This window comes from Enterococcus sp. AZ103, from assembly GCF_051714685.1.
Classification (GTDB): Bacteria; Bacillota; Bacilli; order Lactobacillales; family Enterococcaceae; genus Enterococcus_A; species Enterococcus_A alishanensis.
Window position 1 is genome coordinate 1,726,579 of record NZ_JBIOSI010000001.1, and the last position, 57,671, is coordinate 1,784,249.

Annotated in this window: 57 protein-coding genes, 1 tRNA gene, 1 pseudogene and 1 other annotated feature (2 of these 60 only partly in view); of the genes and pseudogenes, 50 read left to right on the forward strand and 9 right to left on the reverse strand. The window is 36.3% G+C overall.

All coding sequences use genetic code 11. The features are described from left to right. Positions 1–326, forward strand: partial view of a carbamate kinase gene (gene arcC, locus ID741_RS08670; RefSeq protein ID WP_438719739.1) — the 3' end only. Its footprint begins 640 nt before the window's first position; 326 of the gene's 966 nt are visible here — the last part of the coding sequence; its start codon lies off the left edge, out of view; its stop codon occupies positions 324–326. A 34-nt stretch (positions 327–360) separates the two neighbouring features. Here the strand turns inward: arcC and ID741_RS08675 are convergent, their stop codons facing one another. Continuing rightward, complete coding sequence (locus ID741_RS08675; protein WP_218324858.1) at positions 361–1,986, reverse strand: PucR family transcriptional regulator; 1,626 nt, start codon at positions 1,984–1,986, stop codon at positions 361–363. A 170-nt stretch (positions 1,987–2,156) separates the two neighbouring features. Between ID741_RS08675 and ID741_RS08680 the strand changes: the two genes are divergently transcribed. The 19 genes from ID741_RS08680 to recN all read left to right on the forward strand — a co-directional run bounded on the left by ID741_RS08680 (position 2,157) and on the right by recN (position 19,111). Then, entirely contained in the window at positions 2,157–3,365 is a 1,209-nt protein-coding gene (locus ID741_RS08680; RefSeq protein WP_438719740.1) for a pyridoxal-phosphate-dependent aminotransferase family protein, read from the forward strand. A gap of 131 nt (positions 3,366–3,496) precedes the next feature. Then, positions 3,497–4,768: an MFS transporter gene (locus ID741_RS08685; RefSeq protein WP_218324860.1), complete on the forward strand. Its 1,272-nt coding sequence runs from the start codon at positions 3,497–3,499 to the stop codon at positions 4,766–4,768. A 198-nt stretch (positions 4,769–4,966) separates the two neighbouring features. After that, positions 4,967–5,335 (forward strand): cupin domain-containing protein, encoded by a 369-nt coding sequence (locus tag ID741_RS08690; protein ID WP_218324861.1) that lies wholly within the window; start codon positions 4,967–4,969, stop codon positions 5,333–5,335. Positions 5,336–5,357: 22 nt separating this feature from the next. Beyond that, the gene (locus ID741_RS08695; protein ID WP_438719741.1) at positions 5,358–6,518 is read left to right on the forward strand and encodes a pyridoxal-phosphate-dependent aminotransferase family protein; all 1,161 of its coding nucleotides are present in this window, start codon (positions 5,358–5,360) and stop codon (positions 6,516–6,518) included. Positions 6,519–6,624: 106 nt separating this feature from the next. Further along, positions 6,625–7,821, forward strand: coding sequence for an amidohydrolase (locus ID741_RS08700; protein WP_438719742.1), 1,197 nt, complete (start codon positions 6,625–6,627; stop codon positions 7,819–7,821). Positions 7,822–7,844: 23 nt separating this feature from the next. Beyond that, positions 7,845–9,335 carry a glycerol kinase GlpK gene (gene glpK, locus ID741_RS08705; RefSeq protein ID WP_438719743.1) on the forward strand — a complete coding sequence of 497 codons (1,491 nt, stop codon included), beginning with the start codon at positions 7,845–7,847 and terminating at the stop codon, positions 9,333–9,335. Positions 9,336–9,412: 77 nt separating this feature from the next. Then, positions 9,413–9,841 carry a phosphate-starvation-inducible PsiE family protein gene (locus ID741_RS08710; protein ID WP_218324864.1) on the forward strand — a complete coding sequence of 143 codons (429 nt, stop codon included), beginning with the start codon at positions 9,413–9,415 and terminating at the stop codon, positions 9,839–9,841. 17 nt (positions 9,842–9,858) lie between these two features. Then, complete coding sequence (locus ID741_RS08715) at positions 9,859–10,095, forward strand: GlsB/YeaQ/YmgE family stress response membrane protein (RefSeq protein ID WP_218324865.1); 237 nt, start codon at positions 9,859–9,861, stop codon at positions 10,093–10,095. Between the two features lie 82 nt (positions 10,096–10,177). Then, on the forward strand, positions 10,178–11,242 hold the full coding sequence (locus ID741_RS08720) for a M24 family metallopeptidase (protein ID WP_218324866.1): 1,065 nt from the start codon (positions 10,178–10,180) through the stop codon (positions 11,240–11,242). A gap of 66 nt (positions 11,243–11,308) precedes the next feature. Continuing rightward, entirely contained in the window at positions 11,309–11,866 is a 558-nt protein-coding gene (gene efp, locus ID741_RS08725; RefSeq protein WP_438719744.1) for an elongation factor P, read from the forward strand. 30 nt (positions 11,867–11,896) lie between these two features. Then, positions 11,897–12,322, forward strand: a complete 426-nt coding sequence (locus tag ID741_RS08730) for an Asp23/Gls24 family envelope stress response protein (RefSeq protein WP_218324868.1) — start codon at positions 11,897–11,899, stop codon at positions 12,320–12,322. Beyond that, positions 12,315–12,758 (forward strand): transcription antitermination factor NusB, encoded by a 444-nt coding sequence (gene nusB, locus ID741_RS08735; RefSeq protein ID WP_218324869.1) that lies wholly within the window; start codon positions 12,315–12,317, stop codon positions 12,756–12,758. The genes ID741_RS08730 and nusB overlap by 8 nt, the downstream gene beginning before the upstream one ends. A gap of 78 nt (positions 12,759–12,836) precedes the next feature. After that, entirely contained in the window at positions 12,837–13,691 is an 855-nt protein-coding gene (folD, locus tag ID741_RS08740; protein ID WP_438719745.1) for a bifunctional methylenetetrahydrofolate dehydrogenase/methenyltetrahydrofolate cyclohydrolase FolD, read from the forward strand. Next, positions 13,692–15,026 (forward strand): exodeoxyribonuclease VII large subunit, encoded by a 1,335-nt coding sequence (gene xseA / locus ID741_RS08745; RefSeq protein ID WP_438719746.1) that lies wholly within the window; start codon positions 13,692–13,694, stop codon positions 15,024–15,026. Next, positions 15,026–15,262 (forward strand): exodeoxyribonuclease VII small subunit, encoded by a 237-nt coding sequence (locus ID741_RS08750; RefSeq protein WP_438719747.1) that lies wholly within the window; start codon positions 15,026–15,028, stop codon positions 15,260–15,262. The genes xseA and ID741_RS08750 overlap by 1 nt, the downstream gene beginning before the upstream one ends. Further along, entirely contained in the window at positions 15,263–16,150 is an 888-nt protein-coding gene (locus ID741_RS08755; protein WP_438719748.1) for a polyprenyl synthetase family protein, read from the forward strand. Continuing rightward, a complete protein-coding gene (locus tag ID741_RS08760; RefSeq protein WP_438719749.1) occupies positions 16,151–16,963 on the forward strand; it encodes a TlyA family RNA methyltransferase in 813 nt (270 codons plus the stop codon). It begins immediately after the preceding gene. A gap of 10 nt (positions 16,964–16,973) precedes the next feature. Next, on the forward strand, positions 16,974–17,432 hold the full coding sequence (locus tag ID741_RS08765) for an arginine repressor (RefSeq protein ID WP_218324875.1): 459 nt from the start codon (positions 16,974–16,976) through the stop codon (positions 17,430–17,432). A gap of 8 nt (positions 17,433–17,440) precedes the next feature. Next, the gene (recN, locus tag ID741_RS08770) at positions 17,441–19,111 is read left to right on the forward strand and encodes a DNA repair protein RecN (RefSeq protein ID WP_438719750.1); all 1,671 of its coding nucleotides are present in this window, start codon (positions 17,441–17,443) and stop codon (positions 19,109–19,111) included. A 42-nt stretch (positions 19,112–19,153) separates the two neighbouring features. Here recN and ID741_RS08775 read toward each other — a convergent pair whose 3' ends face one another. Then, positions 19,154–19,273: a DUF4044 domain-containing protein gene (locus ID741_RS08775; protein ID WP_218324877.1), complete on the reverse strand. Its 120-nt coding sequence runs from the start codon at positions 19,271–19,273 to the stop codon at positions 19,154–19,156. Between the two features lie 224 nt (positions 19,274–19,497). Between ID741_RS08775 and ID741_RS08780 the strand changes: the two genes are divergently transcribed. The 19 genes from ID741_RS08780 to ID741_RS08870 all read left to right on the forward strand — a co-directional run bounded on the left by ID741_RS08780 (position 19,498) and on the right by ID741_RS08870 (position 39,233). Beyond that, complete coding sequence (locus tag ID741_RS08780) at positions 19,498–19,878, forward strand: DUF3397 domain-containing protein (RefSeq protein ID WP_425514594.1); 381 nt, start codon at positions 19,498–19,500, stop codon at positions 19,876–19,878. 162 nt (positions 19,879–20,040) lie between these two features. Continuing rightward, positions 20,041–20,472, forward strand: a complete 432-nt coding sequence (gene mraZ, locus ID741_RS08785; protein ID WP_218324879.1) for a division/cell wall cluster transcriptional repressor MraZ — start codon at positions 20,041–20,043, stop codon at positions 20,470–20,472. A gap of 15 nt (positions 20,473–20,487) precedes the next feature. Then, positions 20,488–21,441: a 16S rRNA (cytosine(1402)-N(4))-methyltransferase RsmH gene (gene rsmH / locus ID741_RS08790; protein ID WP_438719751.1), complete on the forward strand. Its 954-nt coding sequence runs from the start codon at positions 20,488–20,490 to the stop codon at positions 21,439–21,441. Positions 21,442–21,447: 6 nt separating this feature from the next. Then, positions 21,448–21,822, forward strand: a complete 375-nt coding sequence (gene ftsL, locus ID741_RS08795) for a cell division protein FtsL (protein ID WP_218324881.1) — start codon at positions 21,448–21,450, stop codon at positions 21,820–21,822. Beyond that, positions 21,823–24,021: a penicillin-binding protein gene (locus ID741_RS08800; RefSeq protein WP_218324882.1), complete on the forward strand. Its 2,199-nt coding sequence runs from the start codon at positions 21,823–21,825 to the stop codon at positions 24,019–24,021. A gap of 16 nt (positions 24,022–24,037) precedes the next feature. After that, positions 24,038–25,003 (forward strand): phospho-N-acetylmuramoyl-pentapeptide-transferase, encoded by a 966-nt coding sequence (mraY, locus tag ID741_RS08805; protein ID WP_218324883.1) that lies wholly within the window; start codon positions 24,038–24,040, stop codon positions 25,001–25,003. A gap of 12 nt (positions 25,004–25,015) precedes the next feature. Further along, positions 25,016–26,380, forward strand: coding sequence for a UDP-N-acetylmuramoyl-L-alanine--D-glutamate ligase (murD, locus tag ID741_RS08810; RefSeq protein WP_438719752.1), 1,365 nt, complete (start codon positions 25,016–25,018; stop codon positions 26,378–26,380). Between the two features lie 8 nt (positions 26,381–26,388). Further along, positions 26,389–27,480, forward strand: coding sequence for an undecaprenyldiphospho-muramoylpentapeptide beta-N-acetylglucosaminyltransferase (murG, locus tag ID741_RS08815; protein ID WP_218324885.1), 1,092 nt, complete (start codon positions 26,389–26,391; stop codon positions 27,478–27,480). 3 nt (positions 27,481–27,483) lie between these two features. Beyond that, positions 27,484–28,683: a cell division protein FtsQ/DivIB gene (locus ID741_RS08820; protein WP_438719753.1), complete on the forward strand. Its 1,200-nt coding sequence runs from the start codon at positions 27,484–27,486 to the stop codon at positions 28,681–28,683. Positions 28,684–28,837: 154 nt separating this feature from the next. Next, on the forward strand, positions 28,838–30,172 hold the full coding sequence (gene ftsA / locus ID741_RS08825) for a cell division protein FtsA (protein ID WP_218324886.1): 1,335 nt from the start codon (positions 28,838–28,840) through the stop codon (positions 30,170–30,172). 20 nt (positions 30,173–30,192) lie between these two features. Then, the gene (gene ftsZ / locus ID741_RS08830) at positions 30,193–31,425 is read left to right on the forward strand and encodes a cell division protein FtsZ (protein WP_218324887.1); all 1,233 of its coding nucleotides are present in this window, start codon (positions 30,193–30,195) and stop codon (positions 31,423–31,425) included. Between the two features lie 11 nt (positions 31,426–31,436). Then, complete coding sequence (locus ID741_RS08835; RefSeq protein ID WP_438719754.1) at positions 31,437–32,114, forward strand: YggS family pyridoxal phosphate-dependent enzyme; 678 nt, start codon at positions 31,437–31,439, stop codon at positions 32,112–32,114. Between the two features lie 3 nt (positions 32,115–32,117). Further along, positions 32,118–32,741 (forward strand): cell division protein SepF, encoded by a 624-nt coding sequence (locus ID741_RS08840; RefSeq protein WP_218324889.1) that lies wholly within the window; start codon positions 32,118–32,120, stop codon positions 32,739–32,741. A 20-nt stretch (positions 32,742–32,761) separates the two neighbouring features. Next, positions 32,762–33,031, forward strand: coding sequence for a YggT family protein (locus ID741_RS08845; RefSeq protein ID WP_343214708.1), 270 nt, complete (start codon positions 32,762–32,764; stop codon positions 33,029–33,031). Positions 33,032–33,045: 14 nt separating this feature from the next. Beyond that, a complete protein-coding gene (locus tag ID741_RS08850; protein ID WP_218324891.1) occupies positions 33,046–33,828 on the forward strand; it encodes an RNA-binding protein in 783 nt (260 codons plus the stop codon). Positions 33,829–33,846: 18 nt separating this feature from the next. Continuing rightward, entirely contained in the window at positions 33,847–34,572 is a 726-nt protein-coding gene (locus ID741_RS08855) for a DivIVA domain-containing protein (protein ID WP_218324892.1), read from the forward strand. Further along, positions 34,560–34,766: a binding site (T-box leader), on the forward strand. (Overlaps the previous gene by 13 nt.) A 45-nt stretch (positions 34,767–34,811) precedes the next feature. Continuing rightward, the gene (ileS, locus tag ID741_RS08860; RefSeq protein WP_438719755.1) at positions 34,812–37,601 is read left to right on the forward strand and encodes an isoleucine--tRNA ligase; all 2,790 of its coding nucleotides are present in this window, start codon (positions 34,812–34,814) and stop codon (positions 37,599–37,601) included. 97 nt (positions 37,602–37,698) lie between these two features. Continuing rightward, on the forward strand, positions 37,699–38,235 hold the full coding sequence (locus tag ID741_RS08865; protein ID WP_438719756.1) for a 5-bromo-4-chloroindolyl phosphate hydrolysis family protein: 537 nt from the start codon (positions 37,699–37,701) through the stop codon (positions 38,233–38,235). A gap of 89 nt (positions 38,236–38,324) precedes the next feature. Beyond that, positions 38,325–39,233 carry a hypothetical protein gene (locus ID741_RS08870; protein WP_438719757.1) on the forward strand — a complete coding sequence of 303 codons (909 nt, stop codon included), beginning with the start codon at positions 38,325–38,327 and terminating at the stop codon, positions 39,231–39,233. 76 nt (positions 39,234–39,309) lie between these two features. Here the strand turns inward: ID741_RS08870 and zwf are convergent, their stop codons facing one another. Together zwf and ID741_RS08880 are read right to left on the reverse strand one after the other, a co-directional pair. After that, positions 39,310–40,830, reverse strand: a complete 1,521-nt coding sequence (gene zwf / locus ID741_RS08875; protein WP_438719758.1) for a glucose-6-phosphate dehydrogenase — start codon at positions 40,828–40,830, stop codon at positions 39,310–39,312. A gap of 13 nt (positions 40,831–40,843) precedes the next feature. Continuing rightward, complete coding sequence (locus tag ID741_RS08880; RefSeq protein ID WP_218324897.1) at positions 40,844–41,491, reverse strand: metal-dependent transcriptional regulator; 648 nt, start codon at positions 41,489–41,491, stop codon at positions 40,844–40,846. 206 nt (positions 41,492–41,697) lie between these two features. Between ID741_RS08880 and gltB the strand changes: the two genes are divergently transcribed. Both gltB and ID741_RS08890 read left to right on the forward strand, forming a co-directional pair. Then, positions 41,698–46,182 (forward strand): glutamate synthase large subunit, encoded by a 4,485-nt coding sequence (gltB, locus tag ID741_RS08885; protein WP_438719759.1) that lies wholly within the window; start codon positions 41,698–41,700, stop codon positions 46,180–46,182. Between the two features lie 2 nt (positions 46,183–46,184). Further along, positions 46,185–47,624 (forward strand): glutamate synthase subunit beta, encoded by a 1,440-nt coding sequence (locus tag ID741_RS08890; protein ID WP_218324899.1) that lies wholly within the window; start codon positions 46,185–46,187, stop codon positions 47,622–47,624. A gap of 47 nt (positions 47,625–47,671) precedes the next feature. On the opposite strand, the gene ID741_RS08895 is transcribed toward ID741_RS08890, so the two are convergent. Further along, positions 47,672–48,043, reverse strand: coding sequence for a DUF4828 domain-containing protein (locus tag ID741_RS08895; RefSeq protein ID WP_438719760.1), 372 nt, complete (start codon positions 48,041–48,043; stop codon positions 47,672–47,674). Between the two features lie 103 nt (positions 48,044–48,146). Here ID741_RS08895 and sfsA point away from each other — a divergent pair, with 103 nt between their 5' ends. The 4 genes from sfsA to ID741_RS08915 all read left to right on the forward strand — a co-directional run bounded on the left by sfsA (position 48,147) and on the right by ID741_RS08915 (position 51,176). Next, entirely contained in the window at positions 48,147–48,875 is a 729-nt protein-coding gene (gene sfsA, locus ID741_RS08900) for a DNA/RNA nuclease SfsA (protein ID WP_438719761.1), read from the forward strand. 16 nt (positions 48,876–48,891) lie between these two features. Beyond that, complete coding sequence (locus ID741_RS08905) at positions 48,892–49,890, forward strand: Gfo/Idh/MocA family protein (protein WP_218324902.1); 999 nt, start codon at positions 48,892–48,894, stop codon at positions 49,888–49,890. An 8-nt stretch (positions 49,891–49,898) separates the two neighbouring features. Continuing rightward, the gene (locus ID741_RS08910) at positions 49,899–51,050 is read left to right on the forward strand and encodes a DEAD/DEAH box helicase (protein WP_218324903.1); all 1,152 of its coding nucleotides are present in this window, start codon (positions 49,899–49,901) and stop codon (positions 51,048–51,050) included. A 52-nt stretch (positions 51,051–51,102) separates the two neighbouring features. Continuing rightward, positions 51,103–51,176, forward strand: a tRNA-Arg gene (locus ID741_RS08915). 45 nt (positions 51,177–51,221) lie between these two features. Here the strand turns inward: ID741_RS08915 and ID741_RS08920 are convergent. Further along, positions 51,222–51,602: pseudogene (locus ID741_RS08920) on the reverse strand (DUF3267 domain-containing protein). A 16-nt stretch (positions 51,603–51,618) separates the two neighbouring features. Next, on the reverse strand, positions 51,619–51,765 hold the full coding sequence (locus ID741_RS08925) for a hypothetical protein (protein WP_438720477.1): 147 nt from the start codon (positions 51,763–51,765) through the stop codon (positions 51,619–51,621). 139 nt (positions 51,766–51,904) lie between these two features. Here ID741_RS08925 and ID741_RS08930 point away from each other — a divergent pair, with 139 nt between their 5' ends. After that, positions 51,905–52,276 carry a YxeA family protein gene (locus tag ID741_RS08930; RefSeq protein ID WP_218324905.1) on the forward strand — a complete coding sequence of 124 codons (372 nt, stop codon included), beginning with the start codon at positions 51,905–51,907 and terminating at the stop codon, positions 52,274–52,276. A 104-nt stretch (positions 52,277–52,380) separates the two neighbouring features. Here the strand turns inward: ID741_RS08930 and ID741_RS08935 are convergent, their stop codons facing one another. Beyond that, complete coding sequence (locus ID741_RS08935; RefSeq protein ID WP_438719762.1) at positions 52,381–53,616, reverse strand: aminopeptidase; 1,236 nt, start codon at positions 53,614–53,616, stop codon at positions 52,381–52,383. A gap of 24 nt (positions 53,617–53,640) precedes the next feature. Further along, entirely contained in the window at positions 53,641–54,084 is a 444-nt protein-coding gene (locus ID741_RS08940) for a flavodoxin (protein ID WP_438719763.1), read from the reverse strand. A gap of 158 nt (positions 54,085–54,242) precedes the next feature. On the opposite strand from ID741_RS08940, the gene map reads away from it, so the two are divergent. From map to ID741_RS08960, 4 genes are all read left to right on the forward strand, one after another. After that, positions 54,243–55,007 carry a type I methionyl aminopeptidase gene (gene map, locus ID741_RS08945; protein WP_218324908.1) on the forward strand — a complete coding sequence of 255 codons (765 nt, stop codon included), beginning with the start codon at positions 54,243–54,245 and terminating at the stop codon, positions 55,005–55,007. Positions 55,008–55,025: 18 nt separating this feature from the next. After that, the gene (locus ID741_RS08950) at positions 55,026–55,934 is read left to right on the forward strand and encodes a YihY/virulence factor BrkB family protein (RefSeq protein ID WP_218324909.1); all 909 of its coding nucleotides are present in this window, start codon (positions 55,026–55,028) and stop codon (positions 55,932–55,934) included. A 68-nt stretch (positions 55,935–56,002) separates the two neighbouring features. Beyond that, complete coding sequence (locus ID741_RS08955; protein WP_438719764.1) at positions 56,003–57,121, forward strand: glycosyltransferase family 4 protein; 1,119 nt, start codon at positions 56,003–56,005, stop codon at positions 57,119–57,121. 14 nt (positions 57,122–57,135) lie between these two features. Further along, a protein-coding gene (locus ID741_RS08960; RefSeq protein WP_218324911.1) for a glycosyltransferase family 2 protein crosses the window boundary here: on the forward strand, positions 57,136–57,671 show its 5' portion. Its footprint extends 259 nt past the window's final position; 536 of the gene's 795 nt are visible here — the first part of the coding sequence; the start codon lies at positions 57,136–57,138; the stop codon falls past the right edge of the window.

Here is a 57,671-nt window from a genome sequence, read left to right on the forward strand (position 1 = left end):
AAGATCGTACTGGTAAAAAATTAGCGGAGCAGTTAGATGCGGATATCTTTATGATGTTAACTGACGTAAGCAACGTGTATATCAATTATGGTAAAGAAAATCAGCAAAAATTAACGGATATCAGTGTTTCAGAGGTTGAAAAACACATCGCTGATGGACAATTCGCCGCTGGTAGTATGGGGCCGAAAATTGAAGCTGCTGTAGATTTTGCTAAATCTGGACGAACAGCGATTATTTGTGCTTTAGATGAAGCTGATTTAGCTTTGCAAGGGAAAGCTGGAACAAGAATTTCTCTAGCAGCTGTTCCACAAGGCGCAGTTAGTTAATAAAAAGGAGTGCTGAAATTCAGCACTCCTTTTTTTAGTTCTCAGATAACTCTAAAGCAACTCGTAAAATAAGATTGCTTTCAGGATCGGTAATTGATAAATCTAATAATTCTTCACATTGATTGATGCGATATTTAATCGTATTACGGTGTAGAAACAAGACTTTGGCGGTTTTAGTGATTTCGCAGTTGAAATCCAAAAAGGTTTTTAAGGTTTTACGCAATTCTTGGAAAGTTGGTTCGACTGGATAAGCCAATTCTTTCAGATTTTTTTCACAGAAGTAATGAACATCCTTATCACCAATTTTTTTCAATAATCCTGCTAAGCCTTTTGGTTGAAAGTGCTGAACCAAAGGTGCATCGACTAACTGGTCACAGTTTTCCAAAGTTTGGGATGCTTCGATATAGGAATTGGTCAGCTCATCTAAAGTCTGGTAAGCATTTCCTAAAGCAAATTTAATTTGAATAGGTAAAAGTGTGTGTAATTCTTGTGAGAGATCCTCTAAGACTTGCGTGATGCCTTCATGTTCATTTTGAAAAATCAAGACACTTTCGTTACGGTTTTTTAATTTGAAAAGTGCGACATCCCGCATTTTTAGGGGAAGATTTTCTTTTAACCAATTTAAAATGATTTGAGCTTCTTCTTGTTGATAACGTTCACGAGTTTGAGTTGTTTGGTCAGTTGTAAAATAAACGATGGCAATCTGATAGTAATTATTGCCCACTAATCCATAGTTCTTACCTAAATCCAACCAGTTTTGTTGTTCGGTAGAGGTTCGTTGATAAGCATCCAACATTTGATTAAGAAAGTCGGTCTTGAGATTATCATAAGACTCTTCAACTTTTTGATTTTTATAGAGAATAAAAGTTAAGACTAACAAGGCTTGTTCTATAGCAAATTCAGAGATTGGATAGGGCATTTTTTCTGGCTCAAGAATGATTAAATAATAAGGAAAATAATTGTTAACATGAATCGGCATAGCCGAGATTTGCAACGGTTTGCCGTCAATGTCCTGAATGACTAGCGCCTGTTCTTCTTGATCAATTCGCTTGAAATTTTTTTGTGATAATTGATCGACATAAAAGGATGCTGGTTTTTGTGTGCCGGAAAAATGTTTAGAATGAGCAATTACTTTGTGCCAAGGGTTCAGTAAAATAATGGGTGTATTTAAAATTTTACCGAACTCAGCGATAAAACGAGCATTATTTACATCATGGGTCAATAAGTAAGAAAATCTTTTTTGAACATCAAAGGCGAAGGCCATCTGCTGAGTTTTTGAATCCCATAAATAACTCAGCATTTGGTGAAGTAAGCCACCTAAAGGCTGTGTACTAGGAATCTTAATCAAAGGTAAATTGACTTCAGAAGCATAGGCAATAACTTCAGGATGAATTTCCTCAATAAAGCGACCGACTTTAATTCCTAAAGCAACACATTTAATTGGAATTAAAGAGTCGATTAATTTTTTTATTTTTAACTGATCATCACGATAGATCATGGCAGTTGTTAAAACAATGGCATTTTCAGGAATAAAATTGGCAACGTCTGGTGTTTCCGTAATTTCAACAGTTTCCAATGGACGATTCAAATCTTTATGGGTGGATAAAACTTCTAAATCTGAAAATCTAGGCAAAGTTAACAGATCATTAAGCGTTTTCAAAATAATAACCTCCATTCTATCTACTATTATATAGAATAATTCATCTTGACACAAAAATTATTTATACAAAACAGATAAAAAAAGCGTTTGAATAGTGCAAAGTGACTAATGAAAGTAAAACGATTTCATTGGATAATAAAGATGAAAAAAACGAAATGAGGGATATTAATATGTATCAACAACCAGTATTTACTAAAAGAACAATCATGACGCCTGGACCGGTCGAAGCGCATCCGTCAGTTTTAAGACAAATGGGACAAACAATCTTAGGTCAATTTGATCCAGAATTTTTACAAATCATGGACGAAGTCAAAGAAATGCTAAGAGTACCTTTCCAAACGAAAAATGAACAAGCTTTCGCCATCGATGGAACTTCTCGTTCTGGATTAGAAACAGGCTTGTTTGCCTTAATCGAACCAGGAGACAAAGTATTGGTTCCTTGTTATGGTCGTTTTGCTTATCTATTAGGCGAAATTTGCGAACGGGCACATGCCGATGTTGTTTACTTAGAAAAAGATTGGGAAGCACCTTTTGCTGAAGCAGATGTGATTGCTGCAATCAAAGAACATCAACCCAAAATTGTTGCCATGGTACATGGAGAAACAGCCAATGCCCAAATGCAACCATTAGCTGAAATCGGTCAATTTTGCCGTGAAAATGATATTTTCTTTGTTGTTGATATGGTGGCAACATTCGGTGGTACTGAAACAAAAGTTGATGAATGGCAAATTGATTTAGCTGTAGCAGGCACACAAAAATGTTTGAGTGTTCCTTCTGGTTTATCTTTAATTACTTACAATGATCGTGTACAAAAATATGTAGCTGGCCGTTACCAAAAAGAATTGGGTTTAGGTGCTGATGCTAGAAATGACCGCCATATCCAAAGTAATTATTTAGATCTATCACAATTGGAAAAATATTGGGGACCTGAACGTTTAAACCATCATACAGAAGCAACTACTATGATTTATGGTTTACATGAAGGTTTACGTTTATTGTTACAAGAAGGTATCGAAAATGCTTATGCTCGCCATCAAGAAAATAACCGAATCTTAACTGAAGGCATGAAAAAAATGGGCTTGAAAATGTTTGGGAACGAAGGAACAAAAACACCAACTGTTATCCCAGTATTAATTCCTGAAGGTATTGATGGCGAAAAAGTTCGTGCTTTATTGTTAGATCACTATAAGATTGAAATTGCTTCATCTTTTGGTGATTTAAAAGGAAAAATCTGGCGTGTTGGTAACATGGGTTATAGCAGCCGTAAAGAAAACGTATTGTCATTCTTAAGTGCTTTTGAAACAGTTTTAAAAAATCAAGGTTATCAATTTGAAGTTGGGGCTGGCAGTAGCTATGCCTTGTCAGAATACGCAAAATAAATTTTTAAAGGATTGTTTCGTAAAAAAAAATTATGAGACAGTCCTGATTTTTAGGAAATGGTTTATCCAAAATGAATGGTTTAAGTGTTGGATAATAATTTTCTTGTAGTGAAATTAGGAGGAAAAAGGAAATGGAAGAAAAGGCGACAACGAGTACGACTTTTGCTTATTGGAAAAAGATTGTTATTCTATTATGTTTAGGCTGGGTCACTATTTGGATTTACCGGTCAGCATTATCACCTGTTTACCCACAAATTCGTGAATCTTTAGGTGGAAATGTTTCAGATACAGCATTAGGCTCAATCTCAAGTTTTTATTTTTTAGGCTATGTCATTATGCAAATTCCCGCTGGTTTTTTAGTTGATAAAATTGGTAAGAAAAAAGTGTTACTGCCCGGCTTTATTGTTTTTGGGTTAGCGGCGTTATTAATTTCACAAGCCAGTTCAATTGCAGTTATTTATGCAGGTAGTTTGCTTGCTGGTTTAGGTTGTGGTTCATTTTACGGATCGGCCTATTCATTGACTTCTCAAAATATTCCAAAAGACAAAAAAAGTTTTTCTACGGCAATTGTTAACAGCGGATCAGCTGTAGGGTCTGGTTTAGGTTTAATTCTTTCTAGTTATTTAGTTGCGCAAAAAGGATTGCCTTGGCAAACAATGATGTATATTACAGCCTTTATGGTAGTTTGTATGCTGGTTGCTTTTACAGTTATCGTGCGGAACCATAAAGATGATATGCGGGCTCTTCAAATCGCTGAAGAAGCTGAAGCTAAAGCAGAAAAAGTTGAAAGTGAACCAGTTACTAAACAAAAAGTTTCATTTTCAAAATTATTCTCTTTAAAAATGATTAGTGTTTATATTTTATATTTTGCAACTTGTTATGGCTATTATATGACAGTTACTTGGTTACCAAATTTCTTAGGAACTGAACGTGGTTTCCAAGGTGCAGCAATTGGTTTTTCTGCTTCATTAGTAGCGTTTGCATCTATTCCAGGAGCATTATTCTTTAGCCGTTTAGCGGATAAATTTATGCACCGTAAAGTTCAGTTTATTATCGTATTAGAAGTTTTAGCTGCTTTAATGCTGTTATTTACAGTTCAAGCAACCAATGCGACTTTCCTATTGATTGCATTAATTTTATACGGATTTTTAGGGAAACTAGCTGTTGAACCAATTATCATTGCGTGGCTTGGGGAAAATGCGCCGCAAATTGGTATCGGTACAACCTTAGGCGTATTTAATTTCTTTGGCATGATGTCTTCAGTAATTGCTCCAGCATTGACTGGTGGGATTTCTGATGTCACTGGTTCAAAAGTAATGGGCTTTTACATCGCGGTCATTTTATTAGTCGTAGGGGCTGTTGCCTTCATGCTAGTGAATATTAAAAATAAAGCAAAAGCTTAAAATCTAAGAAATATGGAGTGCTTATTTGAGAGAAATTCTCGGATAAGCATTCTTTTTTTCATTTTAAAAATAATATTGTGATGTTTATCACATTTGTACAAAAAGAAAAAGAGAATTGTTTAGTAGAGCTAAAGTAATCGTTTTCTTTATTGGTTATTCTATAGTCAAGCAATCAGTAATTAAAGGAGATGGATAAAAATGTCACAAGCAAAGCTAGAGGGAAGAATTTTTAAATTAGATGAAATTGCTCAGTTTGATGAAGCGGCTGCTAAAAAGAATTTTTTCTATGAGACAGAAAGGACAGCCGGAGCCATTTGGTGTTTACATCCGGGTCAAGAATTAGTTGAACATTCCCACAAGGCAGCTGATGATTTATGGATTTGTTTAAGAGGAAAAGGCACTTTTTATCCTGGTGATGATGCTGAAGTTGAGATTTCAGCCGGAGACATGATTATTTCAAAACCAGGTGATCATCATGGGGTGAAAAATACTGGTGATGAACCTTTTATGTTTATCGGCGTTGCAGGACCAAATCCTTTAGATTTTATCCCAAATAAACCACAATAATAAAATAATTGGAGGCATAAAAATGGAAAAAGATGTATTAGTAATGATCCCAGGACCAACACCGGTGGTTCGTTCAATTCAAAATGAAATGGCTAGAGATGTCCAAGCTTTTGGTGATCCTCGCTTTGTAAAAGATTATAAAGAATTAATTGATGATTTAGGTGAATTATTTAATTGCTCTGGTCAAACATTCCCCCTAGCAGGTACAGGGACTTTAGGAATGGAAATGGCGATTGCTAATGTAACGAAACCCGGTGATAATGTTTTAGTTGTTTCCAATGGATTCTTCGGAGATCGCTTTATTGAAATTTGCCAACGTCGCCAGTTAAATGTTGATGTATTAGCAGCTGATTGGGGCACTGTGATTACACCAGAACAAATCGATACGCAATTAGCTAAAAAAGATTACACGGCTATCACTGTTAGTCATGTGGATACGTCAACTGCTGTGGTAGCACCAATTGCTGAAATCGGAGAAGTCCTAAAAAAATATCCAGAAACAATTTATATCGTTGATGGTGTGGCTGCAACAGGTGCAGAATATGCTGATGTAGATGGCATGAATATTGATATTATGTTTACTGGTTCGCAAAAAGCTTTTGGTGTTAGTCCTGGAATGTTTGTTTTATGGGCGAGTCAAAAAGCTTTAGTTAAACGCCAATCTTTAGGAACGATTCCAGATTATTATATTGATTTTGAAAAATGGTTGCCAATCATGCAAGACCCAGGAAAATACTTCGCAACTCCTGCTGTAAATTTAGTTTGGGCAATGAAAGAAGCGACGGCGATTATCAAAGAAGAAGGTGTCTTAGCACGCAGTAAACGTCACGAACAAAATGCTGCCGCTGTTCGAGCTGCGCTGACTTCGATTGGTTGTAGAATTTTAGCTACTGAAGGTCGCCAAGCTTCTAGTTTAAGTAATGTCATCTATCCTGAAGGAATGAATGATCTTGAATTTAGAAATACAATGTATGACAATGGCGTTATTGTAGCAGGTGCATTAGGTGCTTATGCTGGTAAAGCTTTTAGATTAGGTCATATGGGAAATATTACGGAGCAAGATATGGTGAAAGTTTTAGGCGTTTTAGAAAAATCTTTCAATGCTTGCGGCTTAAAGGTTCAACCAGGAGCAGCAGTTGGAAAATATATGGCAGAAATGTCTCACGCAGTTGTAGCTGTCTAAAAAAATAATTATCAAGAGAGGTAGAAAATAATTTCTATCTCTCTTTCTTTGCATTTTTCATTGAGAACGGTATCATAAATATATTAGAAAACAAAGGAGAATTGCGATGAAAAGCTTAAACAATGTGCGGGTTGAAACAAAGTATTTAGAAAATGCTGGCTTTACTTATGGGACGGCAACGGAATTAATGGATATAAAAATTGATGATGGGAAAATTATTGCGTTTGAAAAAGCAAAGAATCAATCTATCTCTGCAGAAGACATCGATGGTAACGGGCAATTATTGTTACCGAGTATACGTGAAATGCATTGTCATTTTGATAAAAGTAAATTAGGCGTCCCTTGGGAACCCATTAAGTCAGCAAATTCAATTGTTGAACGATTTACGCAAGAATTGATTGATTTAGAAAATTTGGAGTTGTCGTTTGCTGAACGAATGGATAATTTAATCAAATTAGAATTAGCGAACGGTGTGACTTTTTTCCGTTCTCACATTGATGTCCATCCTAAAATTGGTCAAAAATATTTACAGCAGACACTAGAATCATTGGAAAAATATCATGGTAAATTCGATTATGAGTTGGTAGCTTTTCCGCAACATGGACTATTATTATCTAATGCCTATGAAGAAATGAAGATAGCTTTACAAAATGGCGCTACAATCGTCGGTGGTGTCGACCCAGCTTCATTAGATGGAAATTTTGAAAAATCATTGCACCAGACTTTTGAATTGGCAACTCGTTTTGATGTGCCAATTGATATTCATATTCATGATCGTAATCAAGCAGGATATGATACCTTTAAAGAATTGTTGCGACTAACAAAACAAAGTGGTTGGCAAAATCGTGTGACAATCTCTCATGGTTTTGGTTTGCGAGATATACCAAAAGATCAAAAAACAGCATTTTTTACTGAACTTGCACAGACAGGTATTTCTGTTTTTTCTAGTGTACCTTTAGATGGTGTCATTCCACCATTAGCAGAATTACGGCAAGCAGGGGTCAATATTGCATTAGGCTGTGATAATGTTTACGACTCATGGTCTCCTTTTGGTGATGGCAATGTTTTAGAAAAATTGAATCGCTACAATGAAATCTTTAAACAAACGAGCCAACAACAATTAAGCGATAGTTTAGAATTAGTGACTGGCAAACAAACATTTGGTGAAAATAGTTGGTTAAAAGTTGGAGCCCCAGCAGATTTCGTATTAACTGATAGTAGCTGTAGTGCTGAATTTGTCGCTAGAAAAATACCGGTTAATTTGAGCTTGTATCGTGGAAATGTTACATTTAGCAAAGAATAGTTTTGTTTCGAGGGGGAAATCAAGTGGAAAAATACGTCATGGCAATCGACCAAGGAACCACCAGTTCGCGGTCAATTATTTTTAATCAACAAGGTAAGAATGTGGCTTCTTCTCAAAAAGAATTTACTCAATATTTTCCCGAAGATGGTTGGGTAGAGCACGATGCAAATGAAATTTGGAATTCAGTACAATCGGTGATTGCTGGCGCTTTTATCGAATCAGATATTAAACCTTTTCAGATTGTTAGTATTGGTATCACGAATCAGCGCGAGACGACAGTTGTATGGGAAAAAGACACTGGTCGTCCAATTTATAATGCGGTAGTTTGGCAGTCTCGACAGTCAGCAGAAATAGCCGATCAATTAAAAGTTGCAGGCTACGAAAAATATTTTCATCAAAAAACGGGGTTAGTGATTGATGCTTATTTTTCAGCGACAAAAATTCGTTGGATTTTAGATCATGTTCCTGGCGCCCAAGAAAGAGCTGAAAACGGAGATTTGTTGTTTGGTACAATCGATACTTGGTTGTTGTGGAAATTAACTGGCGGACAAGCCCATGTAACTGATTATTCAAATGCAAGCCGAACGATGTTATTTAACATTAATCAATTGGAATGGGACCAAGAAATTTTGGAATTGTTGAATATTCCCCAAATTATGCTACCTAGAGTGGCAACTAATTCAGAAGTATATGGAATGACTCAAAGTTATCATTTTTATGGTGGTGAAGTGCCAATTGCTGGCATGGCAGGTGACCAGCAAGCCGCTTTATTTGGTCAATTAGCTTTTGATGCTGGTATGGTAAAAAATACTTACGGTACAGGCTCATTTATTGTCATGAATACTGGTGAAACACCACAGCTATCTAAAAATAATTTACTGACTACTATTGGTTACGGTATTAATGGAAAAGTCTATTATGCATTAGAAGGAAGTATTTTTGTGGCGGGTTCTTCCATCCAATGGCTGCGTGATGGTCTAAAAATGTTAGAAAAGGCCAGTGATTCAGAAAAATTTGCAGAGGCTTCCACGAATGACAATGAAGTGTATGTTGTTCCGGCCTTTGTAGGATTGGGTGCGCCTTATTGGGATCAAGAAGCTAGAGGTGCGATGTTTGGCTTAACCCGCAGTACAACCCGAGAAGATATTGTGAAAGCCACTTTACAATCCATTGCCTACCAAGTTCGAGATATCATAGACACGATGGAAGAAGATACGGGAATTGAAATTCCTGTATTAAAGGTTGATGGTGGAGCGGCTGATAATAAATATTTAATGCAATTTCAATCTGATATTTTAAATCTACCTATACGGCGGGCAAATAATTTAGAGACCACTGCTTTAGGTGCTGCATTATTAGCGGGATTAGCTGTTGGTTTTTGGCGGGATTTGAATGAAATTAAAAAACTAGATCAAGGTGGTAACATGTTTGAGCCGAAAATGGCTGAGGTTACAAGAGAGAAACTTTATCTCGGCTGGAAAAAAGCCGTTTCAGCAACACAAGCCTTTGACTAATCCATTCAGCAAAAAAAGCGAATATTTTAACGATTTATGCTCCTCTTTGCTATAATTAAGTGAAAGGGGAGTTTTTAATGGGAAAAGAATTTAAGCTGTTTGAAAAAATAGTTAGCACGATTATTGATGTTGTGCTGGCAATATTAGTTCTCGTTGTCCTAGTAGTCATGGTGGAGGCAGTTTATACGATTGTGCGCCATGTTATTCCTTTAGAGTCTATTTCTGAATTATCAATCTTAATTGAAGAAGTAGCGACTTTATTTATTTTGTTAGAAATTATTTTAATGCTGATGCGTTACGTTAAAGAAGGACATCATATTCCAGTGCGCTATTTAATTTTAATTAGTATTACAGCAATTTTACGGGAATTATTATTAGCTCACGGTAGTGGTGTGGAAACTTTATTTTTATCCATGGCCATTTTAGTTTTAGTTTTAGTATTATTTGTTTTAGAAAAAGTCAAAGCTTTCCATTCTGCAGCAGACGATGGAGATACTTTTGACTAAAAATTTGGAGGTGAAAAATGTTATTACGTTTAATTGTTGGAGCAATCATCGGTGCAATTGGTGGTGCAATTGCTGGTAGAGAAAATAAAGCTGGTTGTGTTTTTAATATTATTGCTGGCTTAGCTGGCTCTTATATTGGTGAAATGATTTTTGGCCATTGGGGTCCGCATATAGCTGGGATGGCTTTAGTTCCTTCCATTTTAGGAGCAGTAATTATTGTGGCAGTTGTATCATTTATAACGAGTCGTTACTGATAACAAATAAGTTATCAGTTTTTTTGTGAACTCTTAAGATTGTTTCCAATAACTTTGGTATAATGGTGAATGGGTGATGAAGATGATTAAAAGAACAGAAAAGCTAAGAGAATTAATGAAAAAAGAAGTCGTTGATAGCTATTTAGTAACCAGTCCAGCAAATCTTAGATATTTAACTAACTTTACTGGGACAGCTGGGATGGCATTAATTACTTTGGAAGAAGCTTATTTTATTACTGATTTTCGTTACATGGAACAAGCGGCTGAGCAAGTGGCAGATTTTACTATTTTACAGCATAGTGGAAATATTGTTGAGACAATTATAGACATTATTGAAAAAAATCAATTGCAAGTCCTAGCTTTTGAAGATACCCAAATGACCTTTGCTGATTACACCGTTTTTGAAGAAAGTTTAGCGATTGAATTATCTCCAGCTAGCGGTCTGATTGAAAGTTTGAGAGAAATTAAAGATGATGACGAAGTAGCTATTATAAAAAAAGCGTGCACGATTGCTGATGCAGCGTATGAATATATTTTAAAAACAATTCGACCTGGTATGACGGAGATTGAAGTTGCTAATCAAATAGATTTTTATATGCGGTCTTTAGGTGCAACAGGTGTTTCTTTTGATACAATCGTGGCTAGTGGCATTCGTTCTGCATTACCTCATGGTGTAGCGAGTGAAAAAGTTATTACGCCGGGAGATATGATTACTTTAGATTTTGGTTGTGTTTATCAAGGCTATGTTTCTGATATTACTCGCACTTTTGCAATTGATGATCCTGGTGAAGAACTAAGGAAAATTTATCAAATTGTACTTGATGCTCAGTTGGCGGTTTTAGATGCTGCACAGGCTGGTGTAAGTGGTGCACAATTAGATGGTGTAGCACGAGATATCATTACAACTGCTGGTTATGGTGAAAATTTTGGACATTCGACCGGTCACGGTATTGGACTAGAAATTCATGAAGGACCACTCCTATCTCGCCGAAATGACCAACTAGTAAAAGTGGGAAATGTTGTAACTAATGAACCAGGAATTTATATTCCAAATCTTGGTGGCGTTCGGATTGAAGATGACTTATTAATTCTGGCAGAAGGCAACCAAATTTTAACTGAGAGTTCAAAAGAGTTAATCATTCTCTAGTAGTAGCAAGAAAATAAAAGAAATGATAAACTAGGAAGATAGCAACACAGGGAGGAAACACGAAGAATGATTTCAGTAAATGATTTTAAAACAGGCTTAACAATTGAATTTGATGGAGATATATGGCGTGTCGTTGATTTTCAACACGTGAAACCTGGTAAAGGTGCGGCTTTTGTTCGTTCAAAATTAAAGAATTTACGCACTGGTGGGGTACAAGAAAAAACCTTTCGTGCCGGGGAAAAAGTTGCGAAAGCACAAATCGATAATCGTAAGATGCAATATCTTTATGACGATGGGACCAACCATGTGTTTATGGACGTAAATAGTTACGATCAAATTGAAATTCCTCATCAACAAATTGAAGCAGAAATGCAGTATGTTTTGGAAAACACTGAAGTCAATGTGATTATGTATGGTTCAGAAATTTTAGGTGTGGATTTACCAAACACCGTGATATTAACAGTTGCAGAAACAGAACCGAACATTAAAGGGGATACCTCGTCAGGCGGTGGAAAACGAGCTGTTTTAGAAACTGGACTAACTGTAAACGTCCCATTTTTTATTAACCAAGGAGACAAATTAGTGATTAATACCACTGATGGCAGTTACGTCTCACGAGCTTAAAAATTTTGACAGATTATAGGAGCGATAAATATGGCAGAAGAAGAAAAATTAATTTTAGGTCAACCACAAGAACTTGGTGAAATTATTATTGCCCCAGAAGTGATTGAAGTAATCATAGGGATTGCTGCTGCAAAAGTTGAGGGTGTTTATGCAATGCGGGGCACTTTAGCTAGCAATGTGAATCAATTATTAGGTAAAAACACTCACGGTAAAGGCGTTTATTTAACTAATGATGAAGATGGCTTAAAAGTTGATTTATATACTTATTTAGAATATGGGACTTCTGTTCCTAAAGTTGCAATGGCTATGCAAGAACGAGTGAAACAACAAGTTTTATTCATGACTGATGTAGCTTTACAAGAAGTCAATATCCATGTTGTTGGCGTAGTTGCTGAAAAAATGGAGCAACCGACGTTACAAGAATTATTTAATGATGAAGAGGAAGAAAATGAGTAAAGAACTATCTCGCCACGAGATTCGGGAAAAAGCATTACAAGCTTTATTTCCTTTAGATTTTAATCAAGAACTAACTAAAAAAGATGCGATTAACCATGCTTTGAGTTTGGATCAAATGGATTTTGTTGCTGAGGATGAAGAAGATTTTATCCCAGTATATTTAGATGAATTAGTGGGTGGTGTTGTGGCCCATCAAACTGAAATTGATGAAATCATCAAAAAGCATTTACGTACCAACTGGTCAATCAATCGAATTGCCAAGATGGATTTAATTATTTTACGGTTGGCGATCTATGAGATGCTTTATAATGAGGCGGTTCCTAATAAAGTCGTACTAAATGAAGCGATTGAACTAGCAAAAACTTTCAGTGATGAGACTTCACGAAAATTTGTGAATGGTACATTATCAAAAATTATGAACGAGCTAGACAAATAAGCAATTACTGGAGCTGAGATGAGTCTTTTTTAAGAATTTATCTGAGCTCCATTGCTATAATTATGAGGAAGTGAAGGTATGTCAGTGTTAATTAACGGGAAAGAATTAGCAGATAACTTACAAGAACAAACAAAAAGAGAAGTACGTGAGCTGGAAAAACAAAAAATACGTCCAGGATTGGTTGTTTTAATTGTAGGGGACAATCCAGCAAGTCAAATTTACGTAAAAAATAAATCATTGGCAGCCGAACGAATTGGGATTTATTCAAAAGAGCAGCACTATTCAGCTGACATTACTGAAGATGAATTAATTAAAGAAATTCAAATTTTCAACCAAAACGATGATTTTCATGGGATTTTAGTTCAATTACCATTACCTGAGCATATTAATGCAGATCGAGTGTTATTAGAAATTAATCCGATTAAAGATGTTGATGGTTTCCACCCAATGAATTTAGGTCGATTATTGGCTGGGGTACCCCATACAATTCCTTGTACGCCTTATGGCATCATGAAGATGTTTGAAGCCTATAATATTGATTTAACGGGTAAACGTGCGGTTATTTTAGGACGTAGTAATATTGTCGGTAAACCAATGGGTATTTTGATGTTAGAAAAAGATGCCACAGTTACATATGCCCACTCTAAAACAAAAAATTTGATTGAGGTTTGCCGGGAGGCAGATATTTTAGTTGTAGCCATTGGGCAGGGACATTTTGTGACTAAGGAATTTATTAAACCGGGTGCGGTTGTAATTGATGTAGGCATGAATCGAAATGAGTCTGGAAAATTGATTGGTGATGTAAAATTTGACGAAGTGGAACCTTTGACAAGTTATATTACTCCTGTTCCACGAGGGGTTGGTCCAATGACAATAACGATGCTGATGCAGCAAACAGTTGAAGCTTGTCGTCGTCAGAAATTTGGTGAGTAAATGGCACAAGAATATCTAACAGTAACTGCTTTAACAAAATATATTAAACGTAAATTTGATGCTGATCCTTATTTAGAACGGGTTTATTTAACTGGGGAAATTTCCAATTTTAGAAATCGTCCCAACAGCCATCAATATTTCAGTTTGAAAGATGATCGGGCTAAGATCTCAGCTATGATGTTTAAAGGCGCTTTTCAAAAATTGAAATTTGCCCCTAAAGAAGGAATGAAGGTTTTAGTCGTTGGACGGATTGCTTTATATGAAGCAAGTGGGGCTTATCAAATCTATGTTGAACACATGGAACCAGATGGTGTGGGTGCACTATATCAAGCATTAGCAGAACTGCGAGAAAAATTAAGCAAGGAAGGCTTATTTAATTTGCCCAAAAAAACCTTGCCGCGTTTTCCTAAAAAAATTGCAGTTCTGACAAGTCCTAGTGGGGCAGTGATCCGGGATATTATTACGACTGTCAAACGACGTTATCCGATAGTACAGTTAATTTTGCTGCCAACTGTTGTACAAGGTGATCGAGCAGCTGCCGATATTGTTAAAAATATTCAGCGGGCTGAGCAGCTTGACGTAGATACCATGATTATTGGACGTGGCGGCGGCTCGATTGAGGATTTGTGGCCATTTAATGAAGAAATAGTTGCTCGAGCAATTGCAGCAAGCCCTATTCCGATTATTTCGTCAGTTGGTCATGAAACTGATACAACTATTGCCGACTTAGTAGCAGATGTTCGTGCGGCTACACCAACAGCAGCTGCTGAATTAGCAGTGCCTGTTTTAAATGAAGAGGTCTTAAAAATCAAAGATAAGCAAACTCGTTTGGAACAAGCTTTTTTAAATCAGTTAGCACGCAAGAAAGAACGTTATGATCGGTTGATGGATTCTTATATATTCCGGCAGCCAAATCGCTTATATGAAAATCAAAGCATTCAGTTAGATCGGTTAAATCAAAGCTTAAAACAGAATATGCGTAATCTTTTAAATACTTCAGAAAAGGCCTGGTTGGAGCTACATAATCAATTAGAGAAAAATACGCCTATTAATCGCGTCAATCAAAATCAGCAAAACTTGCGCTTTTTGCAACAACGTTTAAATCAATCATTTAGCCAACTGATGAATCAAAAAGAACAAGCGCTGAAAAATGCAATGGTTGCATTAGATTTACTCAGCCCTTTAAAAACAATGAGTCGTGGATTTACTTATACAACTAAGGAAAATCAATTCATTAAATCTGTCAGTCAATTAACACCTCAAGACCAAATAAAGATTCATTTTAGCGATGGAGAAGTGTTAGCAGAAATCAAGAAAATCAAGGAGGAAAAATAGTGGCGAAAGCATCAGATAAAGAAGTCAGCTTTGAAGCATCATTAGCAGAACTAGAAACAATTGTAACAAAATTAGAATCAGGTGACGTACCTTTAGAAGAGGCTCTAGCAGTTTTTCAAAGAGGGATGGTTTTAAGTAAGCAGTGCCAAGATACTTTAACAAAAGCGGAAGAAACACTGACTAAAATGATGACCGAAAATGATCGACTGGTACCTTTTGAAGGTGAGGAACAATAAATGCTGACTGATTTTTCAGAAAAAAATCTCCCTCAAGTGGAAAAAGAGATGCTCGAATACATCGAAAAGAATACATTAAGCAATTCACTAAAAGAAAGTATGAGCTATTCTGTGACAGCAGGAGGAAAAAGACTACGTCCACTAATTGTTTTAGCAGTAGCTGATGCTTTCCAGCAAAAATTAACCACTCCTTTTTATCAAGTTGCGGCGAGTTTGGAAATGGTTCACACATATTCATTGATTCATGATGATCTGCCGGCGATGGATAATGATGATTTGCGTCGCGGTAAGCCGACCAATCATAAAATTTATGGAGAAGCATTGGCAATTTTAGCCGGCGATGGTTTACTAACTCTAGCTTTCCAATTGTTAAGTGAAGTCAATTTAGCATCAATGGAAAAATTATTATTGCTACAATTGTTAACTAAAGCTAGCGGTACAAGCGGTATGGTATCTGGACAAGTGGGTGATACTGAAGCTGAAGGTAAAGTTGTTTCATTAGCAGAATTGCAACAAATTCATAGTGAAAAAACCGGAGCTCTTTTAACCTATGCCTTTATGGCTGGTGGCATTTTAGCACAGCAAACTCCAGAAGTGTTAGATATTTTACAAAGACTAGGAGAACATATTGGTTTAGCCTTTCAAATTCGAGATGATTTGTTAGATGTGATTGGAACGACTGAAGATTTAGGCAAGAATGTTCATCAAGATCAGAAACTGGCGAAAAGTACATATCCAAATCTTTTAGGCTTAAATGGTGCAAAAGAGGCTTTGAAAAATGAACTAAAAGCCGCTGAAAAAGTCATTCAAACATTAGCTAGTGAACCGGATTTTAATGGCTCTGTTTTAAATGAAATTGTTGCTTTGTTGAAACTGGAGGAAGTCTAAATGAAAAAAGAACGAGTCGATGTTTTGGCTTTTAATCAAGGACTTTTTGAAACCCGCGAAAAAGCGAAACGAGGAGTAATGGCCGGTTTAGTTTACAATCAAAACAATGAACGCTTGGATAAAGCTGGAGAAAAAATTCCAGTGGATACTCTGCTACAACTTAAGGGGCAAAAGCTACCTTATGTTTCACGGGGTGGTTTAAAGCTAGAAAAAGCTTTAAAAGTTTTTGATCTTTCGATTGCTGCAAAAATCGTTTTGGATATTGGCGCTTCAACTGGTGGATTTACTGATGTTGCCTTGCAAAATGGGGCAAGAATGAGTTATGCACTAGATGTAGGTTATAATCAGTTGGCTTGGAAAATTCGCCAAGATGAACGAGTTGAAGTGATGGAACGAGTCAATTTTCGTTATTCAAAACCAGCTGACTTTACCAAGGGACAACCAGATTTTGCAACGATTGATGTCTCATTTATTTCGTTAAAATTAATTTTACCGCCTCTTCATGAAATTATAAAAAAAGGCGGAGACGTCGTCGCATTAATTAAGCCACAGTTTGAAGCTGGAAGAGACGCAGTCGGTAAAAAAGGGATTATTAAAGATCCGAAAATTCATCTACAAGTCGTTGAAGAAATTACCAATTTTGCATTAAATGCAGGTTATGATTTAGCTGGCTTAACCTATTCACCGATTACTGGTGGAGAAGGCAATATCGAATTTTTAGCGCATTTAGTTGCAAGTGAGACAACTGGTGAGATTGCAGCAGGAATTGACTTAACTGCAGTAGTAAATGATGCGCACCAACAATTGGATTAGAGGTGAAAAAATGCGAAAAAAAGACCGCCATCAAATGATTACACAATTATTAAATGATCACGACATCAAAAAACAAGAAGACTTTGTTGCTTTGTTAAATCAAAAAGGTGTTGAGGTGACGCAAGCAACCATTTCACGTGATATTAAAGAAATGAAATTAGTAAAAGTTCCTGCGCAAAATGGTGGATATCGTTATAGTATGCCACGAAAAGCCGATGAAAATATTAACGAAAAATTGTCAGACTTATTAAAAGAGGCGATCATTCAGGTTGATCAAATGGAAAAATTTGTTCATTTAAAAACCTACCCGGGAAACGCTTCAGCAGTAGCTAATTTATTGGAACGTCAATTCAGCAATGAGTTATTTGCTATTTTAGATGATGATGATAGTGTTTTGATGATTATGCGTACCGAGGCGTATGCCAATAAAATTCAGCAGGATATCACTATTCGAATTCAAAGAAATTAGGTGAAAAAATGTTACAAGAATTAACAATTGAAAATTTTGCCATCATTTCTAAACTCCACTTACCATTTTCAAAAGGAATGACCGCTTTAACTGGAGAAACTGGAGCCGGGAAATCCATTATTATTGATGCGGTAAGTTTATTGGCTGGCGCACGTTCTTCGATTGAGTTTATTCGTCAAGGTGCTGAGAAATGCCTGTTGGAAGGACTATTTGATGTGCCTGAGCAACCAGAGTTTATAAGTGTGGTTGATGAGTTGGGCATTGAAGTTTCAGACAATCAGTTAATTATTCAACGTGATTTGAATATTTCTGGAAAAAGTGTCTGTCGGGTAAATGGCCGAATTGTTACTTTAGCTAATTTACGTCGGATTGGCCACTTTTTAGTGGATATCCAAGGGCAAAATGATCACCAAGAATTGATGAATCCAGAAGCCCATCTGAAATTGCTAGATGGTTTTGGTTTGGAAAAATTTCAAAGTAAAAAAAGAACCTATGAAGAAAAATATCAAGCGTATAAAACTTTGGCCAACCAAGTTAATAAATACAAAAAAAATGAGCAATCCTTTGCTCAGAGAATTGACATGTTAACCTTTCAACAAGAAGAAATTGGGCAAGCAGAATTAACGGTCGGAGAAGAAGAACGATTAGTTGAAGAGCGAGATAAATTGATGAACTACCAAAAAATTGTTGATAGTTTAAAAAATGGTTATCAAACATTATCAAATGAAGATTTTTCTGCAATTGATGCTGTTGGTGCAGCTAGTTCTGAAATTTTGAGTATTGCAAATTTGGATAGGGAATTCCAAACAATATCGGATAATATGCATTCGGCTTTATACTTATTGCAAGAAGCAGCTAGTGAAATTGGTCGGCAATTAGATAGTTTAGAATTGGATGAAGAACGTTTGGAGCTAGTCAATGAGCGTTTGGAATTAATTCATCAATTAAAACGTAAATACGGAGAATCGATTGAAGATGTTTTAACTTATTACCAAAAAATTAGTCAAGAATTATTGGATTCAGATTTTTCAGGTAATAAGTTAGAAGATTTAGAAAAAGAATTGGCTAAACAAGAACTGGCTTTATTAAAACAAGCAGAAGAGCTTAGTCAATTAAGAAAAAAAATGGCTGAACAATTGGAAACGGAGATTCAACAGGAATTACAGCAATTGTATATGGAAAATGCTCGATTTAGTGTAGTTTTCTCAACCATCGATTTTCAACAAACTGGTATTGATGCCGTTGAGTTTTACATTACAACTAATTTAGGAGAACCACTAAAGCCTTTAGTAAAAGTTGCATCTGGTGGGGAAATTTCTCGAATTATGTTAGCTTTAAAAACGATCTTCTCAAAAACGCAAGGCTTAACTAGTATTGTATTTGATGAAGTTGATACCGGCGTTTCTGGACGAGTAGGACAAGCTATCGCCGATAAAATTTATCAAATTGGAGAAAATTCGCAAGTACTCTGTATTACTCATCTACCACAAGTGGCTGCACGTGCGGATCAACAATTATTTATTGTAAAAGAAGTTTCTGATGGTCGGACCATTACAAAAGTCGGAGAATTAACAGAGTCTGAAAGAATTGATGAGATTGCTCGAATGTTAGCTGGAACGGAGATTACTGAGTTAGCTTTAGAACATGCGAGAGAATTGTTACAATTAGCAAAAAAATAAAAAAATGGACTGAAAGTCTCTGGAGATTTTCAGTCCATTTTTTTAATTCATTACACTAATTAAACTTCCTAAAACAAGTGAGCCGATCGTGAAGATCAACATCGTCCACACGACAATCTTTGTCACTTTAGAAAATGTACTGGTGGGTTTCTTTGCGTTCACCGTTGTCACCATCCTTATAGTATCTCAACAACATCATACTTGATTATTTTTCAAGATGCAATCGCTCATTTTTGAATAAAACGAATAATAAGAAAATTTTATCCTTTTCAAAGCAAAAAAGGTTTGTTAAATGTTCTTTAAACTAGTATATTTTTATAGAGATGAAACAAATTTGTAATAATTTTAAAGTATAGTGTCAAAGGATGATACTTTTTATAGAAAGGATGTCGTTTGTGAATTCATTTTCACCTATGCTACTTTTGTGGTATATTTTTCCAGTTATTGTTTTTTTTGCTTCGAATTATCTTTATACGACGTTACATTTAAGGGATCGTTTTAATATAAGAATTCCAGATATTACTGTTCCTTTTTTAATTATTGGGATGCACGAAATATCTAAACTGACTTATGGATTATCGATCTTACCATATATTTTATTAACGATTTTATGTATAGGTATTGCGGTGGTGATTTTTCAAGCAATTCGCTATCGAGAAATTTTGTATCGTCGCTTTTTTAAAATGTTTTGGCGCTTAGCATTTTTGGTTTCTTTTTTGATGTATTTTGTGGTGATTATCGCCAGTATCGTTAGTTTTTTTATCTAAAAAGTTTTTAAGAAAACTTTTTATTTTAACTGTTTTTACCTTAACACCAGTTTGGTTAGAAAAGATCAGACAAGTAGAAGTTGATATTTTAGAAAATGTGGTAGATTGTGGGGGATTGTGGTAGACTAAATTCAGATAGTGGGAGATAGAGGAGGAATCCTGATGTTTATGGGGGAATTCCAACACAATATAGATGCTAAAGGACGATTAATTGTCCCTTCAAAACTTCGTGAGCAACTGGGAGAAAAGTTTGTTGTGACTCGGGGAATGGACGGATGTTTATTTGGCTATCCTCTGGCTGAGTGGTCTCAATTAGAAGAAAAATTATCTTCTATGCCGTTATCTAAAAAAGATACACGCTCGTTTGTTCGGTTTTTTTATTCCGCTGCTACCGAGTGTGAAATCGATAAACAAGGTCGGATAAATATTCCTACCACTTTAAGAGATCATGCAGAACTTGTAAAAGCCTGTGTGGTTATTGGTGTCGCTAACCGAATAGAAATTTGGAGCGAAGAGAAATGGCGGGAATTTACCGCTGAAACTGAAGAAAATTTTGATGAAATAGCTGAAACAATGATTGATTTTGGTTTTTAGAAAAGAGGCGCGACCATGACAAAATTTCAACATACGACTGTTTTACTACATGAAACAGTGGATGGTTTGGAAATTAAACCAGATGGTATATATGTTGATTGTACTTTGGGAGGCGCTGGACATAGCGAGTACTTGCTAGGCCAACTAGGTCATCAAGGACATTTATACGCTTTTGACCAAGACCAAATTGCAATTGACCATGCAAAGGGTTATTTAGCAAAATACGTTGAGAAAAATCAAGTAACATTTATTAAAGCAAACTTTCGAAATATAATGGAAGAATTAAATAATATCGGTATTATGAAAGTTGACGGCATCTTATATGATTTAGGTGTTTCGTCTCCACAATTAGATGAAGCAGTACGTGGTTTCAGCTATCATCAAGATGCACCTTTAGACATGCGGATGGATCAATCTGCTAGCCTTAGTGCTTATAATGTTGTGAATGAATATTCTTTTCAAGAATTAACAAAAATCTTCTATCGTTACGGGGAAGAAAAATTTTCAAAACAAATTGCTCGATTGATAGAAAAAAAACGAGCGGACGCACCGATTGAAACAACCGGTGAATTAGTTGAGATTATTAAAGAAGCTATTCCAGCGCCAGCTAGAAGAAAAGGCGGTCACCCAGCAAAAAGAGTCTTCCAAGCGATTCGCATTGCAGTGAACGACGAACTAGGGGCTATTGAAGACTCTTTAGAGCAAGCAGTTCAATTAATTAAAGTCAGTGGAAGAGTGAGTGTCATTACTTTTCACTCATTAGAAGATCGAATTGTAAAATCCATCTTCAAAGAATACAGTTCACCTAAAGACTTGCCACCTGGATTGCCAATTGTACCAGATGAATTTCAACCGATATTAAAACTAGTAAATAAAAAACCAATCATCGCATCTGATGAAGAATTAACTGATAATAATCGTGCCAGAAGTGCGAAATTACGGATTGCGGAGAGAATGAGGGAAGGATAAAAGAGGATGGCTGAACCAAAAAAAGCTGAACAACCATTGATTGATAATCTTGAACAAACCAATCAAACACCAGATTCTTTTAAGGTCTTTGTCTCCCCTCTTGATCGTTTAAAAAGAACTAGCCGTTTTGAAAAAATAGCGGCAGTAGGTTTAATTACTTTATTAATCGTTCTTTCTATTGTAATGGTCAATTTAAGAAATGATATCAGCAAGATTCAAAATGATATTACTGAAACGCAAACGGAAATTGACAGCAAACAAAAAACTGCAAACCAATTGGAACAAGAAAAAAATGAACTCTCAAAATCTGATCGTTTAAAGAAAGCTGCTGAAGATGCAGGTTTAACTATTAATGACGATAATTTAAGGAAAGTGAAATAAATGAGCTTTAAACAATTAAAGCGCAAGATCCGCAAAAAGAATTTAACGCCAATGAACAACCGCAAGAAAGTAGGCATTATCTTATTTGCTACGAGTATTGTGTTGTTCTTTTTATTTGCCGTGCGATTGATCTATGTCGTGGCTGGTGGACATGTTGCTGGAACTTCGCTTGAAGAAAAAACCAACGAATTATATAACGGTGAAGAAACTGTGAAAGCAAAACGAGGAACGATTTATGACCGAAATGGTGTGGCGATTGCAGAAGATGCCACATCTTATTCTGTTTATGCGGTTCTTTCTGAAAGCTATGTTTCTAACAATAAAAAGCTTTACGCTCAAGAAAAGAATTTTAACAAATTAGCAACTATCTTACATAATAACTTGGATATAAAAAAGAAAACGGCTGTGGACACACTAGAAAGTGGAATGAACAGTGATGGTTCCAGCAAGTATTACCAAGTTGAATTTGGTTCTAAAGGAAAAAATATTTCAGAAGAACAGAAACAAAATATTGAAGATGCAATGAAAAAAGCTAAAGTCAAAGGCTTGTACTTTTCTGAACATACAGATCGGATGTATCCTAATGGTTCTTTTGCTTCTTATTTTGTTGGCTATGCTTCAACAAATAAAAATGAAAAACTGGTTGGACGTATGGGATTAGAATCTGCTTATAACGATGTCTTAAGTGGAACTGATGGAAAAATCGTCTACGAAAAAGACAGTGCTCAAAGAGCAATTCCTGGTACAGTGGCTGATAAAAAAGAAGCAATTAATGGAGAAGATATTTATACGACGCTGGATGCTGGTTTACAAAGCTATTTAGAAACTTTAATGGATAAAGTCGATAGTGAAACGAATCCGTCTGAAATGTCAGCGATGTTGATGCAAGCAAAAACGGGAGATATCCTGGCGATGTCACAACGACCAACTTTCAATCCAGAAACAAAAGAAGGCTTAGATGACGAAGGAGCATGGCGAAACTTTTTAGTTCAAGATAATTTTGAACCAGGTTCTACCATGAAAATCTTTACTACGGCTGCAGCAGTCAACGAAGGGATTTTTGATCCTGATGAAACCTACACTTCAGGAAAGATTACTATTGGAGATACAACCATCAATGATCACGATTTTGGTGCCAAAGGTGTTTTAACTATGAGACAAGCTTTGTCTTGGTCAAGTAATGTCGGAATGGTTATGCAAGAGCAACGATTAGGAAGTACTTGGATTGATTATCTGAAACAATTTGGCTTTGGTCGTAGTACCTATTCAGGTTTACCAGGTGAAGTCTCAGGCTCTTTACCAACAAGTAATGTGGTCGATCGTGCCATGAGCTCATATGGACAAGCGATTGGCGTAACGAACTTTCAAATGATGCGCGGTTTTACAGCCATTGCAAATGATGGTAAAATGTTACAGCCTCACTACATTTCAAAAGTAGTGAATCCAAATAACAATACAGAAGTAACAACTGAACCAGAAGTAGTTGGGGAACCAATTACTGCAGAAACTGCTCAAACTGTCAGAACATATATGCGAGATGTAATTGAGAGTGAAAATTATGGTTCAGCCTATGGACAATATGAAGTGGGCGATTATAATATTTCTGGTAAAACTGGTACAGCACAAATCGCTGGTAGCAATGGCTATTTAACAGGTACAACGAATTATATTTATTCTATTGCTTTAATGTTGCCTTCTGAGGACCCTGAATACATTTTATATTTAACTATTAAACAACCAGAAAGTTATCCAGCTGATACATTGGGTCAAATAGCAAATCCATTATTAACAAGAGCAATGGATTTCGAGTCAACTGAAAGTTCAGAAACAACTGATGAAAGTGGAAATGAAAGTTCAAAAATAGCGGTTAAGGATTATCGGAATGTTGATCGTGATACAGCTGCTAGTGATGTAAACAAAGCTGGCTTAACAGCAGTAGTGGTTGGAACAGGAGATACGATTAAAAAACAATCTGCTAAAGCTGGAACCAAAATGATGTCAAATGGGCGCTTAATTTTAGCGACGAATGGAAAATTAACCATGCCAGACATTCGTGGATGGTCCAAATCAGATGTGAATAAGCTAGCCAATATTTTAGATATTGATGTAACCTTCAATGGTGAAGGTACCGTAACCAAGCAAAACATTGATCCTTATGAAACAATTGGAAAGAAAAAATTAAGAGTTACTTTAGGATAAGACGGGAGAGAAAAGAATGGATGCCCCACGTTTGTTTATAGTTTTTGTCAGTAGTTTTGCGATTACTGTCGCATGGATGCCCTTGTTGATTGGATATTTTAGAATGAAAAAACAAGGTCAAGAAATCCGTGAAGAAGGCCCTAAATGGCACAATACTAAAGCTGGTACACCTACAATGGGTGGTTTAGGATTTCTGACAGCTGCAGTCATTACTGGCGTGTGGGTGGGGATTTGGCAGGGGATGTTTTCTTCAGCCAATCTCTTCATTCTGTTGTTTGTTTTGTTAGTCTATGGAATCATTGGATTTTTAGATGATTATCTTAAATTAGTTAGAAAACAAAATGAAGGATTAACATCTCGTCAAAAATTTATTGGTCAAGTTGTTGGTGCATTAGTTTTTTACATCGTATATTTGATGGAAGGCTATCCTAATGTATTAAACTTATTTGGGATACAAGTTCCATTAAGTTTATTCTATGGCTTGTTTGTCATTATTTGGCTAGTAGGTTTTTCTAATGCTGTGAATTTAACTGACGGTATCGATGGGCTTGTTTCAGGTCTAGGAACTATTTCCTTTGCTACGTATGCATTAATTGCCTGGAAGCAACAGCAGTATGAAGTATTAGTGATGTGTTTAAGTGTGATTGGTGGATTGGTTGGTTTCTTTCCTTATAATAAAAAACCAGCAAAAATCTTTATGGGAGATGTTGGTTCACTAGCTTTAGGTGGGTTATTAGCGGCAATTTCTATTATGCTCCATCAAGAATGGACACTCTTATTCGTAGGAATCATCTATGTTTTTGAGACGGCTAGTGTAATGTTACAAGTGACCTCTTTTAAATTAACCGGGAAACGAATATTTAAAATGTCCCCTTTGCACCATCATTTTGAGATGAGTGGTTGGTCAGAATGGAAAATTGATACTATTTTTTGGATTATCCAATTCATTGCTGCCGCTATCGTATTAGCAATCGTATTGTAGGAGAGGATTAGCATGAAAGAAATTACCAACTATCAAAATCAAAAAGTATTGGTTTTAGGATTAGCTAAAAGTGGACTTAGTGCGGCCAAGTTGTTACATCACTTGGGCGCGCTTGTTACTGTAAATGATGGTAAGCCATTTGAAAGTAATCCGGCTGCGCAAGAATTATTGGAAAATGGCATTCGAGTAATTACAGGTAGCCACCCAATTGAACTGTTGGATGAAGATTTTGCGTTGATGGTCAAAAATCCAGGGATACCTTATAGTAATCCGTTAGTTGAAAAAGCCCAGAGTTTGAATATTCCGATTGTGACTGAAGTTGAATTGGCTTATCAAATTTCGGAGGCTCCAATTATTGGCGTTACTGGTACAAATGGTAAGACAACAACTACTACTATGATTGGTCTATTGTTAAATCAAGATCGAAATAAAGGTAAAGCTTACCTGGCAGGGAATATTGGTTTCCCGGCAAGTGAGGTAGCCCAAAAAGTAGTTGCAAACGATGATATGGTAGTGGAATTATCTAGTTTCCAATTAATGGGGACCCAAGAGTTTAAACCGCACATTGCTGTGATTACAAATATCTATGAAGCTCATTTGGATTATCACGGTACTCGTGAAGAGTACGTTGAAGCAAAATGGAAAATTCAACAGAATATGGGCAGTGAGGACTATCTAGTCATTAATTGGCATACTGAAGAGTTACGCCAGTTGGCTTCAACTACTCAAGCATCGGTTATTCCTTTTTCCGTTGAAGAAAAACTAGAAAATGGCGCTTATTTTGAGGATGGTAAACTATTCTTTTTAGATGAAGAAATTATGTCGGCTGATGAATTAGGTGTACCGGGCCTACACAATATTGAAAATGCTTTGGCTGCAATAGCAGTGGCAAAAATAAAAGGTGTATCAACAGTCAGCATCCAGCAAGCATTAAGTCATTTTAATGGCGTTCCTCACCGCACGCAGTTTGTTGGGAATATTGCTGGTAGAAAATTTTATAATGATTCGAAAGCAACCAATATTTTAGCGACAGAGATGGCATTAAGTGGTTTTGAAAATCAAAAAGTTGTTTTACTTGCTGGTGGGCTAGATCGCGGTAATAGCTTTGATGAATTAGTTCCAGCATTAAGCAATTTAAAAGCAGTTGTATTATTTGGCGAAACCAAAGACAAATTGGCTGAAGCAGCTAAAAAAGCAAATGTTAAGACAATTATTTTGACGGATAATGTTGAGACTGCAGTTCCACTTGCTTTTGCTGAAAGTTCGGAAGATGATAATATTTTATTGTCACCAGCAAATGCTAGTTGGGACCAATACTCAAGTTTTGAAATTCGTGGCGATAAATTTATGCAGGCTGTCAAACAGTTAGAAAAGTAGGGAAATATATGAGAATACTTGTTACTGGCGGAGGAACTGGTGGTCATATTTATCCGGCCCTGGCCTTTATCAGATACGTTCAAAAGATCCAACCGAATTCTGAATTTTTATATGTCGGTACGCATCAAGGATTGGAAAATAAAATAGTCCCTGAGACAGGGATTTCCTTTAAAACAATTAAAATTCAGGGATTCAAGCGTAGCTTATCGAAGGAGAATTTTAAGACGATCCGTTTGTTTATTGAAAGTATCAAACGATCGAAGGAGATCATTCGCGATTTCCGACCGGACGTAGTAATTGGTACTGGCGGATACGTTTCAGGCTCTGTTGTTTATGCTGCAGCGAGGATGAAAATTCCAACAATTGTGCATGAACAAAATAGTGTACCTGGTATGACAAACAAATTTTTGAGTCGTTTTGCTGATAAAATTGGGATTAGTTTTCCCGACGCAGCCCAGTATTTCCCAAAAGATAAAACAGTCTTAGTAGGAAATCCCCGCGCTCAAGAAGTTGCAACTAGTGGAAAGTCAGAGGCTTTGTCACAGTATGGTTTAATTAGTGACCAACCGACGGTATTAGTATTTGGAGGTAGTCAAGGCGCCCTTAAAATTAATCAAGCAATGATTAGTGCTTTACCGCAATTCGCTACGAAAAATTATCAAGTATTGTATGCATCAGGTGACCGCTATTTCGAAGAATTAAGTGAAAAATTTGATCTTAAAACTTTAAACAAGAATGTTTCTTTACAACCTTATATTAAGAACATGACAGATGTGATGGCGAATGTCGATTTGTTAGTGGGAAGAGCAGGTGCGACATCAATTGCTGAGTTTACAGCTTTGGGATTGCCAGCAATTTTAATTCCAAGTCCTTATGTTACAAACGATCATCAAACAAAGAATGCACAAAGTTTAGTGAACGTGGGCGCAGTGAAAATGATCACAGATTCTGAGTTAACTGGCGCCAGTTTATTAACATCAATTGATGAAATCATGGACAATCCAGAAATTAAGAAAAATATGGCAGCTGCCTCTCGAAAAGAAGGTATTCCCGATGCAGCCGAAAGACTATGGCGTTTGGTAAATGAAATCGTAAGATAGGAGGTGAGTATCATCAGTCGAAAGAAAAAAAATGAACAAGAAAATTCTACTGAAGAAGTGAACCCTGAGGAATCTGTGGAAGAAGAAATTAAGACACCCCAATATCCACCTCTGACTCCTTGGCAACAAGCCAATTTAGAATATCTAAAACAAAAAGCGATAGAAGATGGCGTTCCTTTCGTAGATCCTTATGCTATTAAAGAAGAGGAAAATACAGAAGAGGATGAGGCAACAACAGAAACAGAAGAGGATTCTAAAGATTTAGAAGCGGCTGATGATACAACAACTTCAACCGATGATGAACCAGAGGCCACTGATACAGAAATAGTAGACGAAGAACAAGAATCTGATAATGATCAAGATGTCGAAGAAGAAATCCTTGAAAAAGGTCCAGCTAATGGTTCATTTCTAGATCGTTTACCTAATCTTAAACAAATGCGACAGTCTAGATTATATCGTCGTTCTACTCTATTGATCACGATTTTTATGATACCAACTCTCTTTTTATTATATTATATTTCACCACTGAGTTCACTTTCAGGGATTAGTGTGACAGGAAATGAACACATTCCGTCTGAAAAAGTCTTAAGCGACATGAATTTTTCAGTCGGTCAAAATTTGTGGAACCAGTTTTTTAATCGAGATCAATACATAAAACGGTTAAAAAACAACGAAGAGCGAGTACAAAGTGCGAGCGTTTCTTTTAATGGTGTCAATCATTTTAAGGTTCAAGTAAAAGAATTTGAAGAGGTTGCTTACTTAGAAAGAGACAGTCAGTATTTTCCAATCATCAGCAATGGAAAAATTATCGATGATGCTAATGCAAGGGCAGCAGATACCCTCCCTATTTTGAAAAACTTTAAAAGTTCCAAAAGAATTTTAAAAGTGTTAAAACAATATGATGAATTAAACGCTGAGGTTCGAACAGGAATATCGCAAATTGATTACGCACCAAAAAAAGACAATAGTCAATTGTTAGAAATTTACATGAATGACGGCAATAAAGTCATGGTAAATATTCCTCAGATGCAAAATCGGATGCAATACTATCCTCAAATTGCCTCAGATATGGCTGAAGCAGGTATTACAGGAATTGTTGATATGGAAGCTGGGGTTTACGCTTATGCGCCATCAGAGTCCTCAGATGAAAATCCAACTGGAACAACAACGACTGAATCTGCAAATTCAATGGAAAATGAATAAAAATTTCATCAAAATGGTGGAATCTTCTTTTTCATTCCTCTAAAAGTATGTTAAAATTGGTGGCAGTGAATATATTTTCAAATTAGGCGTAGTTTGTCTAAATAAATACTCGAAATTAATAGATGAAAAAATTAAATAGGAGGGAATCCCATTCATGGCAAAAGCAGGAATGTATGTAGGCCTTGATATCGGGACGACATCTGTCAAAGTTGTTGTTGCCGAATACATCGACAGCCAAATGAATATCATTGGTGTAGGAAATGCAAAATCAGAGGGAATTAGTCGTGGAATCATTGTGGATATTGATAAAACAGTCCGCGCAATCCAACGAGCAGTAAAACAGGCCGAGGAAAAAGCCGGGATTCAAATTAAAAGTGTAAGTGTAGGATTACCTGCCAATCTTTTGGAAGTAGAACCTTGCCAAGGGATGATTGCTGTTAATAATGAATCTAAAGAAATCTCAGATGAAGATGTTAGAAATGTTGCGTCAGCTGCGATGGTTCGTTCAATTCCACCGGAAAGACAGATTGTTGCATTGTTACCGCAAGAATTCACAGTAGATGGTTTTGAAGGCATCAAAGATCCTCGAGGGATGATTGGTGTACGTCTGGAAATGTTTGGTTTAGTTTTCACTGGACCAAAAACGATTATTCATAATATAAAAAAATGTGTCGAAAAAGCTGGTTTAATTGTTGCTGAAACGGTTATCACTGCATTAGCTTTAACAGAATCTATTTTATCTGATGGTGAAAAAGATTTTGGTACAATTGTTATCGACATGGGCGGCGGTCAAACAACAACTGCTGTCATGCATGACAAACAACTTAAATATACCCATGTTGATCAAGAAGGTGGCGAATTTGTCACTAAGGATGTTTCTATTGTTTTAAATACATCCTTTAATAATGCCGAAGCATTAAAAATTAATTATGGTGATGCTTACCCAGGTCGCACATCTGAAGACGAAGAATTTCCAGTTGATGTGATTGGCAAAACAGAACCGATCAAAGTTGATGAACGTTACTTATCTGAAGTAATCGAAGCACGAGTGGAACAAATTTTCCGCAAAGCTAAAGATGCATTAGATGAGATTGAAGCATTAGAGTTACCTGGAGGAATTATTCTAACTGGTGGCGCTGCTAGTCTTCCTGGCATTGTCGATTTGGCTGAAGATATTTTTGGTACGAGTGTAAAATTACATGTACCTAATCAAATGGGCTTAAGAAATCCAGTCTTCACAAATGTAATTAGTATTGTAAATTATTCGGCTGAGTTAAATGATGTTTATCATTTAGCAAAACTAGCTGTGACAGGTGAAAGAGTAAATGTAGCACCCCAACAAGTAACTACTGTTGCTGCTCAAGCACCGGTTTACGATGATTATGAAGTAGCTGATGAGTACCCAGAAGAACCAAAACAACCCAAAAAGAAAAACGATGAAAAAGTGACCGGGAAGATCAAAGATTTCTTCTCAAATATCTTTGATTAATTCGTAGGAGGAATAATAAAATGGAATTCTCTTTAGATAACAATATTAACGAAGGCGCAGTTATTAAAGTTATCGGTGTCGGCGGCGGCGGTGGCAATGCCATCAACCGTATGATCGAAGAAAACGTCAAAGGCGTTGAATTCATCGCGGCAAACACTGATGTTCAAGCTTTAAGAAACTCTAAAGCTGAAACAGTTATTCAATTAGGCCCTAAATACACTCGTGGATTGGGTGCAGGTTCTCAACCAGAAGTAGGACAAAAAGCTGCAGAAGAAAGTGAACAATTAATTTCTGATGCTTTAGAAGGCTCTGATATGGTCTTCATCACCGCTGGTATGGGTGGTGGAACAGGTACTGGAGCGGCACCAATCGTTGCGAGAATTGCTCGTGAACTTGGCGCACTAACAGTCGGTGTAGTCACTCGTCCATTTAGTTTTGAAGGACCAAAACGCGGTCGTTTTGCAGCGGAAGGAATTGCTGCCTTAAAAGAACATGTTGACACATTATTAATCATTTCAAACAATCGCTTACTAGAAGTTGTAGATAAGAAAACTCCAATGTTGGAAGCTTTCCGTGAAGCAGATAATGTTTTACGCCAAGGAGTGCAAGGGATTTCTGATCTAATCACAGCTCCTGGTTATGTTAACTTGGATTTTGCAGATGTGAAAACAATCATGGAAAATCAAGGAACTGCATTAATGGGTATCGGTGTTGCCTCTGGTGAAGAAAGAGTCATTGAAGCGACAAAACGTGCTATTTCTTCTCCATTGTTGGAAACATCAATTGATGGAGCTGAACAAGTACTATTGAATATCACTGGTGGTTTGGACATGACTTTATTTGAAGCGCAAGATGCTTCTGATATTGTGACAAGTGCTGCTACTGGCGATGTAAATATTATTTTAGGTACATCAATCAATGAAGATATGGGCGATGAAATCCGAGTAACTGTGATTGCAACAGGCATTGATCCAACAAAAAAAGAACGTAAGACTAGTCGTAGTAACCAACGACCTAGTCAAGTTCAAGCTACATCACAACAAAAAAATGACTTAGATCGTGCTTCCGATAACCAATCAGCTTTCGGTGAATGGGATATCCGAAAAGATGAAACGAATATTCGGCAAAATGTTGCAGATTCACAATTCGATAATGTTGAAAAGAAAGAGTTTGAAACATTTAATCGTGAAGAAGCAAAACCAGAAAAAGACGAAGAATTAGACACACCACCGTTCTTTCGCCGTAGAAAATAGGGGGAGGGCGCATGATCGCTGAAAACTTGCAAAAGATAAAGCAAGAAATTCGTGAGTCGTGTGCTCTTGTTTCTCGTTCGCCAGAAGAAGTCAAGTTGGTGGCAGTGACAAAGAGCGTAGGCTCTGAAGAAGCAGCTGAATTAGTAGATTTAGGTGTATATGATTTAGCTGAAAATCGTGTAGATAAACTATTAGAGAAAAAAGCTGCGTTAGGAGATAACGCAAATATAAAATGGCACCTAATCGGCAATCTTCAAAGACGTAAAGTAAAAAATATAATTAATGAGATTGATTACTTTCACGCTTTAGAGAATGAAAAACTAGCAGCAGAAATAAATAAACGTGCAGAGAAACTAGTAAAATGTTTCATAGAAATAAATATTTCTGGTGAAGAATCAAAACATGGAATTAAAGCAGAAAATTTGGTCGAATTTGTTGCATTATTAGCTAACTATGAGAAAATTGAAGTAGTTGGGTTAATGACCATGGCTCCACTAGAATCAAGCGAAATTGAAGTTCGCGAAATATTTAGCAAATTAAAAAAATTACAAGAAAAAATTGAACAACAAGAAATCCCTTATGCACCTTGTCATGAATTAAGTATGGGGATGAGCCAAGATTTCCAAATTGCAATTGAATCAGGGACAACTTTTGTCCGAATTGGAACGGCCTTGTTTAGAAAGGATTAGTCGATGGCACTTAGTTTAGCGAGAATTACTGACTTTTTTGGTCTATCAGATGATGAAGAACTTTATGATGAACCAGTCAATCAACCTCAAGCTCCAGTTATGAATCAAAAACCAGTCGTTAATGAAACGCCTCAACCAGTTGAGAATAGACGGGTGGAACCAACTAAACCAGTCGAACAGGCTATGGCAAATAAAGAAAGAATTTCATCAGCAACTAACCAAACAAGAAATAATCAATCAAGAATCAATCGTCCAGCAGCTGTTCAACGACCTGTTGAAAAAGTTGTTGCGATGCCAACAACTAATCAGACTGCGGCAATCAGACGCCGTGAAGAAAGTAATCCAAAAAATAGAATCTCTGTCGTTGAGCCTCGAGCATATTCTGAAGCAATCACGATTGCTAAAAGAATTAGTGGAGGAGAAACGGTCTTGATTAATTTCCAATCTTTGGATGAAGCAAGAGCGCGCCGAGTGGTTGATTTCTTAACTGGCGCTGTTTTCATGATTGATGGTGATATTAAGCGTGTGGGTAATGAAATGTTTTTATGTACACCACAAAATGTTGAAATCGAAAACTCATCGTTGAGTTCAATCGCAAATGATGATATTTTCGGTTTAGAAATGTAGTAGAGGAGTTTTAAATAATGATAATTTTTCTACTAACTATATTGATTCGTTTGGTAGAAGTTTATACCATATTATTAGTAGTATATGCATTAATGTCTTGGTTCCCCGGAGCATACAACACTGGGCTAGGACGATTTTTATCAAGGATTTGTGAACCGTTTTTAAATCTATTTAGAAGGTTACCTTTACAATTTGGAGGAATCGATTTTTCAATTATGGCGGCAGTTATCGTATTAAACTTTGCTGTTAGAATTATCGTTCGAATTGCTAATCAATTATTGTTTTATTAAGGGAGTGAATGGCAGTGAATACAAATGTGTATCAACATTTTAGGCCAGAAGAACGCCCATTTATTGATGAAGTTGGTGATTGGTTGGAACAAGTAGAAAGCCAATATGCGCCATACTTAACCAGTTTTTTAGATCCGCGACAAACATATATTTTAGAAACTTTAATTAAAGAAAATAGTGAATTAAAATATTCATTTTATGGTGGCTATGAAACGGCAGAACGTTTAAGAGCCATGATTTACCCTGAATATTATGAACCAACAATAGATGATTTTGAAATAATGATGGTAGAAGTAAAATATCCAGTGAAATTTACCCAATTATCTCATGGTAAGATTTTGGGGACTTTAATGAGTAGCGGTATTAAACGTGATTATTTTGGTGATATCATTTCCGATGGTGAGCGTTGGCAAGTTTTCTTATCAAAAGAAACAGCTAATTATGTCGAAACCCAAGTTACTAAAATTGGTAAGGTGACTGTTCACTTGGAAGAACGCCCGTACACAGATATTATCTTACCAAAAGATAGTTGGACAGAAGAAACTGATACAACTTCGTCTTTAAGACTTGATACAATCATCTCAACTGTTTATAATATTTCTCGACAACGTTCTAAGCAATTAGTTGAAAGTGGTAAAGTAAAAGTAAACTGGACGGTGAATGAACGACCAGATTATGTATTAGACTTGTTGGATGTTATTTCAGTTCGTGGCTTTGGACGTATTCAAATTCAAGGACTGGAAGGTAAAACTAAAAAAGAAAAAATCCGTTTGCGCTTAGGTGTCTTACGAAAATAAACTGATGAGGTGAAACAGATGGCATTAACACCATTAGATATTCAAAATAAGAGTTTTTCTACTAAAATGCGAGGATATAACCAAGATGAAGTAGATGATTTCTTAGACATGGTGGTTCGCGACTATGAAGAAAGTATCAACAAAAATCGTGAATTGGAAAAGGCATTAAAACATGCTGAAGAAAAACTAGAATACTTTAACGAACTAAAAGAAGCATTGAATCAAAGTATTGTTGTGGCACAAGATACTGCTGATAAAGTAAAATCATCTGCTAGTAAAGAATCTGAAGTAATGATTACTTCAGCTCAAAACCGTTCAGATGAGTTGTTAGCTAATGCTGAGAAAAAAGCACATCTATTAACAACTACAGCAGAAGAAAAAGCCAAAGAAATTTTATCTGATGCAACCAATCAAGCAAGACAATTGGCTGCTGAAACAAATGATTTGAAAAAAAGCACACGAACTTTCCATCAACAACTATTATTATTATTGGAAACACAATTGGATCAAGCCAAAAGTGGTGATTGGGATGAGATTTTAAAACCAATGGCGGCTTATGTCGATGATAGTCACGATGTTTTAAAAGCAATTGTGAATGATGAAGCACTTGACAGTACAGAAGAGTTTACGTTAAACTCAGAGCCAGAAGTCTATGATATGCCAGAAGTTGAATATCATGAAGAAGATGACTTAGGTTTAACCATTGATATTCCACAATTAATTTCAGACGAAGAAGATTACTAGAATAGAAAAGCAAAACAATATTCTTTTAGCGAGTCACAGATAGTGAGAGTGTGATAGACCCTATGTTTTGAAAGATCCTCTGGTTAAATTGACAGAGAAATAAGTAACTGTCAACGGTTCATCTCGTTAGCGATGTTTAAGGAAATCATTGTGATTTCAAATTTGGGTGGTACCACGACCAGTTCGTCCCTTGCGATGAACTGGTCTTTTTTTATATTCTTTTAAGGAGACGATGACTAGTGAAAATGAAAGAAACCTTACAATTAGGAAAAACTGCTTTTCCCATGCGTGGTAATTTACCAAATCGCGAAGGCCAATGGCAAAAAGATTGGGAAGAAGATAAAGTATATGAAGAACGTCAAGCATTAAATGAAGGTAAACCAACTTTTGTCTTACATGATGGCCCGCCATATGCCAATGGCAATATTCATATTGGCCATGCATTAAATAAAATTAGTAAAGATATTATTATTCGTTCAAAATCGATGTCAGGCTTTAGAGTACCTTATGTTCCTGGTTGGGATACTCATGGTTTACCAATCGAGCAAGTTTTAACAAATAAAGGCATTAAACGTAAAGAAATGTCGATGAGTGAATACTTAGAAAAATGTCGTGAATATGCATTATCTCAAGTTGATAAACAACGAACCGACTTTAAACGGTTAGGCGTAGCTGGTGATTGGGATCACCCATACTTAACATTGTCACCAGATTTTGAAGCAGCGGAAATTCGCGTTTTTGGAAAAATGGCCGAAAAAGGCTATATTTACAAAGGATTAAAACCAATCTATTGGTCTCCATCGAGTGAATCTTCTTTAGCTGAAGCGGAAATCGAATATAAGGATGTAAAATCTCCTTCGATTTATGTTGCTTTTAAAGTAAAAGACAGCAAAGGTTTATTAGATGATGATGCTAACTTTATTATTTGGACTACCACTCCTTGGACATTGCCTGCTAATTTGGCAATTGCTGTAAATCCTGAATATACTTATGTAGAAGTAGCAGTTGAAGGGAAAAAATTTGTTGTAGCCAAAGATTTATTAGAAACTGTTGGCACCGAACTTGAATGGGAAAATCCAGAAGTTGTAAAAGAATTAAAAGGTTCAGAATTAGAATATATGAAAGCTCAGCATCCATTTTATGATCGTGACTCCTTAGTTATTTTAGGGGATCATGTAACTTTAGATGCGGGGACCGGATTGGTTCATACGGCACCAGGTCATGGTGAAGATGACTATTTTGCTGCTCGTAAATATGACCTTGATGTATTATCACCAGTTGATGATCGTGGGGTATTTACTGATGAAGCGCCTGGATTTGAAGGAATCTTTTATGATAAAGCCAATAAGATGATCACTGATTTATTAGCTGAAAAAGGTGCTTTACTCAAATTAGAATTCTTTACTCATAGTTACCCTCATGACTGGCGGACTAAAAAACCAGTAATTTATCGGGCGACACCGCAGTGGTTTGCTTCAATTGATAAATTCCGCCAAAATTTATTAGATGAAGTTGAAAAGGTTAATTGGGTTATTCCTTGGGGAAAAACACGTCTATATAATATGGTTCGTGACCGCGGGGATTGGGTAATCTCTCGTCAACGAGCTTGGGGTGTACCGTTACCAATCTTTTATGCAGAGAATGGCGAGCCAATCATCACGCCAGAAACAATTGAACATGTAGCACAATTATTTGAAAAACATGGATCAACAATCTGGTTTGAAAAAGAAGCCAAAGAATTATTACCTGAAGGCTTTACTCATCCAAGTTCTCCAAATGGTGAATTTTCTAAAGAAAAAGATATCATGGATGTTTGGTTTGATTCGGGTTCTTCACATGAGGCTGTACTTCGCCAACGTCCTGAGTTAACCTTCCCAGCTGATATGTATTTAGAAGGTTCTGACCAATACCGTGGCTGGTTTAATTCAAGTATTACCACAAGTGTTGCGATTAATGGTGTGGCACCTTATAAAACAGTCTTGTCACAAGGTTTTGCTTTAGATGGTGAAGGTCGTAAAATGTCTAAATCATTGGGCAATACAATTTTACCAGAAAAAGTAATCAATCAAATGGGTGCGGATATTTTACGCTTGTGGGTAAGCAGTGTTGATTATGAATCCGATGTACGAGTATCAATGGATATTTTAAATCAAGTATCTGAAGTTTATCGTAAAATTCGTAATACGATGCGTTTCCTATTAGCCAATACAACTGATTTTGATCCTAGAAAAAATGGTATTAGCTACGAAGAATTACGCTCAGTTGATAAATACATGATTGTTCGTTTGAATGAAGTGATTAAAAGTGTTCGGGAAGAAGGATATGATAAATATCACTTTATCCACATTTATAAAACAGTGATGAATTTCTTAACGACAGATTTGTCTTCTTTCTACTTGGATTTTGCAAAAGATGTAGTGTACATCCAAGGTGAGGATGATTATGAACGTCGGGCGATGCAAACTGTTTTTTATGAAATTGCGAATTCGGTAACTAAATTATTGACACCAATTATTCCTCATACTGCCGAAGAAATTTGGTCATTCTTGAAAGAAGAAGCAGAGTATGTACAATTGACTGATTTACCAAGCTACCAAGAATATCCTAATCAAACAGAATTGATGGATACTTGGCAAGCCTTTATGGATTTCCGAGAAAAAGTCTTGAAGGCATTGGAAGAAGCACGGAATGCTAAAGTAATTGGTAAATCAATGGAAGCAAAATTAACAATTTATCCAAATGAACAAGTTGCTACTATGTTGAAAGCTGTTGATTCTGATCTTGCTCAGTTATTGATTGTTTCTGAAGACTATTTCAGCGTAGCTAACGGTGAAGTACCAGAAAATGCTATGAAATTTGATGATGTAGCTGTATTAGTGGAAAAAGCAGATGGTGAAGTCTGCGAACGTTGCCGTCAAGTGAGAACAACAGTTGGTGAAGATTCTGAATTATCAACATTATGTCACTCATGTTCAGAAATTGTTCACAAACATTATCCAGAAGCTGTGGCTGAAGGTTTTGAAAATTAACATTTTTAGTCGAGAATTAATTTTCTCGGCTTTTTTTGCATTTAGTTAAAAATAATTGGTATAATCTTGATGAAAAGAGATTATGGGAGTGGAATATATGGGATTTATTGTTGGAATAGTAATTATCGGTTTAGCTATTTGGGGAGGAAATCGATTTTATAGTAGTTATAAAACTAAAAAAGTATTTAATGATCGGCAAAAAAAATACAAAGAGACCCATCAATTATCAGACAAAGATTTAGAATTATTCAAAAAAACAATGGGTGAAATGAAAAATCAAATTCTAGGGATTGAAGAGGCAACAAACAAAAATAAGGATTTAAAAAAGATTGAGAATTCGGAGGCTGGAATAAAATCTGCTAAAGAAATTTTTCAGGAATTAATGGCAGAACCTAATAAGTTAACTAAATATGGTGATTTTATTTATAAAAAATTACCTAGTATGCTAGATGCGTGTATTCGCTTAAATAAAATTGAGGGAACAAAACTGAATTCAAAAGAAATCCGAGAGTCGGTTGATAGTATTTTGGAAACAGTGACGTTTATTTCAGCTAGTATTACCGATGAATATGAAAGGATTGTAAAAGAAGATTCTGAAGAGATTGCTTTGTCGAAAAAAGTGATTGGGAAATAGCCGACAACAAGTTTAATTATTTTCAGAAGTTAACCAAGCTATTGTTATGGATATTAGAGTAAAAAACAAGGAGTAGATAGGGAGATTTTATGGGGAAAAAGAAAAAATTTTTTGATGAATACGATGAGTTGTTTGTTCGTGCTGAGGGCGGAGACAAAAATTCTTTAAAACCGAAAAAGAAGGTAGCTGAGTCAAAACCAAAAATAAAGCCTGCACCAAAACCAAACAAAAAAACAAAATCAACGAATAATAGAAAAAAAGTTAGTAATAAATTTAAAACCATAGGAATTGGGATTGTCTGCTTAGTTATTTTTTTGGGGTATTATGGGCTGAAAAAAATTGATAGTCCTTTACTTGGTTCAGACACCTCTTTTGAATCAAAGAGTATCAAGCCACTAAAAATTGCAGGTATAAAAGCGACTGAAGAAATCGACTACAGTTTACCGTTGGCAGTTACTGAAGAAGAGAATGGTTTTACTTTTAACCGTGGTTATCAACTTGAAATTAAAGGCGACTGGGATAATGAAGATCCAGAAGGCGACAAAGCTGTTTTGCCATCAAAAGAGGACTACGTTTATTCAAAGGAAGTAGCCAACTTAAAGTTCTATGATGGACGAGACTTTTCTCGCTCTGCTCAAATTGAAATTTCAGGAAATATAACAAAATCATTTTCATCATGGTTAAGTGATCGACGAGATTTCACGAAAGTGTATCCTCAAGAAAAGATTGATGGGATCATGACTGGTTATATTATTGAGTGTGAATATTACGAAAATTCTTCATATGGAAATATTTACCGTTATTTTGTATTCCCAGATGGTACAGGTATTCAAATTAGGACTAGCGTAGGATACGATGTAAAACTTGATCTGACTCCTGATAGTACCTTTTCTGAATTCAAAAAGGTCTTGGCGATCGACTATAAATTTTTGAGTGAAGATTTTGTTTTTAGTAAAATAGCCAATGAGTCAACTGATGTGTCTAATATTGCTGAATAGATATATGTATTTTTTTCAATAGAATAAGAAACAACAAAAGATGAACTGCCCAGGTTTTGGGAAGCTCATCTTTTTTTTAATAATCTAATTTATTTCGTTGTTTATACCATTGTTCTGGTCGCCAAATCCAGTGAGCACCATCAGCTTTCAACAAATCAAAAGCTTCATTTGGTCCCATTGTTCCTGCAGTATAATTAGGGAAACTTGGAATGAAATGTTCCCAAGCTACTCGAATGCGGTCAACAATCTCCCAAGAGTTACGAACTTCATCCCAATGAGAAAAGTTTGTTCCATCGCCATGTAATGCATCTAACAATAATTTTTCATACGCTTCAGGACTATTTACTGTGATTTCTTCGCTTTGACGGAAATCTAGTTTTACGGGTTCTGTTGCAAAACCTTGACCGATTTGTTTACCGTTTAACATCAATGAGAAGCCTTCAGTTGGTTGAATGTAAATTGTTAAAACATTTTGCTCAGCCAATTGGACATTGTTGTCACTCTCATTATTAAAGTTAAAAACATTAACTGGTACTTGTTTGAAGACGATATTAATTCGTGTACCTTTTTCAGTCATTCGTTTACCCGTTCTGATATAAAATGGAACACCTGACCAACGGAAATTATCAATTAAGAATTTTCCAGCGACAAATGTTTCTACGTTGGAGTCTGATGCGACATTTGGTTCATCACGGTAAGCAATAAATTCTTTATCATCAAGAGAACCAGCAGCATATTGACCACGAGTGAAATTTTTCATAACTTCTGTCTTATCATATCGTCTGATGGCTTCTAAAACTTTAATTTTTTCTTGGCGAATGCTTTTATCAGAAAAAGAAGTAGGGACTTCCATTGCTAATAAGGCAACCACTTGTAAAATATGGTTTTGGACCATATCTCTTAAAGCACCACTATTTTCATAATAACCACCACGATCTTCTACACCTAAGCTCTCAGCAAAAGTAACTTGGACATTTTCGATGTAGCGATTATTCCAAAGAGATTCAAAAATATTATTCGCAAAACGGATAACTGCAATGTTTTGCACCATTTCTTTACCCAAATAATGATCAATTCTGAAAATATCTTCTTCTGCAAAAGCAGTTGTAATTTGTTCATTCAGAATAGTTGCCGTTTTTAAATCAGAGCCAAAAGGTTTTTCAATTACCAGACGGTTAAATCCAGTGTCTGTTAAGACGGATTGATCTTTTAAATGACTAACAATTGTGCCAAAGAATTGAGGTGACATCGCTAGGTAATATAAACGATTACCCTTTAATTTATATTTTTCATCTAATGTATTAGATAGTTCACGCAATTCATTGTAGTGAGCAGCATCATTTACATCATGCGATAAATAATAGAAATGACTAGCAAAGGCAAAGGCTTCATCACTGGTAGGATTTAATTCTTGGATGGATTCTTTTACAACTTCTCTATAATAATCATCCGTCCATTCTCTGCGAGCCGTACCAATCACGGCAAAACGATAATCTAAACTACCTTTTTTAAATAAACGAAACAAAGAAGGATATAACTTTCTCTTAGCTAGATCACCGGTTCCCCCAAAAATAGTAAATAGTGCTGTCTGTTCCATAGAATTCCACTCCTTAAAGTTGGTCGACAAAGATAGTTGTAGCAGCTTTGTAGCTAATGGCAACTTCTCTATCTTGATTTTTTAGTGTGATTGGTCCTTCGTAAGCTGCGATATTCGTAATGGTATATCGGTCATGGATTTTAACATTTAATGAAACCAAGTAATCCAATAATTCTTTTTCATCTAAAACCCGAGCAATTTCAATTTCTGTATTGATTGGATAGTCAATCAAAGTTGCGCGTTTTTTTTCATGGATTGCCTCGCCATGTTTCGGAATCATGCCGCCATGGGGACATAATTTTGGATATTTTAGGTAACTATCTAATTTTTCTTCTAACATTTCAGAGGTTACATGTTCTAAAACTTCCGCGTCATCATGCACTTCATTCCATGAAAAAGACAAATGGTCCACTAGAAAAACTTCCCAAAGACGATGTTTGCGGACTAAGGCGCTAGCCTTTTGTAAACCTAGTTCTGTTAGTTGTACACCTTGATAGGGGGAATGGTCAACTAATCCCTCTTTTACCAGTTTTGAAATCATCTCGCTAACTGAAGCACCAGAAATGGCTAAACCAGCGACAATTTTTTTGTTGCTGACTTTCTCAACATCTCCGCCTAATTCTAATATTAATTTTAAATAATCTTCACGATTGGGTGTCATAAGCTAGTCATCCTTTCAAACCTTTAGAATATCATATAAATTCTATCAAAAAAAGGGTTTTATTTCCAAAAATCAGAACTAAAATAGTAATTAAGGTACTTGTCGATTAAAATATTTTACGATCAAGTATTGCCTAAATATTATAAAAAAGGTAGTATATTAAAAAGAAATGAGAATTTTCAAAAAATAATAAGGATTGGTGTCTAATGTTAAGTCAGCAAATTGCTAAAACACAAACCATGTATGATCCATCTTTTGAAAAAGATGCCTGTGGAATGGGTTTTATTGCCCAAATCGAGGGGAAAGCCTCTCATGAATTAGTCGAACACGCATTAACGATGTTGGAACGAATGAACCATCGTGGTGGGACAGGCGCTGAGCCAGATACTGGTGATGGTGCTGGGATCTTGTCAACAATTCCTGACAGATTTTTCCGCAGAGTAGCAAATGATGCTGGCGTATCTCTTCCAAAAATTGGCGATTACGCCGTGGGAATGTTCTTTTTGCCTCAAGAGCCTAAACAAAAAGATGGTTTATTACAAGCTCTTGTAAAAGACATTCAAGAAGCTGGTTATCCAGTAATCTGGCAGAGAGATGTCCCTTTTCAGTATGAAAATTGCGGTCCTGGCGCGCAAAAAGTAATGCCTAGCTTTGTGGAAGTCTTCATTAAAAGACCGTTAGATGTTCCTGCAGGACGAATCTTTGAAGATAAATTATACACGATTCGTCGCCAGCTAGAAAAAACTTTTAATCATGATGAATTAGCAATCTGTTCATTATCTGCTAAAACAATCGTTCATAAAGGAATGCTACATGCTTATCAAGTAGGTATTTTTTACAATGATTTAAAAGAAGCTGATTATGAAGCAAGTATAGCAGTCGTTCATTCACGATTTTCAACCAATACTTTTCCCAGCTGGGATCGGGCACAGCCTTTCCGCTTCTTAGCTCATAACGGAGAAATCAATACCTTACGAGGCGCAGAAAATTGGATGAAGAGCCACGGAATAGAAGTATATAATGAAGAAGATTCTGACTCAGCGAAGTTAGAAAACTGTATGGAATATTTGTACCGTAATGGTCGTGATATTCCTCAAGCGCTATTAATGATGGTTCCAGAAGCGTGGTCAAGAGAAGCAAATTTAAGTGAAGAATTAACAGCCTTTAATGAATATAATGCGAGTTTCATGGCACCATGGGATGGTCCAGCTGCTTTATGTTTTACTGATGGAGAAACTGTGGGTGCCTTTTTAGATAGAAATGGTTTAAGACCTTCTCGTTATTTGTTTACTAAAGATGGGTATGTCCAAGTGGCTTCAGAATCTGGCGTAATTGATTTTGAACCTTCAAACATAATTGAAAAAGGTGTTTTAGGACCAGCAAACATGATTCTAGTGGATACCGTTAACGGAAAATTTTTGCGTAACGACGAGATAAAAGCCCACTATGCTGAAAAAAATGATTATAGCACTTGGTTGACAGAAAATCGTTTAGAAATTTCTGATCTTTCGACAGATGAAGTCCCAACAAATCAAATGGATGAAAAAGAATTACAAAGACTATGGAAATTAAATGGCTACACTGACGATATTATTCGCGGTTTAATTGTGCCGATGGCTGAGAATGGTGAAGAGCCAGTTATTTCAATGGGCTTTGATTCTCCATTAGCCATTTTAAGTGAAAAGCCTCAATCCTTATTTACTTATTTTAAACAACAATTTGCTCAAGTAACAAATCCACCGATTGATGCGATTCGTGAACAACTGGTTATCGGAACTGAAATGTTTCTTGGTTGTGATAGCGATGTGAAAATTGATACAGCTGCAAATTGCCGTAAATTAAAAATTGAAAGTCCCGTTTTATCAACAGAAGATTTCCAAAAAATAACCACTTTAAATGAAGATGGTCAACGAACAGTGACTGTCTCCACCACTTATTCGATTAAGGAAAGTGATCTAGAAGATGCGTTAGACCAAATGTTTAAAAAAGCGGAAGCTGCGGTGGATGATGGTGCTACAATTATTGTGTTAAGTGATCGAGAAACTGCACCAGAAAAAATGGCAATACCGATCTTATTAGCTGTTTCAGGCTTACACAATCATTTAGTTCGGCGTGGTAAAGGATCACAAACAAGTCTAGTTGTCGATGCGGCAGAAGTTAGTGAAGTCCATCATTTCGCTACATTGATTGGTTATGGTGCTTCGGCAGTTCATCCGTATGGGGCTTATGCTACTTTACACGATTTTGATTTAGCACAAAATGCAGAAAAATATCGTAAGGCCTGCGAAAAAGGTATCGTAAAAGTGATGTCTCGGATGGGAATCTCAACGATTGCTGGTTACCATGGCGCACAGTTATTTGAAGCAGTAGGTATTTCAACGTCAGTGACAGATGTTTATTTCACTGGAACAGCTAGCCGTCTGGGTGGCTTATCATTAAATCAAATTGAAGCTGAATATCTAAAACGCCATGAAGCAGCATATGGTGTGAAGCAAGCTGATTTTTTACCTTCTGGCGGATCATTCCAATATAAAGCAGATGGCGAGCATCATTTATACAATCCAACAACAATTTATAATTTCCAAAAAGCAGTTCGTGCAGGAGATTATCAATTATTTAAAGAGTATACGAAAGAAATGGATGATACTAGTATTGAAACACCTACGACATTACGTTCAATGTGGGAATTCAACTCTACTCGTCCAGCCGTAAAATTATCTGAGGTTGAACCAGCGAAAAATATTGTGAAACGTTTTAAAGTTGGTGCGATGTCGTATGGTTCATTAAGTGAAGAAGCCCATAAATGTTTAGCTGAAGCGATGAACGCGATTGGCGCAAAATCAAACAGTGGTGAAGGTGGCGAAAATCGCAATCGTTTTAAACCAACAGCCGATGGTCGCAATTTTAATTCAAAAATTAAACAAGTTGCTTCTGGACGTTTTGGTGTGAATGCAGAATATTTAATGAGTGCCGAAGAATTACAGATAAAAATGGCCCAAGGTGCAAAACCCGGTGAGGGTGGTCAATTACCAGGGAATAAAGTCTTTCCTTGGGTAGCTGAAATCCGCGGATCAACGCCAGGAGTACGTTTAATTTCACCACCACCTCATCACGATATTTATTCAATTGAGGATTTAGCACAGTTGATTCATGATTTAAAAACAATTAATCCTTACGCAAAAATTAATGTGAAATTGGTTTCTAGCACTGGTGTCGGCACAATTGCTACTGGTGTGGTGAAAGCTGGCGCAGATATCGTAGTTATTTCTGGTTATGATGGTGGAACCGGTGCTTCTCCAAGAAATTCTGTTCGTGATGCAGGCCTGCCTTGGGAAATGGGCTTGGCGGAAGCGCATCAGACGTTAGCTATGAATAATTTACGTCAAAGAATGACTTTAGAAACTGATGGCAAGTTGATGACTGGCCGCGATATTGCGATGGCAATTTTGTTAGGAGCAGAAGAATATAGTTTTGCCTCTTTGGCATTGGTTTCAATTGGTTGCGTCATGATGAGGGTTTGTTCATTAAATACTTGTCCTGTCGGGGTGGCTACCCAAAATCCGGCATTACGAAAATTCTTTGTTGGTAAGCCAGAACATGTTATCAATATGATGATGTTTTTAGCAGAAGATTTAAGAGAAATCATGGCAGAATTAGGCTTCAGAAGTATTGATGAAATGATTGGTCATACAGAAGTATTGCAACCACGTTTTGTTGCTAAGGGTAAAGCAAAATCACTTGATTTTTCTCGGATGCTATCGACATCTGTTGGGATTGAACGGAAAGTTGAAGATCCTTTTAAAGAAAAACGTCAATGGAAAGAATTGGATAGCTTTGCAACAGCGGCAATTGAAAATGGTGAGGTTGTTGAAGTTGAACAAGCAATTAATAATGTCAGTCGGACAGTCGGAGCAAGAATGGGTGGCTGGATTGCTGAACGATTTGGTAATTATGAATTAACACCGGGACAATTAAAATATACTTATCATGGCATTGCCGGTCAAAGTTTCGCTTCATTTATTACACAAGGAATGGAGCTGAAATTAATTGGTGAAGCTAATGATTATGTTGCTAAAGGATTGAGTGGAGGACGTTTAATTATTGTTCCACCAGCTGATGCCGGTTATGATGTAGAGCATTCTCAAATCGTTGGAAATGTGGCTTGTTTTGGTGCCAATCGTGGAGAAGCTTTTTTCCGTGGTCGTGCCGGAGAACGTTTCTGTGTTAGAAATTCTGGTGCAAATGTTGTGGTTGAAGGTGTTGGCGAACATGGGTGTGAATATATGACTGGCGGAGTCGCGGTGATATTAGGCTCAACTGGACGTAATTTTGCCGCAGGTATGTCTGGTGGCGTAGCTTACATTTATGATCCAGATAATGTGTTCCCTGGTAAATGTAATATGGAAATGGTGGATTTATACAAATTAGATGAATCTGGCGATGATAGTATCTTAAAAGAAATAATTCAAAATCATTTGGCCTATACTGATTCCTTGAAAGCGGCAGAATTATTAAATGATTGGGATAATCAAAAACAACATTTTGTGAAAGTTTATCCTCGAGAATATCATGAAATGATCGATGTAACAGAACAATTAGCAAAAACAGGCTTAAGTGGTGATGAGTTACTAGAAAAAGCCTTCGTGGAAGTTGTCGGTGAGCAAACAGCACCGGCTGGAAAGGGGCAATAATTATGGCAGATCCATTTGGCTTTTTAAAGTATCCAAGAAAAGATAATCCTTATCGCCCAGTAGATGAACGAATTACTGATTGGGAAGAATTACAAGTCCCTCTTAGCACTGAAGAGCGAAAAGAACAAGCAGCTCGTTGTATGAATTGCGGTATTCCATTTTGTCATACCGGTGTGTTTTATGGCGGTAAACGTGCAGTTTCAGGTTGCCCCAATGATAATTTAATTCCTGAGTGGAATGATTTGGTTTTCCGCGGTGAGTTTAAAAAAGCATTTGAACGTTTAGTAGCAACCAATCCTATTCCAGAAATGACTGGGCGTGTCTGTCCAGCTCCTTGTGAAAAATCTTGTACTGAAGGTTTAAATGGTTCAGGTGTGGCAATTCATGACAATGAACGATTTATTATTGATACCGCTTTTGAAAATGGTTGGGTAGAAGCGACTGGAAAACCAGAAAATCGTACTAATTTTAAAGTGGCTATCGTAGGCTCTGGGCCAGCAGGATTATCAGCGGCTTGGCGTTTAAACCAATTGGGTCATCAAGTGACTGTTTTTGAAAGAAATGATCGACCTGGCGGATTATTAATGTATGGGATTCCTAATATGAAATTGGATAAAGACGTTGTGAATAGACGGATCCAAGTAATGGAAGATTGCGGTATTAAATTTGAGGTAAATACTGAAGTGGGTGTCGACATTAGCCCAGAGGATTTACAAACAGCTTTTGATCGTGTCATTATAACTAGTGGTGCAACAGTTCCTCGAGACTTACCAGCAGACGGTCGTCAATTAAAAGGGATTGAATTTGCTGTAGATTACTTATCAGAAGTGACAAAAGATGTTTTAAAATATGGCAAAGATGCAACCAGTAAAAAATTGGCAGGTAAACACGTAATTGTTATTGGTGGTGGTGATACCGGAAATGACTGTATCGCCTCAGCCATTCGTCAAGGGGCAGCTTCTGTTAAACAATTGGAAATCACCCCCAAATTACCAGCTGAAAGAGTGGATAATAACCCTTGGCCAGAGTATCCAATGACCGATCGAACAGGTTACGGTCAAGAAGAAGCTTTAGCTACAGGAGAAGGTCAATTAACTTATTATGCGACTTCAACTACTGCTTTTATTGGCGCTGAACGCGGTCAAGTCATTGCGATTGAAACAACTGAAGTAGATAATCGATTCCAACCAATTGCTGGTACTGAACAAGTGATGAAAGCAGATTTAGTTTTATTAGCAATGGGCTTTACTGGACCAGAACAACGATTATTAGAAGGTTTTGATGTTCATGAAGTATACGAAGATTATACAACCGATAATGAACGAGTATATGTTGCCGGCGATGCTAAACGAGGTCCAAGCCTAGTTATCTGGGCCATTCGTGAAGGTCGTAAAGCAGCTGAACAAGTAGATCAAATGTTACGCACATTAGTTTATCAATAAAAAAAAGCCGAAACGAAAAGTAAAAATTCGTTTCGGCTTTTTTGCCTTTAGTTTTCTTTTAAGGGTATAATAGGTAAGGTAATGTCATCGGCCTCATCATAAATGGCAGCGGGTTGACCATCATTAGTTGAAATAACGAGGTGGTAGCCTAAAGGATCCTGCATCGCAAATTTTTCCGCAGTTAACTCAATCATTTGATATTTTAAGTCTCGCCCATCAATTTTGATAGAGAAGTCAGGATAAATTGTCAGCTCGTGTTGGGTCTGTTCTTTTGGATTGGAAAATTGCCAAGTGCCGGTATAAGTACCGGAAATATCGCTTAGATTAGGTGCACTTTGCGGTTCTTTTTTTAAAACTTTTTTTCCTAAAAAAATAGCAGCCAAAGAAGCCGAGAGAAATAATGGCCAACGGTTACGCATGTCAGGAACTCCTTTCAAAAATCTTTATCAATACTATACCGCAAAATAAAAAAAATGACTATCAGACTTAAGCAGGAGTTTGTTGTTAAAGGAATGAGAAAGCTTGCAATATTCAAATATCCAATTAGCATACTTTATTGATCGCCCCAATCGTTTCATTGCTCATTGTCGCTTAAGTGAAACTGGAGAAATCGTCGTTGCCCATGTAAAAAATACTGGACGTGGCAAGGAAGTTTTCTTAGTAGATGCGCTGGTAGCTTTAAACTATCAACCAGCGGCAACTCGGAAAACTGATTATGACTTAGTTGCGGTAAAGAAAGAGGAAATGTGGATTAATATTGATTCGCAAATTCCTAATGCATTAGCAGCTGAAGCGATTTTGAATAGGCAAATAAAATTACCCGGTTTAAAAGGAAATATTACTTTATTAAAACGAGAGTATCGTTACCAACAAAGTAAATTCGATATTTATTTTGAAACTGATCATGCTGAAAAAGGCTTTGTGGAAGTTAAAGGAATGACCTTGGAAAATCAAGGAATCGGTGCCTTTCCAGATGCACCAACGATACGAGGGCTAAAACATGTCAATGAATTGATACATGCAAAAGTCGCAGGTTACTTCAGTTATCTACTTTTTATTGTCCAATTTCCAAAAGTAACAGTTGCAACAATTCATCGTGAGATGCAGCCGGCATTAGCGGAAACGATGGCTCAAGCACAAGAAAATGGGGTAGCTGTTTTGGCGTATAATTGCCAAGTAAGTCCTGATACAATTGAGGTTGATCACGAAGTTCCATTTAATTTATATCAGAATTTTAATGATCCCAATTAATGAAAGGCGGATGAATATGATTAAACTAGGTATTATTGGTACGAATTGGATTACAGATCAATTTGTAGAGGCAGCTTTGGAATCAAAAAAATATCACTTAAAAGCAGTGTATTCAAGAGAATTAGAAACAGCAAAAAAATTTGGCGAAAAATATGCTGGAAAGATTGAATATGCTGATGATCTGACCACGTTCTTTAATTTAGCTATTGATACTGTTTATATTGCTTCACCGAATAGTTTACATTTTCCCCAAGCAAAGCAAGCAGTTTTGGCGGGGAAAAATGTCATTGTCGAAAAGCCCGCTTTTTCCAATCCAACCGAATTTGAAGAATTGGTTCATTTAGCTAATCAAAAGCGCGTCTTCTTTTTTGAAGCAGCAAGAAATATTCATGAAGAATCCTTCAAAGCTATTACCAACCGATTGCCTGATAATGACCACATAATCGGGGCTGATTTAAGTTTTATGAAATACTCTTCTCGCTATGATTTAGTCTTAGCTGGAGAAGAACCAAATATTTTCTCACCTCATTTTTCTGGTGGTGCAGTTATGGATTTGGGTGTTTATCCGATTTATGCAGCTATTGCATGGTTTGGTATGCCGAGAGAAAGTCATTATTTTAGTCAAAAGATTGCTACTGATGTGGATGGAATTGGTTTTGCAATTTTACGTTATGAGACGTTTGATGTATCGATTCGAACTGGAAAAATTAGTGATAGCTATCAAAAATCAGAAATTTATTTGGATGAGGGAACACTGGTCTTAAATGCAATTAATTCAATTAATCAAGCAGCCTTCCATCGTCACGATAAATCTGTTGAAGAAATTTCGCTCCAATCACTGGAAAATCCAATGATTGAAGAAGCGTTAGATTTTGCCAAAATTATGAATCATCCTAAAGATGTTGAATTGGGTGAATTGTATCAAGAATGGGTTGAACTAGCTCGAAATGTTAACCAAGTATTATACGATTTACGAAAAAGTGCCGGCATCGTCTTTGATGCTGATCAGAAATAGAGGGAATTATGGAATTAAAAGATTTTTTACAAACAAATTGGGAACAAGCTGGTTTTGATCAACCAGTAAAGATTCAAGCAGCTGTGTTTGAACCAATCACAAGTGGTGAAAATATTATTGGCATTGCACCAACTGGCAGCGGAAAAACCTTAGCTTATTTATTGCCGTTAATGAACCAATTAGAAAATGGCAAAATGGGGCGAATATTAATTCTGACTTCATCTCAAGAATTGGCGATGCAAGTTGTCAATGTTGCCCGAGAATGGTTAGTTGGTTCAGGTATGAAAGTCCAAAGCTTAATTGGTGGCGCCAATGTTAAACGTCAGCAAGAAGCGTTGAAGAAAAAACCTGAATTACTGGTTGGGACGCCCGGTCGTGTTTATGAATTAATTCAGAGCCGTAAACTCAAAGCCCAAAATTTTAAAACTATCGTCTTTGATGAAGTCGATCAATTATTAACGGGACAAAGCTTACAATTGATTAAAAATATTCTGAAAGCTAGTGACAACCAAGTGCAACGTCTTTATTTTTCAGCCACGGCACAAGCGGTTGTTGAAGAAATTCAACAGCTTGATGATGAAGTAAAGATTATTGACGTAACTAAAATAGATGATAGTCAAGGTGAAGTTGCTCATTACTTTATTACAACCAATCAACGAAAAAAAGTTGATGTCTTAAGACGTTTATTAAATATGCCTGAATTTTGGGGCTTGATTTTCTTTAATCAAGTCAGTGAGTTAGGCGTTGCTGAAGAAAAATTGTTGTTCCACAAATTACCAATTGCTAGTTTAGCTTCTGATCAATTTAAGACCGCCAGAAAAGATGCTTTGGCGGCTTTTAAAAAACATCAAATAAATGGCTTGTTAACTACCGATGTCGGTAGTCGTGGATTGGATATTTCCGGATTACCAATTGTTGTTAATGCCGATTTCCCAATCACTAAGGAAAGTTATTTACATCGTTCAGGTCGTGTGGGTCGAATGGGTCAAAGCGGCATGGTCATTTCTTTAATCGCTTCCCATGAAGAAAGTGATTTGCGAAAAATAAAAAAACAATTGGGATTGGACTTCACAGAGGTTTTCGTTCATGGTGGTGGTCTTGTTTTAGAAAGACCTGAAAAAATTGAAAAAACTAAAAAAAAGAAAAAAGGTCAAAAATAATTGTTAACCAACTTGCTTTAATTAGTTGAAATGGCTAAAATAAAAAGCAGTTGTTCTCGTAGCTCAGCAGGATAGAGCAATCGCCTCCTAAGCGATAGGTCGCCGGTTCAATTCCGGCCGAGGACGTAAAAAGAGTTGAATTGAGTGAGAAAACTCAATTCAACTCTTTTTTTATTTATAGAAACTAATTCCAATAGGTGTATCTTCAATTAAACTCCCTTTTGGTGCTTTTAAAATCAAAACAATATAATAAAAATCACCGATACAGCCGCTACCATGGATGGTGGCTAAAAACAGAAAGACAAATAAAGATAGCATATTTAAAGCAAAGGCAACTACCAATAAAAGAGAAACAATAATAAATGGAGAGATGGCAATAATAAAAAATTGTTTTCGTGATTAAAAAGAGCCAGGACTGGTAGCATAAGCCATCCCATTTTTAAAACCGAAATTGACTTTTCCTTGTGGCTGAAACATTTTAAAAAACAAACCGTGAATCGCTTCATGGAGGACTAAACAAAGAAAAAGCAACACTAGAGCAAACAAAAGCATCGGAAAAGAAATCTCGCTAGATAGACTTTGTCGTTGACTGATAAAGCTTGTAAGGATCAAAAAAAAGTGTACCTACAATAAAAGATAAAAGAATAGAGCCGATATTAAACAGAATAATGGCTTTTTTATTGTTTAATATATCAACTTCTCGATATAACTTCATCCAAAACCTCCATTTTTTTTTATTACTATAACATAAGTAATCTTTAAAGTGACAAAGCTGTAAGTAAAAATTGAGACTTAAGACGGAATAATTAATGATTCAACTCAGGTAAATTATTCTTATCGGAGGAGGAAAATAAATGAAATTTATTAAAGGTATATTGTCACTGGTCGTTATAATGTTTTTAGTTTGTGTAGGTGGTGTTTTTTTTACTAAAGGAAGTTCAAACGAAGCAGCGGCTATCTTTGACCAATTAAATCCATTAGTTCAAAAAGGAGAAGTTTATGTTAGAACTAAAGCTCCAGATACTGTGAATGAATATGGAACGGCCAGTTATCAACAATTAGCTGCTGACTCAAATGGAAAAACCAGACAGATTTCCTTTAACGGCTTGTCGACACTAAAAGAAAATCGTTATTTAAAATTAACCAACAAAGGCGCTCACGTGGAGACTTATCAAGAAGTCAATCAAGCAGAAGTCCCTGCCGCTGCTTTAGAGCAAATCAATTAAAAAGCTGATCAATGTAAAATTAATTACATTGATCAGCTTTTCTTATTGATAAAAACTAGTATCGACGGAGCTACTTTGAACAACATTTCCAATATTTTTAATAATTAAGCCCAGTCGCCGTTTCTAAAAATTGGGACAAATGAGCCGTCTTCGCGAATGCCGTCAATTGACATTTCTGCTGAGCCAACCATAAAGTCTACATGGGTTTGACTACTATTTAAACCAGCTTGATTTAATTCTTCTTCAGACATTTCAGTACCATCTTTGACACTAAATGGATAAGCAGCACCTAGTGCTAAATGGTTTGAAGCATTTTCATCAAATAAAGTATTGTAGAATGTAATACCAGATTGAGAAATTGGTGACGGATCTGGGACTAAGGCAACCTCACCTAGAGAATCGGCTCCTTCAATTTCTAGTAACGATTTAAGAACTTCTTCACCACTTTCAGCTGAAAAATCAACAACTTTACCAGCTTTGAAAGTAAATTTCATATTGTTTAAAGTGTTACCAGCATAGCTTAATGGTTTTGTACTAGTGATGTAACCATCAATTCGATTTTTATCTGGAGCGGTAAAGACTTCTTCCGTTGGCATATTCGCCATAAATTCTTTACCATCTGCCGCAAACGAACCGGCTCCTTCCCAGATATGATTTTTCGGTAAACCAATCACAATATCCGTTCCTGGTGCTGTGTAGTGAAGGGCAGAAAATTGCTCTTTGTTTAATTTTTCTGCTTGGTTTCGCATTGTTTGGTCGTGTTCTTGCCACGCTGCAACAGGATCGTCACTGTAAATCCGAGTTGTTTTGAAAATTTCATCCCATAATGCGTCCACTTGCGCTTCTTGACCCTCAATATTTGGAAAGACTTTTTTTGCCCATGCAGGACTTGCCGCAGCAACAACCGTCCAGCGTAATTTATTCGATTGTGTTGCTTGCATGACTGCTTGTAGGGCTTTCCCACGTGCCGCTTGATAAGTTGCGACTCTACTATTATCTACTCCAGCTAACGCATCGGGATCTTGAGAGATGATACTGATTCGTGTGACACGTTTTTCGGCAAAATCATCTGCTTCAGCCTTTTTATAATCTGGAATCGTCGCAATTTTTTCAGCACTAGCATGGGTTAAAAATTCTCTCTGGATGGTGTCATCGTTCCATTGAACTTGGACTTCATCGGCACCAAGTGCATAGGCATTTTTTGTGACTAGTCGGGCTAAGGGTGCCTGGTCAACACTAGCATAAACAATCACTGTATCTCCTTTCTGAACATTTACGCCGACTTTTGTAATTAAACGTGCGTATTTTTTTAGCAATTCATCAAAATAAGATAAAACCATTGTTAATTCCTCCAATTTTATAGATTAATTCGCCACTGCGGCAATTTTTTTGGCAAAAGCTTCTAGGTTTTGAATATCTTCTTCTTCGGCGTTTGTATCGACTTTAACAAAATCAGCACCCTTGATTGCACCAGTTTTTTCAAAAGCCTCTTCAAAACGGTTCACACTAGTAGCAAAATTTTCATAAAAAGTATCGCCAGAACCCACGACACCATATATTTTTCCAGTTAAATCTAATTCTTGCAATTCCTCATAAAAGTCTTTCATTTCTTCTGGCAAGTCGCCTTCGCTGTAAGTGTAAGTGGCGACGATACAGATGTCAGCGGATTCAAAGTCTTCGGCCTCGACAGCGCCGACCTCTTCCATTTCAACCTCAATCGCAAGGTCTTCAAGGGTTTCGGCAACAACATCAGCAATTTCTTCAGTATTCCCTGTTAAACTAGCAAAAACAATTTTTGCAACGGTCATATGATAACTTCCTCCTTAAGGAACGATCTATTAAAATTATAGCAAGCAGAAAGGGTGGTGTAAATAAAAGATAACTTTTGTTGTGGGAATTTCTTTCGGTTTGTCCCGCTTTATTGGTTATGTTAAAATGAGACAGTGAAAAAGGAGACGAGACAGTAATGATTACATTAAAATCAGCAAGAGAAATTGAAATGATGGACGAATCGGGCGAAATTTTAGCCGATGTTCATCGTCACTTAAGAAATTTTATTAAACCAGGTATTAGTAGCTGGGATATTGAAGTATTTGTAAAAAAATTTATTGAAGATCGAGGTGCAATTGCTGCTCAGATCGGATTTGAAGGTTATGAATATGCCACTTGTATTAGTATTAATGATGAAATTTGCCATGGATTTCCACGTAAAAAAACTTTAAAAACTGGTGATCTATTAAAAGTTGATATGTGTGTTGAATATAAAGGGGCTATGTCTGATTCATGCTGGTCTTACGTTGTGGGTGAAGCAAATCCTGTGATTCAAAAATTAATGGATGTTACTAAAAAATCTTTGTATTTAGGTATCGAACAAGCTCAAGTTGGTAATCGAATCGGTGATATCGGTCATGCTATTCAAACTTACGCAGAAGGCGAAGGTTTTTCTGTTGTTAGAGATTTTGTTGGTCACGGTATTGGTCCAACGATCCATGAAGAACCAGCGATTCCTCATTATGGCGAAGCTGGGAAAGGTTTGCGCTTAAAAGAAGGTATGGTTATTACAATCGAACCAATGATTAACGTTGGTGAATGGCAAATGAAAATGGATCCGAATGGTTGGACTGCCTATACAAGAGATGGTTCTTGGAGTTGTCAGTATGAGCATACTTTAGCGATTACTAAACAAGGACCAAGAATACTAACTTCTCAAGGAGAAGAAGGTACTTATTAATAATAACGAGGATATAACATGGCGTTAGATGAAAATGAAAAAAAGAATGAGTTGAAAAAATTTATTACTTCTTTCCAAAAGCATGTAGCAGATGCTGAAATAGGCGATCGATCAGTTGTGGTCGCCTATTATTTGTTGCTGTCTTTTTTTCCACTTTTAATTGTGGTAGGCAATTTATTACCTTATTTAAATATCACTCCTAGTACTGTGTTACCTTATTTAAAAGAAGTTATCCCATTGACAATTTATCAGTTTTTACGACCAGCAATCGAAGGTTTGTTGTCTAATAATTCTGGAGGTTTGTTATCTATTTCCGTTATAGCTGCATTATGGTCTTCATCAAAAGGAATTAATGCAATGCAGACAGCCTTGAATCGTGCCTATGGTGTAGAAGATCGTGGGAATTTTGTAATTAGTCGGATTGTTTCTGTCGGAATGGTTGGTATATTGATGATGGCGATTATTGCCGTAGCCTTGTTTTTCAGTGTCGGACAGGTGCTACTAGATTTATTACAACCGCTTTTACAATTTCCAAAAGAGTATATTGAAACCTTCTTGACGTTACGATGGCCAATTACATCATTAGGATTGCTTGTAATTATTAGTGTAATCTACAGTGTCATTCCCAATGCAAAAGTGAGAATTCGCTATACGATTCCAGGAACCATTTTTGCAACCGTTGGATGGCTTATTTTAGCTCAGGGGTTTGGATTATATGCTAGAACTTTTGCCCGCAGTGTTTCTGGGTATCAAATCATTGGATCCTTCATCGTGTTAATGCTCTGGTTAAATTTAGCTGCAGCAATTGTCATTTTGGGTGGCATCTTAAACGTCACATTTGAAGAACTACACACTGGAAAACAAGTTCAAAAGGGCAGTAATCGTTTTAAGAAGTTTTTAGATTATCTAAAAAATAAAAACAAATAATAAAAACTTCCTTGTATTGACTTATTATTGAGATATAATGATTTTTGAGAAAAAAGGTAGGTGGCAAAATGTTCATTTCATTGGGAATTATTATTCGTTATTTTTTAACTTTTTTAATTGCACTAATACTGACTCCGATTTTTAAAATTATTTCGGTACAGACAGGTATGGTGGATAAACCAAATGCTCGAAGGATTAATAAAGTCCCAATGCCTAGTGGTGGCGGCTTGCCGATTTTTATTACCTTTATGATTTCAACTTTAGTTTTATTTAAAAATTTTATACCAGCGTCCTATATTGTACCGATTTTACTAGGTGGCTTAATTATTGTCATCACTGGACTGTTGGATGACCGCTTTGAATTGTCACCACGGCAAAAAAGTCTGGGCATTTTATTGGCGGCGTTAGTGATTTATTTTGTAGCAGATATTCGTTTTAATTTTTTTACCATACCTATTTTAGGCCATATTAATTTGGGCTGGCTAAGCCTACCCGTCACTATTTTCTGGATATTTGGTATTACTAATGCAGTGAATTTAATTGATGGTTTAGACGGATTGGCATCAGGTGTTTCAATTATTGGTTTGACGACAATTGGTGTCATTGGTTATTTCTTTTTACATGAATCGACAACTTTTATTTCGTTAGCTATATTTTGTTTAGTAGCTAGCATCATAGGTTTTTTTCCTTATAATTTTCATCCTGCAAAGATTTATCTAGGTGATACGGGAGCGCTTTTTTTAGGTTTTATGATTGCTGTTTTATCACTAGAAGGTCTAAAAAATGTTACGTTCATTACTTTGGTTACACCATTAATGATTTTAGGTGTGCCAGTAACCGATACATTTTTTGCAATGGTTCGCAGAAAAGCCAAAAACATGCCAATTTCAGCTGCTGATAAACAGCATTTGCATCATCGCTTATTAGACTTAGGTTTTACACATCGGGGTGCAGTACTGACAATTTATGCAATTGCAGTTCTGTTTTCTTTTACTGCACTTTTGATTAATTATATGAGTGGTGTAGGTACTGTTGTTTTAATTGTTGTGATGGGGTTTGCGATTGCTTTCTTATTGGAACTAATTGGTCTAATCAGTCCTAAATACAGTTTTATTACAAAGACCTTTCATTTTTTTGGTAACAAAGATTATCGTGTAAAAGTCATCAATAAATATTTTAAAAAATAAGCAGAGGAATACAAATGAAGATGTATGACCAACCCTTGGCGACTGTGAGCATCGTCACCCATAACAGTGATAAAATATTTCTAAGTTTAGACTCCTTAATAGAAAAGATGGGCTCTACAAATTTACACATTAAAATTTTCGATAATGGATCTAATGAAGAATACAAAAAAAAATTAAGCAAGTATTTAACCTATCCTTTTATTTCAATTGATTTTTATCCGGAAAACAAAGGCTTTGGCTTTGGGCATAACCGCAATTTGATGACAGAAAATGGTACAGCAATTATTTTTAATCCAGACATTATTATTGAAGAAAATAATCTGTCAGCTTTAGTGGATCTGTTAAAAAGTGAAAAAGAATTAGCTATGGTAGCGCCAAAAATATTGAATCAAGATGGTACTACGCAATATTTAATACGCAATCGTCTCGATGTTTTTGATTTTATGCTACGTTTTATTCCTTTCAAATTTATCAAAAAAATCTTTCAGAGGCGTTTACATCGTTTTGAATGTCGCGATTTGCCTGATGATCATGATAGCTATGTGCGGAT

What these genes read in the sequence shown, in the direction of transcription:
- ID741_RS08760 (WP_438719749.1), top strand. Translation starts at nt 16,151, where the DNA reads ATGAAAAAAGAACGAGTCGATGTTTTGGCTTTTAATCAAGGACTTTTT.
- ID741_RS08755 (WP_438719748.1), top strand. Translation starts at nt 15,263, where the DNA reads ATGCTGACTGATTTTTCAGAAAAAAATCTCCCTCAAGTGGAAAAAGAG.
- gltB (WP_438719759.1), top strand. Translation starts at nt 41,698, where the DNA reads ATGTTAAGTCAGCAAATTGCTAAAACACAAACCATGTATGATCCATCT.
- zwf (WP_438719758.1), bottom strand. Translation starts at nt 40,830, where the DNA reads ATGGAACAGACAGCACTATTTACTATTTTTGGGGGAACCGGTGATCTA.
- ID741_RS08720 (WP_218324866.1), top strand. Translation starts at nt 10,178, where the DNA reads ATGATTAAAAGAACAGAAAAGCTAAGAGAATTAATGAAAAAAGAAGTC.
- folD (WP_438719745.1), top strand. Translation starts at nt 12,837, where the DNA reads ATGTCAGTGTTAATTAACGGGAAAGAATTAGCAGATAACTTACAAGAA.
- ID741_RS08855 (WP_218324892.1), top strand. Translation starts at nt 33,847, where the DNA reads ATGGCATTAACACCATTAGATATTCAAAATAAGAGTTTTTCTACTAAA.
- ID741_RS08835 (WP_438719754.1), top strand. Translation starts at nt 31,437, where the DNA reads ATGATCGCTGAAAACTTGCAAAAGATAAAGCAAGAAATTCGTGAGTCG.
- ID741_RS08765 (WP_218324875.1), top strand. Translation starts at nt 16,974, where the DNA reads ATGCGAAAAAAAGACCGCCATCAAATGATTACACAATTATTAAATGAT.
- ftsA (WP_218324886.1), top strand. Translation starts at nt 28,838, where the DNA reads ATGGCAAAAGCAGGAATGTATGTAGGCCTTGATATCGGGACGACATCT.
- ID741_RS08730 (WP_218324868.1), top strand. Translation starts at nt 11,897, where the DNA reads ATGGCAGAAGAAGAAAAATTAATTTTAGGTCAACCACAAGAACTTGGT.
- ID741_RS08905 (WP_218324902.1), top strand. Translation starts at nt 48,892, where the DNA reads ATGATTAAACTAGGTATTATTGGTACGAATTGGATTACAGATCAATTT.
- ID741_RS08865 (WP_438719756.1), top strand. Translation starts at nt 37,699, where the DNA reads ATGGGATTTATTGTTGGAATAGTAATTATCGGTTTAGCTATTTGGGGA.
- rsmH (WP_438719751.1), top strand. Translation starts at nt 20,488, where the DNA reads ATGACAAAATTTCAACATACGACTGTTTTACTACATGAAACAGTGGAT.
- ID741_RS08930 (WP_218324905.1), top strand. Translation starts at nt 51,905, where the DNA reads ATGAAATTTATTAAAGGTATATTGTCACTGGTCGTTATAATGTTTTTA.
- ID741_RS08680 (WP_438719740.1), top strand. Translation starts at nt 2,157, where the DNA reads ATGTATCAACAACCAGTATTTACTAAAAGAACAATCATGACGCCTGGA.
- ID741_RS08695 (WP_438719741.1), top strand. Translation starts at nt 5,358, where the DNA reads ATGGAAAAAGATGTATTAGTAATGATCCCAGGACCAACACCGGTGGTT.
- ID741_RS08890 (WP_218324899.1), top strand. Translation starts at nt 46,185, where the DNA reads ATGGCAGATCCATTTGGCTTTTTAAAGTATCCAAGAAAAGATAATCCT.
- ID741_RS08950 (WP_218324909.1), top strand. Translation starts at nt 55,026, where the DNA reads ATGGCGTTAGATGAAAATGAAAAAAAGAATGAGTTGAAAAAATTTATT.
- ID741_RS08780 (WP_425514594.1), top strand. Translation starts at nt 19,498, where the DNA reads ATGTCGTTTGTGAATTCATTTTCACCTATGCTACTTTTGTGGTATATT.
- murD (WP_438719752.1), top strand. Translation starts at nt 25,016, where the DNA reads ATGAAAGAAATTACCAACTATCAAAATCAAAAAGTATTGGTTTTAGGA.
- mraY (WP_218324883.1), top strand. Translation starts at nt 24,038, where the DNA reads ATGGATGCCCCACGTTTGTTTATAGTTTTTGTCAGTAGTTTTGCGATT.
- ID741_RS08880 (WP_218324897.1), bottom strand. Translation starts at nt 41,491, where the DNA reads ATGACACCCAATCGTGAAGATTATTTAAAATTAATATTAGAATTAGGC.
- efp (WP_438719744.1), top strand. Translation starts at nt 11,309, where the DNA reads ATGATTTCAGTAAATGATTTTAAAACAGGCTTAACAATTGAATTTGAT.
- recN (WP_438719750.1), top strand. Translation starts at nt 17,441, where the DNA reads ATGTTACAAGAATTAACAATTGAAAATTTTGCCATCATTTCTAAACTC.
- ftsZ (WP_218324887.1), top strand. Translation starts at nt 30,193, where the DNA reads ATGGAATTCTCTTTAGATAACAATATTAACGAAGGCGCAGTTATTAAA.
- ID741_RS08870 (WP_438719757.1), top strand. Translation starts at nt 38,325, where the DNA reads ATGGGGAAAAAGAAAAAATTTTTTGATGAATACGATGAGTTGTTTGTT.
- ID741_RS08840 (WP_218324889.1), top strand. Translation starts at nt 32,118, where the DNA reads ATGGCACTTAGTTTAGCGAGAATTACTGACTTTTTTGGTCTATCAGAT.
- ID741_RS08910 (WP_218324903.1), top strand. Translation starts at nt 49,899, where the DNA reads ATGGAATTAAAAGATTTTTTACAAACAAATTGGGAACAAGCTGGTTTT.
- mraZ (WP_218324879.1), top strand. Translation starts at nt 20,041, where the DNA reads ATGTTTATGGGGGAATTCCAACACAATATAGATGCTAAAGGACGATTA.
- murG (WP_218324885.1), top strand. Translation starts at nt 26,389, where the DNA reads ATGAGAATACTTGTTACTGGCGGAGGAACTGGTGGTCATATTTATCCG.
- ID741_RS08895 (WP_438719760.1), bottom strand. Translation starts at nt 48,043, where the DNA reads ATGCGTAACCGTTGGCCATTATTTCTCTCGGCTTCTTTGGCTGCTATT.
- ID741_RS08700 (WP_438719742.1), top strand. Translation starts at nt 6,625, where the DNA reads ATGAAAAGCTTAAACAATGTGCGGGTTGAAACAAAGTATTTAGAAAAT.
- ID741_RS08715 (WP_218324865.1), top strand. Translation starts at nt 9,859, where the DNA reads ATGTTATTACGTTTAATTGTTGGAGCAATCATCGGTGCAATTGGTGGT.
- ID741_RS08925 (WP_438720477.1), bottom strand. Translation starts at nt 51,765, where the DNA reads ATGAAGTTATATCGAGAAGTTGATATATTAAACAATAAAAAAGCCATT.
- ID741_RS08940 (WP_438719763.1), bottom strand. Translation starts at nt 54,084, where the DNA reads ATGACCGTTGCAAAAATTGTTTTTGCTAGTTTAACAGGGAATACTGAA.
- ID741_RS08710 (WP_218324864.1), top strand. Translation starts at nt 9,413, where the DNA reads ATGGGAAAAGAATTTAAGCTGTTTGAAAAAATAGTTAGCACGATTATT.
- ID741_RS08935 (WP_438719762.1), bottom strand. Translation starts at nt 53,616, where the DNA reads ATGGTTTTATCTTATTTTGATGAATTGCTAAAAAAATACGCACGTTTA.
- map (WP_218324908.1), top strand. Translation starts at nt 54,243, where the DNA reads ATGATTACATTAAAATCAGCAAGAGAAATTGAAATGATGGACGAATCG.
- ftsL (WP_218324881.1), top strand. Translation starts at nt 21,448, where the DNA reads ATGGCTGAACCAAAAAAAGCTGAACAACCATTGATTGATAATCTTGAA.
- xseA (WP_438719746.1), top strand. Translation starts at nt 13,692, where the DNA reads ATGGCACAAGAATATCTAACAGTAACTGCTTTAACAAAATATATTAAA.
- ID741_RS08800 (WP_218324882.1), top strand. Translation starts at nt 21,823, where the DNA reads ATGAGCTTTAAACAATTAAAGCGCAAGATCCGCAAAAAGAATTTAACG.
- nusB (WP_218324869.1), top strand. Translation starts at nt 12,315, where the DNA reads ATGAGTAAAGAACTATCTCGCCACGAGATTCGGGAAAAAGCATTACAA.
- ID741_RS08955 (WP_438719764.1), top strand. Translation starts at nt 56,003, where the DNA reads ATGTTCATTTCATTGGGAATTATTATTCGTTATTTTTTAACTTTTTTA.
- ID741_RS08690 (WP_218324861.1), top strand. Translation starts at nt 4,967, where the DNA reads ATGTCACAAGCAAAGCTAGAGGGAAGAATTTTTAAATTAGATGAAATT.
- ID741_RS08685 (WP_218324860.1), top strand. Translation starts at nt 3,497, where the DNA reads ATGGAAGAAAAGGCGACAACGAGTACGACTTTTGCTTATTGGAAAAAG.